This is a genomic window from Streptomyces sp. NBC_00158, assembly GCF_045160885.1.
Taxonomy (GTDB): domain Bacteria; phylum Actinomycetota; class Actinomycetes; order Streptomycetales; family Streptomycetaceae; genus Streptomyces.
Map to the genome: position 1 here is coordinate 6,283,437 of NZ_CP108161.1, position 55,239 is coordinate 6,338,675.

General features: G+C 73.6%; 57 protein-coding genes (2 of these 57 running past the window's edge). 25 read left to right on the plus strand and 32 right to left on the minus strand.

The features are described from left to right. Together OG553_RS28945 and OG553_RS28950 are read left to right on the plus strand one after the other, a co-directional pair. Nucleotides 1–444, plus strand: partial view of a DUF4442 domain-containing protein gene (locus tag OG553_RS28945; RefSeq protein ID WP_405981773.1) — the 3' portion only. It extends 9 nt beyond the left edge of the window; the window shows 444 of its 453 coding nt (coding positions 10–453); its start codon lies off the left edge, out of view; the stop codon is at nt 442–444. A gap of 253 nt (nt 445–697) precedes the next feature. Further along, nucleotides 698–1,378, plus strand: a complete 681-nt coding sequence (locus OG553_RS28950) for a DedA family protein (protein ID WP_405981774.1) — start codon at nt 698–700, stop codon at nt 1,376–1,378. 27 nt (nt 1,379–1,405) lie between these two features. On the opposite strand, the gene OG553_RS28955 is transcribed toward OG553_RS28950, so the two are convergent. Then, entirely contained in the window at nt 1,406–1,963 is a 558-nt protein-coding gene (locus OG553_RS28955; protein ID WP_405981775.1) for a gamma carbonic anhydrase family protein, read from the minus strand. Nucleotides 1,964–2,108: 145 nt separating this feature from the next. On the opposite strand from OG553_RS28955, the gene OG553_RS28960 reads away from it, so the two are divergent. Next, nucleotides 2,109–2,855, plus strand: a complete 747-nt coding sequence (locus tag OG553_RS28960; protein ID WP_405981776.1) for an acyltransferase — start codon at nt 2,109–2,111, stop codon at nt 2,853–2,855. 7 nt (nt 2,856–2,862) lie between these two features. Here the strand turns inward: OG553_RS28960 and OG553_RS28965 are convergent, their stop codons facing one another. Further along, nucleotides 2,863–3,729, minus strand: a complete 867-nt coding sequence (locus OG553_RS28965; protein WP_405981777.1) for an EamA family transporter — start codon at nt 3,727–3,729, stop codon at nt 2,863–2,865. Nucleotides 3,730–3,838: 109 nt separating this feature from the next. Here OG553_RS28965 and OG553_RS28970 point away from each other — a divergent pair, with 109 nt between their 5' ends. Continuing rightward, the gene (locus OG553_RS28970; RefSeq protein WP_405983169.1) at nt 3,839–4,432 is read left to right on the plus strand and encodes a helix-turn-helix domain-containing protein; all 594 of its coding nucleotides are present in this window, start codon (nt 3,839–3,841) and stop codon (nt 4,430–4,432) included. A 3-nt stretch (nt 4,433–4,435) separates the two neighbouring features. Here OG553_RS28970 and OG553_RS28975 read toward each other — a convergent pair whose 3' ends face one another. After that, complete coding sequence (locus tag OG553_RS28975) at nt 4,436–4,840, minus strand: CoA-binding protein (RefSeq protein ID WP_405981778.1); 405 nt, start codon at nt 4,838–4,840, stop codon at nt 4,436–4,438. 116 nt (nt 4,841–4,956) lie between these two features. On the opposite strand from OG553_RS28975, the gene OG553_RS28980 reads away from it, so the two are divergent. Further along, entirely contained in the window at nt 4,957–5,586 is a 630-nt protein-coding gene (locus tag OG553_RS28980) for a YigZ family protein (protein ID WP_405981779.1), read from the plus strand. On the opposite strand, the gene OG553_RS28985 is transcribed toward OG553_RS28980, so the two are convergent. Beyond that, nucleotides 5,571–6,854 (minus strand): vanadium-dependent haloperoxidase, encoded by a 1,284-nt coding sequence (locus tag OG553_RS28985; protein WP_405981780.1) that lies wholly within the window; start codon nt 6,852–6,854, stop codon nt 5,571–5,573. The genes OG553_RS28980 and OG553_RS28985 overlap by 16 nt on opposite strands. Nucleotides 6,855–7,096: 242 nt before the next feature. On the opposite strand from OG553_RS28985, the gene OG553_RS28990 reads away from it, so the two are divergent. Further along, entirely contained in the window at nt 7,097–8,263 is a 1,167-nt protein-coding gene (locus OG553_RS28990; protein ID WP_405981781.1) for an exonuclease SbcCD subunit D, read from the plus strand. After that, nucleotides 8,260–11,271, plus strand: a complete 3,012-nt coding sequence (locus tag OG553_RS28995) for an AAA family ATPase (protein WP_405981782.1) — start codon at nt 8,260–8,262, stop codon at nt 11,269–11,271. The genes OG553_RS28990 and OG553_RS28995 overlap by 4 nt, the downstream gene beginning before the upstream one ends. Here OG553_RS28995 and OG553_RS29000 read toward each other — a convergent pair. Next, a complete protein-coding gene (locus OG553_RS29000) occupies nt 11,261–11,707 on the minus strand; it encodes an Lrp/AsnC family transcriptional regulator (RefSeq protein WP_405981783.1) in 447 nt (148 codons plus the stop codon). The genes OG553_RS28995 and OG553_RS29000 overlap by 11 nt on opposite strands. Nucleotides 11,708–11,801: 94 nt before the next feature. Here OG553_RS29000 and OG553_RS29005 point away from each other — a divergent pair, with 94 nt between their 5' ends. Next, nucleotides 11,802–12,317 (plus strand): rhodanese-like domain-containing protein, encoded by a 516-nt coding sequence (locus OG553_RS29005; protein ID WP_405981784.1) that lies wholly within the window; start codon nt 11,802–11,804, stop codon nt 12,315–12,317. A 74-nt stretch (nt 12,318–12,391) separates the two neighbouring features. Here the strand turns inward: OG553_RS29005 and OG553_RS29010 are convergent, their stop codons facing one another. The 4 genes from OG553_RS29010 to OG553_RS29025 all read right to left on the minus strand — a co-directional run bounded on the left by OG553_RS29010 (nt 12,392) and on the right by OG553_RS29025 (nt 18,380). Further along, a complete protein-coding gene (locus tag OG553_RS29010; RefSeq protein ID WP_405981785.1) occupies nt 12,392–14,101 on the minus strand; it encodes a DUF885 domain-containing protein in 1,710 nt (569 codons plus the stop codon). Nucleotides 14,102–14,197: 96 nt separating this feature from the next. Beyond that, complete coding sequence (locus OG553_RS29015; RefSeq protein ID WP_405981786.1) at nt 14,198–15,622, minus strand: GNAT family N-acetyltransferase; 1,425 nt, start codon at nt 15,620–15,622, stop codon at nt 14,198–14,200. Nucleotides 15,623–15,782: 160 nt separating this feature from the next. Next, a complete protein-coding gene (locus OG553_RS29020) occupies nt 15,783–17,381 on the minus strand; it encodes an alkaline phosphatase D family protein (RefSeq protein ID WP_405981787.1) in 1,599 nt (532 codons plus the stop codon). A 99-nt stretch (nt 17,382–17,480) separates the two neighbouring features. After that, nucleotides 17,481–18,380, minus strand: coding sequence for an alpha/beta fold hydrolase (locus OG553_RS29025; RefSeq protein WP_405981788.1), 900 nt, complete (start codon nt 18,378–18,380; stop codon nt 17,481–17,483). Between the two features lie 334 nt (nt 18,381–18,714). Here OG553_RS29025 and OG553_RS29030 point away from each other — a divergent pair, with 334 nt between their 5' ends. Further along, nucleotides 18,715–19,467 carry a GntR family transcriptional regulator gene (locus OG553_RS29030; RefSeq protein ID WP_405981789.1) on the plus strand — a complete coding sequence of 251 codons (753 nt, stop codon included), beginning with the start codon at nt 18,715–18,717 and terminating at the stop codon, nt 19,465–19,467. A 78-nt stretch (nt 19,468–19,545) separates the two neighbouring features. Here the strand turns inward: OG553_RS29030 and OG553_RS29035 are convergent, their stop codons facing one another. The 3 genes from OG553_RS29035 to OG553_RS29045 form a co-directional block, all read right to left on the minus strand. After that, nucleotides 19,546–20,700 carry an ROK family transcriptional regulator gene (locus OG553_RS29035; RefSeq protein ID WP_405981790.1) on the minus strand — a complete coding sequence of 385 codons (1,155 nt, stop codon included), beginning with the start codon at nt 20,698–20,700 and terminating at the stop codon, nt 19,546–19,548. 100 nt (nt 20,701–20,800) lie between these two features. Further along, nucleotides 20,801–21,451: a response regulator gene (locus OG553_RS29040; RefSeq protein WP_405981791.1), complete on the minus strand. Its 651-nt coding sequence runs from the start codon at nt 21,449–21,451 to the stop codon at nt 20,801–20,803. 4 nt (nt 21,452–21,455) lie between these two features. Beyond that, on the minus strand, nt 21,456–22,631 hold the full coding sequence (locus tag OG553_RS29045; protein WP_405981792.1) for a sensor histidine kinase: 1,176 nt from the start codon (nt 22,629–22,631) through the stop codon (nt 21,456–21,458). A 108-nt stretch (nt 22,632–22,739) separates the two neighbouring features. Here OG553_RS29045 and OG553_RS29050 point away from each other — a divergent pair, with 108 nt between their 5' ends. Genes OG553_RS29050 through OG553_RS29060 form a run of 3 tightly spaced genes read left to right on the plus strand, consistent with a single transcriptional unit; the run spans nt 22,740 to nt 24,902 of the window. Beyond that, nucleotides 22,740–23,654 (plus strand): ATP-binding cassette domain-containing protein, encoded by a 915-nt coding sequence (locus OG553_RS29050; RefSeq protein ID WP_405981793.1) that lies wholly within the window; start codon nt 22,740–22,742, stop codon nt 23,652–23,654. A 5-nt stretch (nt 23,655–23,659) separates the two neighbouring features. Then, on the plus strand, nt 23,660–24,427 hold the full coding sequence (locus tag OG553_RS29055; protein ID WP_405981794.1) for an ABC transporter permease: 768 nt from the start codon (nt 23,660–23,662) through the stop codon (nt 24,425–24,427). Nucleotides 24,428–24,467: 40 nt separating this feature from the next. After that, nucleotides 24,468–24,902, plus strand: coding sequence for a hypothetical protein (locus tag OG553_RS29060; protein ID WP_405981795.1), 435 nt, complete (start codon nt 24,468–24,470; stop codon nt 24,900–24,902). 14 nt (nt 24,903–24,916) lie between these two features. Here OG553_RS29060 and mug read toward each other — a convergent pair whose 3' ends face one another. The 5 genes from mug to OG553_RS29085 all read right to left on the minus strand — a co-directional run bounded on the left by mug (nt 24,917) and on the right by OG553_RS29085 (nt 30,132). After that, on the minus strand, nt 24,917–25,462 hold the full coding sequence (gene mug, locus OG553_RS29065; protein ID WP_405983170.1) for a G/U mismatch-specific DNA glycosylase: 546 nt from the start codon (nt 25,460–25,462) through the stop codon (nt 24,917–24,919). Continuing rightward, the gene (gene purB, locus OG553_RS29070) at nt 25,459–26,892 is read right to left on the minus strand and encodes an adenylosuccinate lyase (protein WP_405981796.1); all 1,434 of its coding nucleotides are present in this window, start codon (nt 26,890–26,892) and stop codon (nt 25,459–25,461) included. Before purB ends, mug begins: the two co-directional genes overlap by 4 nt. A gap of 71 nt (nt 26,893–26,963) precedes the next feature. Beyond that, nucleotides 26,964–27,746, minus strand: a complete 783-nt coding sequence (locus OG553_RS29075; RefSeq protein WP_405981797.1) for an SGNH/GDSL hydrolase family protein — start codon at nt 27,744–27,746, stop codon at nt 26,964–26,966. Between the two features lie 29 nt (nt 27,747–27,775). After that, nucleotides 27,776–28,795 (minus strand): hemolysin family protein, encoded by a 1,020-nt coding sequence (locus tag OG553_RS29080; RefSeq protein WP_405981798.1) that lies wholly within the window; start codon nt 28,793–28,795, stop codon nt 27,776–27,778. Then, nucleotides 28,792–30,132, minus strand: a complete 1,341-nt coding sequence (locus OG553_RS29085; RefSeq protein WP_405981799.1) for a hemolysin family protein — start codon at nt 30,130–30,132, stop codon at nt 28,792–28,794. The genes OG553_RS29080 and OG553_RS29085 overlap by 4 nt, the downstream gene beginning before the upstream one ends. 212 nt (nt 30,133–30,344) lie before the next feature. On the opposite strand from OG553_RS29085, the gene OG553_RS29090 reads away from it, so the two are divergent. Then, nucleotides 30,345–30,770, plus strand: coding sequence for a GNAT family N-acetyltransferase (locus OG553_RS29090; RefSeq protein WP_405981800.1), 426 nt, complete (start codon nt 30,345–30,347; stop codon nt 30,768–30,770). A gap of 60 nt (nt 30,771–30,830) precedes the next feature. Here the strand turns inward: OG553_RS29090 and OG553_RS29095 are convergent, their stop codons facing one another. Together OG553_RS29095 and OG553_RS29100 are read right to left on the minus strand one after the other, a co-directional pair. Further along, entirely contained in the window at nt 30,831–32,288 is a 1,458-nt protein-coding gene (locus tag OG553_RS29095) for a protein kinase domain-containing protein (protein WP_405981801.1), read from the minus strand. Nucleotides 32,289–32,409: 121 nt separating this feature from the next. Then, on the minus strand, nt 32,410–33,069 hold the full coding sequence (locus OG553_RS29100; protein ID WP_405981802.1) for a methyltransferase domain-containing protein: 660 nt from the start codon (nt 33,067–33,069) through the stop codon (nt 32,410–32,412). Between the two features lie 170 nt (nt 33,070–33,239). Between OG553_RS29100 and OG553_RS29105 the strand changes: the two genes are divergently transcribed. After that, nucleotides 33,240–33,848, plus strand: a complete 609-nt coding sequence (locus OG553_RS29105) for a hypothetical protein (protein WP_405981803.1) — start codon at nt 33,240–33,242, stop codon at nt 33,846–33,848. Nucleotides 33,849–33,894: 46 nt separating this feature from the next. Here OG553_RS29105 and bioD read toward each other — a convergent pair whose 3' ends face one another. The 3 genes from bioD to bioB are packed head-to-tail and all read right to left on the minus strand — an operon-like array spanning nt 33,895 to nt 37,178. After that, complete coding sequence (gene bioD, locus OG553_RS29110) at nt 33,895–34,611, minus strand: dethiobiotin synthase (RefSeq protein WP_405981804.1); 717 nt, start codon at nt 34,609–34,611, stop codon at nt 33,895–33,897. A gap of 1 nt (nt 34,612) precedes the next feature. Next, entirely contained in the window at nt 34,613–35,947 is a 1,335-nt protein-coding gene (locus tag OG553_RS29115) for an adenosylmethionine--8-amino-7-oxononanoate transaminase (protein WP_405981805.1), read from the minus strand. Continuing rightward, nucleotides 35,940–37,178: a biotin synthase BioB gene (gene bioB, locus OG553_RS29120; protein WP_405981806.1), complete on the minus strand. Its 1,239-nt coding sequence runs from the start codon at nt 37,176–37,178 to the stop codon at nt 35,940–35,942. The genes OG553_RS29115 and bioB overlap by 8 nt, the downstream gene beginning before the upstream one ends. A 179-nt stretch (nt 37,179–37,357) precedes the next feature. Between bioB and OG553_RS29125 the strand changes: the two genes are divergently transcribed. Next, nucleotides 37,358–38,530 carry an 8-amino-7-oxononanoate synthase gene (locus OG553_RS29125; protein WP_405981807.1) on the plus strand — a complete coding sequence of 391 codons (1,173 nt, stop codon included), beginning with the start codon at nt 37,358–37,360 and terminating at the stop codon, nt 38,528–38,530. 8 nt (nt 38,531–38,538) lie between these two features. On the opposite strand, the gene OG553_RS29130 is transcribed toward OG553_RS29125, so the two are convergent. Beyond that, on the minus strand, nt 38,539–38,760 hold the full coding sequence (locus OG553_RS29130; RefSeq protein WP_405981808.1) for a DUF397 domain-containing protein: 222 nt from the start codon (nt 38,758–38,760) through the stop codon (nt 38,539–38,541). 12 nt (nt 38,761–38,772) lie between these two features. Then, the gene (locus OG553_RS29135) at nt 38,773–39,657 is read right to left on the minus strand and encodes a helix-turn-helix domain-containing protein (protein WP_405981809.1); all 885 of its coding nucleotides are present in this window, start codon (nt 39,655–39,657) and stop codon (nt 38,773–38,775) included. Between the two features lie 197 nt (nt 39,658–39,854). Between OG553_RS29135 and OG553_RS29140 the strand changes: the two genes are divergently transcribed. The 8 genes from OG553_RS29140 (at nt 39,855) to OG553_RS29175 (ending at nt 46,994) form a co-directional block, all read left to right on the plus strand. Beyond that, on the plus strand, nt 39,855–40,304 hold the full coding sequence (locus OG553_RS29140; protein WP_405981810.1) for an ATP-binding protein: 450 nt from the start codon (nt 39,855–39,857) through the stop codon (nt 40,302–40,304). Nucleotides 40,305–40,607: 303 nt separating this feature from the next. Then, nucleotides 40,608–40,910 (plus strand): urease subunit gamma, encoded by a 303-nt coding sequence (locus OG553_RS29145; protein WP_361610790.1) that lies wholly within the window; start codon nt 40,608–40,610, stop codon nt 40,908–40,910. 14 nt (nt 40,911–40,924) lie between these two features. After that, nucleotides 40,925–41,236, plus strand: a complete 312-nt coding sequence (locus OG553_RS29150) for an urease subunit beta (protein WP_405981811.1) — start codon at nt 40,925–40,927, stop codon at nt 41,234–41,236. Further along, nucleotides 41,229–42,950, plus strand: coding sequence for an urease subunit alpha (locus OG553_RS29155; protein ID WP_405981812.1), 1,722 nt, complete (start codon nt 41,229–41,231; stop codon nt 42,948–42,950). Before OG553_RS29150 ends, OG553_RS29155 begins: the two co-directional genes overlap by 8 nt. A 13-nt stretch (nt 42,951–42,963) precedes the next feature. Next, on the plus strand, nt 42,964–43,638 hold the full coding sequence (locus OG553_RS29160; protein ID WP_405981813.1) for an urease accessory protein UreF: 675 nt from the start codon (nt 42,964–42,966) through the stop codon (nt 43,636–43,638). Between the two features lie 38 nt (nt 43,639–43,676). After that, nucleotides 43,677–44,372, plus strand: a complete 696-nt coding sequence (ureG, locus tag OG553_RS29165) for an urease accessory protein UreG (RefSeq protein WP_405981814.1) — start codon at nt 43,677–43,679, stop codon at nt 44,370–44,372. Next, nucleotides 44,369–45,154 (plus strand): urease accessory protein UreD, encoded by a 786-nt coding sequence (locus OG553_RS29170; protein ID WP_405981815.1) that lies wholly within the window; start codon nt 44,369–44,371, stop codon nt 45,152–45,154. Before ureG ends, OG553_RS29170 begins: the two co-directional genes overlap by 4 nt. 172 nt (nt 45,155–45,326) lie before the next feature. Further along, a complete protein-coding gene (locus tag OG553_RS29175; protein ID WP_405981816.1) occupies nt 45,327–46,994 on the plus strand; it encodes an alpha/beta hydrolase in 1,668 nt (555 codons plus the stop codon). 59 nt (nt 46,995–47,053) lie between these two features. On the opposite strand, the gene OG553_RS29180 is transcribed toward OG553_RS29175, so the two are convergent. The 6 genes from OG553_RS29180 to OG553_RS29205 all read right to left on the minus strand — a co-directional run bounded on the left by OG553_RS29180 (nt 47,054) and on the right by OG553_RS29205 (nt 52,317). Continuing rightward, nucleotides 47,054–47,764, minus strand: a complete 711-nt coding sequence (locus tag OG553_RS29180; RefSeq protein WP_405981817.1) for a lysophospholipid acyltransferase family protein — start codon at nt 47,762–47,764, stop codon at nt 47,054–47,056. 68 nt (nt 47,765–47,832) lie between these two features. Further along, nucleotides 47,833–47,991, minus strand: coding sequence for a hypothetical protein (locus OG553_RS29185; RefSeq protein WP_185911042.1), 159 nt, complete (start codon nt 47,989–47,991; stop codon nt 47,833–47,835). Between the two features lie 32 nt (nt 47,992–48,023). Further along, nucleotides 48,024–48,980, minus strand: coding sequence for a cytochrome c oxidase assembly protein (locus OG553_RS29190; RefSeq protein ID WP_405981818.1), 957 nt, complete (start codon nt 48,978–48,980; stop codon nt 48,024–48,026). Between the two features lie 91 nt (nt 48,981–49,071). Then, nucleotides 49,072–50,097 carry a 6-phosphofructokinase gene (locus OG553_RS29195; protein ID WP_405981819.1) on the minus strand — a complete coding sequence of 342 codons (1,026 nt, stop codon included), beginning with the start codon at nt 50,095–50,097 and terminating at the stop codon, nt 49,072–49,074. 226 nt (nt 50,098–50,323) lie between these two features. Continuing rightward, nucleotides 50,324–51,052: a glutamine amidotransferase gene (locus tag OG553_RS29200; protein WP_362463756.1), complete on the minus strand. Its 729-nt coding sequence runs from the start codon at nt 51,050–51,052 to the stop codon at nt 50,324–50,326. Nucleotides 51,053–51,078: 26 nt separating this feature from the next. Continuing rightward, nucleotides 51,079–52,317 carry a MurT ligase domain-containing protein gene (locus tag OG553_RS29205; RefSeq protein WP_405981820.1) on the minus strand — a complete coding sequence of 413 codons (1,239 nt, stop codon included), beginning with the start codon at nt 52,315–52,317 and terminating at the stop codon, nt 51,079–51,081. A 121-nt stretch (nt 52,318–52,438) separates the two neighbouring features. On the opposite strand from OG553_RS29205, the gene def reads away from it, so the two are divergent. After that, nucleotides 52,439–52,987, plus strand: coding sequence for a peptide deformylase (gene def / locus OG553_RS29210; protein WP_405981821.1), 549 nt, complete (start codon nt 52,439–52,441; stop codon nt 52,985–52,987). 10 nt (nt 52,988–52,997) lie between these two features. Here def and OG553_RS29215 read toward each other — a convergent pair whose 3' ends face one another. Beyond that, complete coding sequence (locus tag OG553_RS29215) at nt 52,998–53,642, minus strand: TetR family transcriptional regulator (protein WP_405981822.1); 645 nt, start codon at nt 53,640–53,642, stop codon at nt 52,998–53,000. A 176-nt stretch (nt 53,643–53,818) separates the two neighbouring features. On the opposite strand from OG553_RS29215, the gene OG553_RS29220 reads away from it, so the two are divergent. Continuing rightward, nucleotides 53,819–55,048, plus strand: coding sequence for an acyl-CoA dehydrogenase family protein (locus OG553_RS29220; protein ID WP_362463744.1), 1,230 nt, complete (start codon nt 53,819–53,821; stop codon nt 55,046–55,048). A 189-nt stretch (nt 55,049–55,237) separates the two neighbouring features. On the opposite strand, the gene OG553_RS29225 is transcribed toward OG553_RS29220, so the two are convergent. Continuing rightward, a protein-coding gene (locus OG553_RS29225) for an SRPBCC family protein (protein WP_405981823.1) crosses the window boundary here: on the minus strand, nt 55,238–55,239 show a 2-nt sliver of it. 418 nt of this gene lie beyond the right edge of the window; a 2-nt sliver of its 420-nt coding sequence is all that appears in the window; its start codon lies beyond the right edge, outside the window; its stop codon straddles the right edge of the window (only 2 of its three bases are visible, at nt 55,238–55,239).

The following is a 55,239-nucleotide window of genomic DNA, read 5'->3' on the forward strand; positions in this document are numbered from 1 at the left end:
GAACAGATGAACGTGGGCGAACTGCTCGCCCAGACGGTGCCGATGGCCCGCACCCTGAACCTGGAGTTCCTGGAGACCACCCCGGAGCGCGCCGTCGTCCGCCTGCCGGACCAGCCCGACTTCCACAACCACGTCGGCGGCCCGCACGCCGGCGCCATGTTCACCCTGGCCGAGTCCGCGAGCGGCGCCATCGTCCTGGCCGCCTTCGGCGACCAGCTCTCGCGCGCCGTGCCGCTGGCCGTCAGGGCCGAGATCGGCTACAAGAAGCTCGCCAAGGGCGTCGTCACCGCCACCGCCACCCTCGGCCGCCCGGCCGCCGACGTCGTGGCCGAGCTCGACGCGGGCGGCCGCCCCGAGTTCCCCGTCACCATCGCCATCCAGCGCGAGGACGAGGCCGTCACCGGCGAAATGGTCGTCGTCTGGACGCTGCGCCCGAACGCGTAGGGCGCACGACGCGGCGCGTCACGCCGCGAACGGGCCGCGGGAGCGGCACAGTGGGGGCGGGAGCGGTCCGGCGCGGGCCGCTCCCGCCGTGCTGTCCGGGACCGGAACGTTCCCGCCGCCGGAACCCGGAGCGTTCGCCGGTCGTTCGTCCCGAGTGCGCCCGCTGTGGACGGAGGGCGCGGCGGGGAGCGGATAGGCTGCCCGTTCGGCGTGTCTCGGGGGCCCGCCGGAGGCTACGAGGGAGGACGTACCGGTGCACATCCAGGAATGGCTGGAGGAGATCCCGGCGATCAGTGTCTATCTCCTGGTGGGACTGGTCATCGGGCTGGAGAGCCTGGGCATCCCGCTCCCGGGCGAGATCATCCTCGTCAGCTCGGCCCTGCTCGCCTCGCAGCACGGGCAGATCGACCCGGTGGTCCTCGGCCTGTGCGCGATCGCGGGCGCCATCATCGGCGACTCCATCGGGTACGCCATCGGCCGCCGCGGCGGCAAACCGCTGCTGGAGAAGCTCGGCAGGCGGTTCCCCAAGCACTTCGGGCCCGACCAGGTGGCCATGGCCGAGCGCTCCTTCGACCGCTGGGGCATGTGGGCCGTCTTCTTCGGCCGCTTCGTCGCCCTCCTGCGCATCTTCGCCGGCCCGCTGGCCGGCGTACTGCGGATGCCCTACTGGCGCTTTCTCGTCGCCAACGTCCTCGGCGGCATCCTCTGGGCCGGCGGCACCACCGCCGTCATCTACTCCGTCGGCATCGTCGCCGAGCCCTGGCTGAAGCGGTTCTCCTGGCTGGCCCTGGTCATCGCCCTGCTGATCGGGCTCACCGTCACCCTGGTCCTGCGCAGCCGGATGAAGAAGGCGGCCGCCGAGGCCCGCGCGGCGCAGCCCGCGCAGGAGCCGGCCACCGCTGCGGCCCCCGCCCCGGCGGGCGCCTCGGACTGACGCCGAAGCCCCCGCCCCGGCGGGAGGTCAGGCGCCGGGGGTCACCGAGGCGCGGTGCTGCTCCGCCAGCTCCGTGTACATCGCGGCGTTCACACGGATCCCCTCGCGCTCCTCGTCGGTGAGCTCCCGCCGCACCTTCGCCGGCACGCCCGCGACCAGGGAGCCGGGCGGGACCACCATGCCCTGCGGCACCAGGGCCTGCGCGGCCACGAGCGAACCCGCGCCGATCACGGCGCCGTTCAGCACGGTCGCGCCCATCCCGATCAGGCAGTCGTCCTCCACCGTGCAGCCGTGCACGACCGCGTTGTGCCCGATGGACACCCGCTCGCCGACCGACACCGGGAAGCCGGGGTCCACGTGGAGCGTGCAGTTGTCCTGCACGTTGCTGTCCGCGCCCAGCGTGATCGGGCCGCAGTCGCCGCGCAGCACCGCCGAGTACCAGACGCTCGCGCCGGCGCCGAGCGTGACGTCGCCCACGACGACGGAGGTCGGGGCGGTGAAGGCGGTCGGGTCCACCGACGGCTTGCGGTCGCCCACGCCCGCGATGAGAGCCCCCTGGTGCGCCTGGTTCGGCTGGTACGTCATGGTCACTTCCCTCGTGTGGTTCCGGCTGGTTCCGGATGCCGCGCCAACTGCACCGTAGGGCACGGGACGCCGCCGCCCCGCGATGGGGTGAAGATCACAGGATCCGGGTCCCGACGTCCGGCGCGGTGCGCACTACCGTGGCCGGGTGCCGAAGAACCAGAACACGTTCTCATCCCTGGCGGCCCTGCGCGGCCGGATCGCCAGCCGCGCGGTGCACGCCGGCTGGCGCTGGATGCAGCGGGCCGGGGCGGTCACGGCCGAGCACCCGGGCCGGCTGCGCTTCGGTGCGATCGGCGAGGGCACCCGGCTCGCCTTCCCCCAGGGAACCGTCTTCGGCGAGCGCTGGATCCGGCTCGGCGGGCACTGCATCATCGCCGAGCAGGTCACCCTGACGGCCGGGATGATGCCGGACCTCGACCTCGGCGCGGACCCGGTCCTGGTGCTGGGCAACGGGGTGGTCCTCGGCCGCGGCAGCCACGTCATCGCCGACGCCCGGATCACCATCGGCAACGACACCTTCTGCGGGCCGGGGGTGTACATCACCTCCACCAACCACAGCTACGACGACCCGCACGAGCCCGTCGGACGCCAGTGGCCCCGCAGCGCCCCGGTGGAGATCGGGCCGGGCTGCTGGCTGGGCACGGGGGCGGTCGTCCTGCCCGGCGCGAAGCTGGGCCGCAACGTCGTGGTGGCCGCGGGGGCCGTCGTACGGGGTGAGGTGCCCGACCACGCCGTGGTGGCGGGGGCCCCCGCCAGGATCGTGCGGCGCTGGGAGCCGGAGACCGGCTGGCAGCCGCCGCTGCGCACGCCCGCGCCGGTGCCGATCCCCGACGGGATGACGCCCGAGCAGCTGCGCGGGCTGGCCCTGCTGGCGGAGGCCGAGCAGTCCTGAGCCGGTCTCAGCCGGCGGCGAGGAGGACGGTGCCCGCCAGGGCCAGGCCCGCGCCCGCCGCCTGGACGCTGCGCAGCCGCTCCTTGAGCACGACGAAGGCGGCGAACGCGGTCACCACCGGGTAGAGCGAGGAGATCACGGCGGCCACGGTGACGGGGCCGCTCTGGGCGGCGAGGGAGTAGGTGCCGTTGGCCGCGACGTCGGCGAGGCCCACGAAGGCCAGGGCGGGCAGCATGCTCCACAGCACGCGCGGGCCGGTGCCCTCCGGCAGCGCCGGGACGCCGCGCCGGGTCTGGGCGAGGAGGGCGACGCCGCCGACGGTGACGTTCGTGACCCGCTGGACGAACAGGGCGAGGAACAGCCCGGGCAGGGTGGTGGAGGCCTCGGAGATCAGGGCCATGACCGCGCCGAAGCCGAAGGCCGCGACGAGGGTCAGCACCACCGCCCGACGCTGCACGGGGGCGCCGCGCAGCTCGGGCCCGCCGGCCAGGATGATGCCCACGACGGCCACCGCGATGCCGGCGAACTGGCCGGGGCCGGGGCGTTCGCCCACGGCCAGCCCCACTCCTACCGGCACGACCACGCCGAGGGAGCCGAGCGGGGAGACCACGCCCATCGGCCCCAGGGCCAGGGCCTTGTAGAAGGCGAGCATCGCCGCCGGTCCGACCAGGCCCGCCGCCACCGCGAACCACAGCTGGGGCCCGGCCTCGCTCCAGGCGCCGGTGCCGAGCACCACCGCGCCGAGCACGACCACCGCGGTGGCCTGCGAGACCACCAGTACCGTGAGCGCCGGTATCCGCCGGGTCAGCAGCCCCCCGCCGAAGTCTGCGAGGCCCCACAGGACGGCTGTGGCCAGGGCGAAGATGGCGGTCATGGCAGGGGGCCTCGCAGTACAGTGCGGTGAACGGTGGAGTGCAGCATCGAATACACCGCAGGTTAGTTCAGTCTGTTGGACTGTGTCATCCAGAATATTGGACGGAATGGTGTCGGACCTCGAACAGCTCACCCAGGCGCTCGCCCGCAACCTCAAGCGGTGGCGCGGCGAGCGCGGCTTCACGCTGGACGCGCTGGCCGCCCGTGCGGGAGTCAGCCGCGGCATGATCATCCAGATCGAGCAGGCCCGTACGAACCCCAGCGTGGGCACCACGGTCAAACTGGCCGACGCCCTCGGGGTCAGCATCACCACCCTCCTCGACCACGACCGGGGGCCGCAGGCCCACGTGGTCATGCCGGGGCAGGGAGTGCGGATGTGGTCGAGCGGCGAGGGCAGCGAGGCGCACATGCTGCTCGGCGACGACCGGCGCGGGCCGGTGGAGATGTGGACCTACCGCCTGGAGGCCGGGGACGGCACGGCCTCCGACCCGCACCCGGCCGGAACCTTCGAGATGCTCCACGTCACGGCCGGGGAACTCACCCTCGACCTCGCCGACGACCGGTACGTGGTCCCGGCGGGCGGCGCCGTCTCCTTCGAGGCGAACCTCCCGCACGCCTACCGCAACGAGGGCCCCGTTCCGATGGTGATGACCATGGCCGTCTCCATCCCCCCGGTCCAGGGCGCGGGCGGCCGGCAGCCGTGAGCGCTACAGGGCGGGGATCTCGATGGCGGGGCAGCGGTCCATCACCATCTCCAGCCCCGCCCCGCGGGTCCGCGCGAAGGCGGCCTCGTCGACCACGTTGAGCTGGAACCAGACGGCCTCGGCGCCGGCGGCCACCGCGTCGTCGGCGACCTGGCCGGCCAGCGCGCTGTTCACGAAGACGTCCACCACGTCCACCTTGAACGGAATCGCCTCCAGCGACGGGTACCCCGGCTCGCCGTGCACCGTCTCCGCCTTCGGGTGGACCGGCACCACGCGCTTGCCGTACCGCTGGAGCACCTTCGCCACCCCGTAGGCGGCCCGGTCCTCGTTGTTGGACAGGCCCACCACGGCCCAGGTGTCACCGAGCTCGGTGAGGATCTTGCGGATGGTCGCCTGGTCGCCGTACACGTGCGCCGCCTCCTGCCGGGGCCGTCCGACGGGCTCGTCCCGCCGGTCCGTCCGGCAGGATCAACGGCGCGGACACCCGTCCGATTCCCCGTTCCGGTTCCCCGTAGGGTGGAGCGGTGAAGGCAGACCAGTACGTGACCGTGGCCCGTGAGGGGACGCACGAGGCGGAGATCAACCGATCGCGGTTCCTGTGCTCGCTCGCGCCCGCCGCGACCGAACAGGAGGCGCAGGAGTTCATCGCGCGCGTCCGCAGGGAACACCCCACCGCCACGCACAACTGCTACGCCTACGTGATCGGCGCCGACGCCTCCGTCCAGAAGGCCAGCGACGACGGCGAGCCCGGCGGCACCGCCGGAGTGCCCATGCTGCAGATGCTGACCCGGCGCGACATCCGGTACGCGGTCGCCGTCGTCACCCGCTACTACGGCGGCGTGAAGCTCGGCGCCGGCGGGCTCATCCGCGCCTACGGCGGCGTCGTCGGCGAAGCGCTCGACGCCCTCGGCACCGTCACCCGCCACCGCTACCGGCTGGCCACCGTCACCGTCGACCACCAGCGCGCCGGCAAGACCCAGAACGACCTGCGCTCCACCGGCCGCGCCGTACTGGACGTGCGCTACGGGGAGGCCGTCTCCATCGAGATCGGCCTCCCCGAGACGGACGTCGAGGCCTTCAGGGCCTGGCTCGCCGACGTCACCGCCGGCACCGCGGGCTTCGAACTCGGCGGCGAGGCCTACGGCGACGGCTGAACCCCGCGCCCGCCGAGCAGCCGGTCCGCGTTGCGCAGGGCGTGGCGGGCGACCGCCTCGCCCAGGCGCACGCCCGCCTCGTCGGCGCTGCGGGTGTGGATCCCGGACCAGACCCGGGCGTCCACGTTGTCCCGGGTGAGCCCGCTCCACGCCGTGTAGGTCCGGCTCACCCCAGGCGCGGTCGGGCTGGTGATCCCGAACGGCGCCGTCACCGGCCCCACCAGGGCGTCCAGCACCGTCTGCGCGGCACCGGCGTACGTGGCGTGGCCGCTCGGGTAGTCCGGGTGCGCGGGGGTCTGGTGCAGGGGCCGCCAGGCCGGGTCGGGGTCGATCGCCCCGGTCCGGATCGCCGTCACCGGCCGCCAGCGGACGTACGTGTACTTGCCGTCGGAGGTCGCGATCTGCGTGTCGACCGAAGCCGCGTGGAACAGCGCGACCAGCGAGGCCCGGTCGGCGGCCGAACCGTGCGAGCGGGCCACGGCCACCCGCAGCGGCTCCGTGAACAGGGTCAGCGAGCCCCCGTACCAGAAGGTGGCCGTCTCCGTCTGGCGCGGCGTGCGCACCGTGCTGTCGGCCGAACCGTACGCGCGCACCTCCGCGAGGTCGGCCCGGTAGCGGCGGGAGTCCAGCGCGGGCGGCGGCCCCGGCCGGAACTGGTCGGCGCGCTCCAGCAGGAAGGGCCGGCCGAGCCGGTTCCCGTACTGCGCGGCCGGCGCGTACCCGTCCGGGGTGGGCTGCCACACGCCCGGAGCGGCTCCGGGCACGGCGAAGGGAGCGTTGGACGAGGCCGGGTCCAGGCCGTCCCCGGCACGGTCGGCGAGCAGCGCCGCGGCCTGCCGGGCCCCGGCCGCCACCCCCCGCTCCTCGGCGGGCCCGTCCGGGATCCCGCCGAGGGTGGCGGCGAGGGCCGCGTCGAGGTCGGCCCTGCGGGACGGGGCGAGCGCGACCAGCGCGTCGTGCACGGCGGAGGCGACGGCCGCGTCCTGGAACCGGCTCCGGCCCGGCCCGCCGGGGGCCTCGCGGGCGGCGCGGGCGGCGGCCGTCCAGCCGATCGCCCAGGTGCGGCTGTTGGTGATCTGGGCCGGGGCGGCCGCGGCGGCGACGGTCCGCGCGGTGGCGTCGTACCAGTCGAGCACCACCGACCCGGCGGCCGGGGAAGACGTCGGGGGCGCCGCGGCCGAGGGCACGGCGGCGGTGAGCGCGAGCAGCGCGGCGGAGCCGGCGGCGAGCAGCGCGGGACGGATGCGCGGGGGTCCGGAGAGCGGCATGCCGCGAAGCCAACCAGCGGGCCGCCGGGCCCTACAAGTGCCCGAAGCCGCCACCGGAGTTCGGCCACGGAGGTTTCGCACAGCCGCCACGGTCCCGCAACACACGGCCCGCTCCGGGCCCGGCGGAGGGCGGAATTCCCGGTCCGGCCGGGACGCGCCCGGCCACGGGTTAGCCTGGATGGCCGGTGCGGAGCCGGAGGGCGGAGCCAGAGGAGAGCAAGCGTGCGGGTCGGAGCGGTCGAGTGAAGTTCCTGCACACCTCCGACTGGCACCTCGGCCGGTCCTTCCACCGCGTGAACATGCTCGGGGCCCAGGCCGCCTTCGTCGACCACCTCGTCGAAGCCGTCCGGGAGCACGAGGTCGACGCCGTCCTCGTCGCCGGGGACGTCTACGACCGGGCCGTGCCCCCGCTGCCCGCCGTCGAGCTCTACGACCGGGCCCTGCACCGGCTCGCCGACCTCGGCGTCCCGACGGTCATGATCTCCGGGAACCACGACTCGGCCCGCCGCCTCGGTGTCGGCGCCGGGCTGATCGGCCGGGCCGGGATCCACCTCAGGACCGACCCCGCCGGCTGCGCCGACCCCGTGGTGCTGGCAGACGCACACGGCGACGTGGCCTTCTACGGGCTGCCCTACCTGGAACCGGCGCTGGTCAAGGACACCTTCGCCGCCGAGAAGGTCAGCCACGAGGCGGTGCTCGGCGCGGCCATGGACCGCATCCGGACCGACCTGGCCGGCCGGGCCCCCGGCACCCGCTCCGTGGTACTCGCCCACGCCTTCGTCACCGGCGGGCAGGCCAGCGACAGCGAACGCGACATCGCCGTCGGCGGGGTCGAGGCCGTCCCCGCCGCCGTCTTCGACGGGGTCGACTACGCCGCCCTCGGCCACCTCCACGGCTGCCAGACGATCAACGAACGGGTCCGCTACTCCGGTTCCCCGCTCGCCTACTCCTTCTCCGAGACGGCCCACCGCAAGACCATGTGGCTGGTCGACCTCGGCCCGGCCGGGGAGATCACCGCCGAGCGGATCGACACCCCCGTTCCCCGCCCCCTCGCCCGGCTGCGCGGACGACTGGAGGACCTCCTCGACGACCCCGCGCACACCGCGTACGAGGACTCCTGGATCGAGGCCACCCTCACCGACCCCGCCCGCCCCGAGGACCCCATGGCCCGCCTCGCCGCCCGCTTCCCGCACACCCTCACCCTCGCCTTCGACCCCGAGGGCCGCGAGGAGGACGGCGCCGCCTCCTACGCCCAGCGCCTCAAGGGCCGCAGCGACCAGGAGATCGCCGAGGACTTCGTCGCCCACGTCCGCGGCGGCGGCACCGCCGACGAGGCCGAGCGGGCCGTGCTGCGCGGCGCCTTCGAGGCCGTACGGGCCGAGGACGGCCGTCAGGAGGCCGGCCGATGAGGCTGCACACGCTCCGCGTCACCGCCTTCGGCCCCTTCGCCGAACCCCAGACGATCGACTTCGACACCCTCTCCGGCGCCGGGATCTTCCTGCTGCACGGCCCCACCGGCGCCGGCAAGACCTCCGTCCTCGACGCCGTCTGCTACGCCCTCTACGGATCCGTCCCCGGCTCCCGCCAGGCCCCCGGCACCACCCTGCGCAGCGACCACGCCGCCCCGGACACCCCCACCGAGGTCACCCTCGAACTCACCGCCGGCGGACGCCGCCTGGAGATCACCCGGCGCCCCGAACAGGACCGCCCCAAGAAGCGCGGCACCGGCACCACCAAGGACAAGGCCCAGTCCTGGCTCCGCGAGCACACCGGCGACGGCTGGACCGCGCTCAGCCGCTCCCACCAGGAGATCGGCGAGGAGGTCGAACAGCTCCTCGGCATGAGCCGGGAACAGTTCTGCCAGGTCGTCCTCCTGCCCCAGGGCGAGTTCGCCCAGTTCCTGCGCGCCGGCGCCGAAGCCCGCGGCCGGCTCCTCGGACGGCTCTTCGACACCCGCCGATTCGCCGCCGTCGAGACCCTCCTCGCCGAACGCCGCCGCGCCGCCGAGGCCAAGGTCCGGGCCGGCGACGAGAAGGTCCTCGCCGCCGCCCAGCGGCTCGCCCAGGCCGCCGGGCACAGCGCCGACCTGCGCGCCTGGCCGCTGCCCGGCCACCAGCCAGGCGACCCCGGCCTCGCCGGGGCCGTCCGCGCCTGGGCCGCCGTCGCCCGGTGCTCCGCCCGGGAGCGGCTCACCGTCGCCGAGTACGCGCTCGCCGCCGTCGAGGGACGCCACGCCGCGGCCCGGCGCCACGCCGAGGAGGCGCGGGAACTCGACCGGCTCCAGCACCGCCACGCCGAGACCGCCCGCCGGGCGGAGCTGCTGGCGCAGGCCGCGCCGGAACGCGAGCGGGTACGGGCCCTGCTGGACCGGGCCCGCCGGGGCGCCCTCGTGGCCCCCGCCCTGGAACTGCGCGGGGCCGCGGCCGCCGCCCACCTCACCGCCGCGCACGCCGAGACCCTGGCCCGCGCGGAGCTGCCCCCCGCCCTCGCCGGAGCCGGCACCGAACAGCTCGCCGCCGTCGAGCAGCGGCTGCGCGAGGACCTCGGCGCGGCCGGCGCCGCCCAGCGCGCGGAACAGCGCAGCGCCGAGATCGGCCGGGAGCGCGCCACGCTGGAGCGGGAGTCCCGGGACGCCGACGAGCGCTACCAGGAGTCCGCCGAGTGGCTCGCCCGCTGGGAGGCCACCCGGGCCGCCCTGCAGGAGAAGGTCGACTCCGCGCAGCAGGCCCTCACCCTCGCCGAGCAGCTGGCGGGGCGGCTGGAACCCGCCCGGATGCAGCTGACCGCCGCCCGGCGCCGCGACTCCCTCGCCGCCGACGCCGAAGCCGCCGCGGGCGAACTGCTGCGGGCGCGCGAGGCGTCGTCCGCCGCCCGGGAGACCTGGCTGGAGCTGAAGGAGGCCCGGCTGCGCGGCATCGCCGCCGAACTGGCCGGGGCGCTGACCGCCGGGGAGCCCTGCACGGTGTGCGGGTCCGCCGAGCACCCCGCCCCGGCCCGCCCCGCCCCCGGGCACGTCGACCGCGCCGCCGAGGACGCAGCCCACGCCCGCTTCGAGCAGGCCGAGGAGCGCAGGGCCGCCGTCGAGCGGCGTCTCGCCGCCGTCCGGGAGGCCGAGACCGAGGCCGCCTCCGCCGCCGGGGACGCCACCACCGCCGAGCTCCTCGACCTCACCGCCGACCTGAGCTCCCGCCACGCCGCCGCCCACGCGGACGCCGCCGCCCTCCACACCGCCCGCGAGCGGCTCGCCCGCGCCGAACGGGAGCACGAGGCACGCAGTTCCGACCGGCTCGAAGCCGAGCGCCGGGCCGCCGCCCGGGCCTCCCGGCGCGAGGCCCTCGACCAGGAACAGGCCTCCCTCGAAGCCGAACTGGTCCTCGTCCGCGCCGACTCGCCCAGCGTCGCCGCCCGGGCCCGAACCCTGGAGGACCGGATCCGGATGGTCACCACGGCCGCCGCCGCGCTGCGCCGGGCCGAGACCACCGCCGCCCGGCTCAAGGAGGCCGACGACCAGCTCGCCGACGCCGCCTTCAAGGCCGGGTTCGACACCACCGAGCAGGCCGCCGACGCGGTGCTCCCCGAGTACGAGCGCACCGCCCTCCAGCACCGCCTCGACGCCTGGCAGGCCGAGGACGCGATGCTGGCCGACCGGCACGCCGAGCAGGACACCGCCGCCGCGGCCGCCCTGCCCCCCGCCGAGCCGGCCGCCGCCGCGGCCGCCGAGGAGCGGGCCGCCGCACGGCTGCGCTCCGCCGCCTCGGCGGTGGACGCCGCCCGGGTGCGGTGCGCCGAGCTGGACCGGCTCTCGCGCCAGGCAGAGCAGGAGCTGCGCGCCCTGGGCCCGCTGCGCGAGGCGTACGAGAGGGTGGCCCGGCTGGCGGGGCTCACCGCGGGCACCTCCGCGGACAACGAGCGCAAGATGCGCCTGGAGGCGTACGTACTGGCCGCACGGCTGGAGCAGGTGGCCGCCGCGGCGACCGTACGGCTGCTGCGCATGTCCGGCGGCCGCTACACCCTGGTCCACTCCGACGCCCGGTCCGGCGGGCGCGGGCGCTCCGGCCTCGGGCTGCACGTGCTGGACGCCTGGACCGGCAGCGAGCGGGACACCGCCACCCTCTCGGGCGGCGAGACCTTCTTCGCCTCCCTCGCCCTCGCCCTGGGCCTGGCCGACGTGGTCACCGACGAGGCGGGCGGCATGCGCCTGGACACCCTCTTCATCGACGAGGGCTTCGGCAGTCTCGACGACCAGGCGCTGGACGAGGTGCTCGACGTACTGGACTCGCTGCGCGAGCGGGACCGCAGCGTCGGCATCGTCAGCCACGTCGGCGACCTGCGCACCCGGGTCCAGGCGCAGCTGGAGATCGTCAAGCAGCGCGGCGGATCGGTGGTGCGCCACCGCACGGCGGGCGTCACGGACTGAGCGGCCGCCGGGCGAGCGGGGACGAGTACACGACGCTGGTGGTCACCGGGCCCAGTCCGGCGATCCGGCCCGTGACCTCCTCCAGGTGGGCCATCGAGCGGGCGGCCACCTTCAGGACGAAGCAGTCGTCCCCGGTCACGTGGTGGGCCTCCAGGATCTCGGAGGTGGCCTCCAGGAAGTCGTGGAACGGCTTGTAGTTGCCGTGCGGATAGCGCAGCCGCACCAGCGCCATGATGGCCTTGCCCAGCTTCTCGTGGTCGACCACCGCCGTGTAGCCGGTGATGATCCCGGCCTCCTCCAGGCGGCGCACCCGCTCGGTGACGGCGCTCGCGGACATCGAGACGGTGCGGGCGAGTTCGGTGAAGCTGGCGCGGCCGTCCTGCTGGAGGGCAGCGAGGATCCGCCAGTCCGTGGCGTCGGGGGAATAACCGGTCATGCCGGAGGTGTAGCAGGGGAATCCCCGGGAGATCAAGGGAAAGGCCGGGGAAATCCACTTCTCGCCTTGATCATCGGCTCGTAGATTTTGAGCCATGACGACGACGCAGAACCAGAACAGCACCCCCGCGACCGCCAACCCCGTGCTCCGGGTCCCGCCGGCCGGCCCCGCCGCCGCGGCCGCCTACTTCGCCGCGAGCCTGGCCTTCCACGCGGACGTGTCGGACGTCGCCGCCGCCTTCAAGGCCCACCGCGAGCAGGGCGCCGACCTCGGCTTCCAGCTGATCGACTCCCGCTCCACGCCCTCCTGGGACCAGGCCCACGTGCCCGGCGCGATCCACCTGCCCACCGCGCTGATCCCCGAGCAGGCCGAGAAGCTCCTCGACAAGAACGTCCCGGTCGTGACCTACTGCTGGGGCCCCGGCTGCAACGGCGGCACCCGCTCCGCCCTCGCCCTCGCCGAACTCGGCTTCCAGGTCAAGGAGATGCTCGGCGGCATCGAGTACTGGATCCGCGAGGGCTTCGAGGTCGAGACCTGGGAGGGCAGCCGGCAGCGCGCCGAGGCCGACCCGCTGACCGCCCCCACCGACTCGGACGACTGCGGCTGCTGAACCCGCACCGCCCGCGCGACGGCGGAGGGCCGCCCGTACCCCACCTCGGGGTACGGGCGGCCCTCCGTACGCGTTCAGAGCCGCGACAGCTCGTCCAGCAGGTCGTCCAGACCCAGCGAGCCCTGCGACAGCGCCGCCATGTGCCACTTCTTCAGGTCGAAGGAGTCACCGTGCGCGGCACGGGCGTTGTCCCGGCCCAGCAGCCAGGCGCGCTCGCCCAGCTTGTAGCCGACCGCCTGGCCGGGCATGGACAGGTAGCGGGTCAGCTCGCTCTCCACGAAGTCCGCCGGCCGGCCGCTGTGCAGGCCGAAGAACTCCTGCGCCAGGTCCACCGTCCAGCGCTCGCCCGGGTGGAACGGCGAGTCCGCCGGGATCTCCAGCCCCAGGTGCATGCCGATGTCCACGATCACGCGCGTGGCGCGCATCATCTGGCAGTCCAGGTAGCCCAGCCGCTGCTCGGCGTCCTTGAGGTAGCCGAGCTCGTCCATCAGCCGCTCCGCGTACAGCGCCCAGCCCTCGGCGTTGGCGCTGACGAGCCCCACGGTCGCCTGGTAGCGGGAGAGCTGGTCGGCGACGTGCGTCCACTGCGCGAGCTGGAGGTGGTGGCCCGGAACGCCCTCGTGGTACCAGGTGGAGACCAGGTCGTACACGGGGAAGCGGGTCTGGCCCATCGTCGGGAGCCAGGTGCGGCCCGGACGCGAGAAGTCCTCGGAGGGGTTCGTGTAGTAGGGGGCCGCGGCGCCGCCCGGCGGGGCGATCATCGACTCGACCCGCTTGACCCGCTCGGCGAGTTCGAAGTGGGTGCCGTCGAGGTTCTCGATGGCCTCGTCCATCAGGCCCTGGAGCCAGGCGCGGACCTCGTCGACGCCCTCGATGTGGGTGCCGTGCTCGTCCAGGTGGCGCAGGGCGTCCCACGGGTTCGGCTCGCCCGGCAGGATCTTGGCCGCCTCGGTCTTCATCTCGGCGAGCAGCCGGTGGTACTCGGACCAGCCGTAGGCGTACGCCTCGTCCAGGTCCAGGTCCGTGCCGTTGAAGTAGCGCGACCAGCGGGCGTAGCGCTCGCGGCCCACCGGGTCCGGCGCGTCCGCGACGGCCGGCGCGTACACGTCGCGCATCCAGTCGCGGAGTTCGGCCACGGCGGCCGTGGCGGCGGCCGCGGCCGCGTCCAGCTCCGCGCGCAGGGACTCGGGTCCGGCGGCGGCGAACTCGCCGAAGAAGTCGCGGGAGCCGTCGCCGTCCTGGCCGGCCCAGGTGGTGAGCTGCTCCACGAAGGTGGCGGCGGGACGCGGGCTGCCGTGCAGGCCCCGGTCCAGGCCGAGCGCGAGGCTCTCGCGGTAGCCGGCGAAGCAGGCCGGTACGGCGCGCAGCCGTTCGGCGATCGCGGTCCACTCCTCCTCCGTGTCGGCGGGGGTCAGGGTGAAGACCTCGCGGACGGCGTGCGCGGGGGAGTGGATGTTGCTGACGGCCCGCAGGTCCTCGTCGGCCTCGTGCACCGCGAGTTCGGCGTTCAGCCGCTCGCGCAGCAGCCGGGCGCAGCGGCGCTCGGCGTCCGAGCCTGCGCCGGGCAGCGCCTCGGCGGAGTCCAGCCGGGCGAGGGTGGTTCGCAGCAGTTCGCCGACCGCGGCGCGGCCGGCGGGGGAGTAGTCGGGCAGCCGGCCGGAGCTGGCGGCGACGCCCAGGTAGGTGCCCTGGATCGGGTCGAGTGCGATGAGTTCGTCGACGTAGGCGTCGGCGACCTGGCGGGGCAGACGCGCTGCGCTGTCGGTGTGGAGGGTGTCTGACATGCGGCCATCTTCGTACGGGGGAGGCCCCCGCGTCATCACCATAGCCGCTCAGCCTCCTGACGGACGGGCTGAGCGGCCGGGACCGGCGCCCCGCGATCAGCGCCCGGGGTGCTGCCGGGTTCCGTACGGGGCCTGCGCGCGCGGGAGTTCGTAGGGCAGGCGCGAGACGACCGGAGTCGCGTCGAGGCGGGCGGTGATCACCAGGGTGCCCTCCTCGATCTGGTAGTCGAGGGGGAGGCCGAGGCCGCGCATGGCCGCGACCATCCCGGTGTTGGAGGCCTGCGTGACGGCGTACACGCTGTCGCACCCGGCCTCGACGGCCATCGCGATGAGCCGGCGCAGCAGCCGCGAACCGATGCCGCGGCGCTGCCAGTCGTCCTCGATGAGCAGGGCCACCTCGGTCTCGTCGCCGTCCCACAGCAGGTGGCCGAGGGCCACGAGCTTGCCGGAGGCGGTGGTGGCGGCGAGGGTGCGGCCGAAGCGGGGGCTCAGGAGGTGGCCGAGGTAGCGGTCGGCGTCGGCGACCGGGCCGTGGTAGCGCAGGCCCAGGGTGCGCTCGCTGCACCGCTCGTGCATGGCGCGGGCGGCCTCCAGGTCGGAGCCGTCGGCGCGGCGCACGGTGATCTCGTTGCCCTCGGGCAGGGTCAGCACGTCCTGGCTCCGCGGCATCCGGTGCCCGAGGCGCGCGTCGAGCTCGACGAGGGCGCGGGCGCGGGCGAACTCGGTCGGGGTGAACGGCAGGTAGGGCCGCTCCACGGTGATCGCGCCGCCCGAGGGGTCGCGCAGCCGCATCACCGTGGCCTCCAGGACGCCCTCGACGGGGGCGTCGGCGCCCGCGTTGGGGCGGCCCGAGAGGGTGGTGGCGGGGATCGACTGGATGGTGCAGCGGCCGAGCAGCTGGCGCAGCGCGAGCGGGAGTTCGGCGGCGTCCAGGGCGGTGCGGGTGGCCAGGCCCAGCACCCGGGTCGGGGCGTCCACCAGGTCGTGGGCGTCGGCGCGCTCGATCCAGGTGCTGCGTCCTCCTGCCTGGGCGACGGCGCGGGTCAGGTCGGCGGCCGCCAGCTCGCGCGGGGTGCGCAGCAGGAACTCGTCCACCGTGCCGCCCTCGGGGAGGGGGTGCGTCTGCAGGGACAGGATGTCGACGTCCTCGCGGGCGAGCGCGGTGCACAGCGCGGCGAGGCTGCCGGGCTCGTCGCGCACGGTCGTCCGCATCCGCCACAGCGCGGGGTTGGCGGGCGTGCTCCCCGGGTCGGCGGCGGGCGGATCGGAGGGGGCCTTGGCCGCCGGGGGCGGCGCATGGCTGTGGCGGCGCGCCCACCAGGTGTGGAAGGCCGCCGTGACCAGGAGCGCGACGGCCGAGGCGACCAGCAGGACCGGGCCGTCCGGGCCGTGCGCGACGAGGTTGGCGATGCCGTCGGCGACCGCGACGGCGCAGAAGAGGGCGGCCAGTTCGACGAGGTCCCGGCGCCAGTGGTGGCGGTGGGGTCGCTGGGCGGCGGGGGCAGGGTTACGGTCAGTCATGCACACCACTCTGGCTCAGGGGTGTTGCGTGATCACGAACGATCTGTGACCGACTGGTTAAGTGTCGATCTGGCCGGTTTCGCCTGGTTTTCCAGTGGATTTCCACTGACGACCGGCCGCTCGGCGCGCGGGCCGGCGGGCGCGGGCCGGCGGGCGTCGGTCACGACTGTCCGACGCGGCCCGGCCGGAGGACCCTGGTGAAGAGTACGCCGCCTCCCTGGCGGCGCAACCGGACGGTGAGCTCCCCGCTGCCGCCGTCGATCTCCACCTCGCCGTAGTACGGGGGGTTCTCGGCCGGGGACATGTTGGCGACCGGCGCCGACTGGACGAACTCCGTCTTCGGGCCGAAGGTCGCGTCGAGCCGGCCCGCCGGGAAGGCGCCCGCGCCGATCGGCCCGGACACGAACTCCCAGAACGGCTCGAAGTCGGAGAAGGCCGCGCGCTCGGGCGCGTAGTGGTTCGCGGCGGTGTAGTGCACGTCGGCGGTGAGCCAGAGGGTGCCCGTGATGTGGCGGTGCTTGATGTGCCGCAGGAGATCGGCGATCTGGAGCTCGCGCCCCAGCGGCGCCCCCGGGTCGCCCTGGGCCACCGCCTCGAAGTTCACCGCCCCGTCGGGGACGACGATGCCCAGCGGCATGTCCGCGGCGATCACCTTCCAGGTGGCGCGGGAGCGCGACAGCTCCCGCTTCAGCCAGGCCAGCTGCTCGGCGCCGAGGATGCCGACCCCGTCCTCGGTCTGGCGGCCGGGGGAGTTGGCGTCGCGGTGGGTCCGCATGTCGAGCACGAACACGTCCAGCAGCGGGCCGTGCCGCAGCACCCGGTACATCCGCCCCTCGGTGCGCCCGCCCCGCAGGTCCGTGACCGGGAAGTACTCGCCGAAGGCCTGGCGGGCGCGGGCGGCGAGGGTGTCGACGTCCTTGACGGCGTAGCGCGGGTCGTCGAGCAGCTGCCCGGGGTACCAGTTGTTGCGCACCTCGTGGTCGTCCCACTGGGGGACCACGGGGACCTGGGCGTAGAAGTCGCGCAGGCTGCGGTCCAGCAGGTTGTAGCGGAAGTTCCCGCGGAACTCGTCCAGGGTCTCCGCGACCTTGGACTTCTCCTCGGTGGTGACGTTGTGCCAGACGCGGCCGTCGGGCAGCGGCACGGCGGCCTTGATCGGCCCGTCCGCGTAGATGGTGTCGCCGCTGAAGAGGAAGAAATCGGGGTCGCGCAGCCGCATCTCGTCGAAGACGCGGTACCCGCCCAGCTCCGGGTTGATGCCCCAGCCCTGGCCGGCCAGGTCCCCGGACCACAGGAAGCGCACGTCGTGGCGGCGGGAGACGGGCGTGGTGCGGAAGCTGCCGCGCACCGGCTCGCCGGAGCGGCGGGGGTCGTCGGGGTCGGTGAGCACGACCCGGTAGTGGATCCGCTGGCCGGGCGGCAGGTCGCGCAGCGTCGCGATGCCGGTGTGGTCGGTGGCGGGGCCGAGGAAGGGGCCGCCGTGGCGGCGTACGCCGTAGCGGAACGACTCGCTCGGGGAGGTCTCCACGTACATCCGGGCCGGCCGGTCGGAGCGGGTCCAGATGGCGGCCGAGTGGGAGGTGACCTCTCCCGACTGGGTCCCCCACAGGGCCTCCGGGCGGCCGGAGCGGACGAAGGCCGCGGCCCGTCGCGGGGAGGCCAGGGCGGGCGAGGCGAGCGCGGTGGACAGGGCCAGGCCCAGCGGGACGGCCAGGGAACCGCCGAGCAGGGTCCGGCGGGTGTGCGGCATCGGTGCCATGGGTTGCGTCTCCAGGGGCCGGCGGGGGCGGGCCGGACCAGTGTGCCTTCGCACACGGGACCGACCGCGTCGCCCACGCGAACCGTGGATGAACAGCCGTCAGCCGGTCATGTGCGGCGCGTCCCCGTTCCCGCCGGCTTCCTTCGCGGCTTCCTTCGCGGCGGCCGTCGCGGTGGCCGTGTCCAGGATGACGCGGGCCACCAGCGCCGGGTCGTCGTTCATCGGCACGTGCCCGCAGCCCGGGAGCCGCACCAGCCGCGCCCCGGGGACGGTGTGCTTGGCCCGTACGCCCTGGCGGCGCAGCAGCAGCCGGTCGCGGGTGCCCCAGGCGATCGTGACGGGGATCCCGGGCACGTCGTCGGTGAAGCGTACGGAGCCGCCCGCCGCCAGGGTCTCCTCGAAGCCGGTGGCCTCCCGCAGGGCGAGGGTTTCGGCCACCACCGCCTCCGGGGCGCGGTGGGCGGGGCGGGCGTAGATGGTGCCGGTGAGCGCGGCGCGGCCGGGGCCGCTGCGCGAGAGCCGGTCCAGGGCCGGGCGGGGCAGCGCCCGGGCCCCGGCGCGCATGGCGCGCAGCGCGGTGAAGGCGTAGCGCCGCTCGGGCTCCGACCAGAACCCGGCGGGGGAGAGCGCGGTGACCGAGCGGGCGAGACCGGTCCGGCCCATGTCCAGGGCGAGCAGCCCGCCCAGGGAGTTGCCCGCGACGTGCGGGCGCTCGACGCCGAGGGCCGCGCAGAGCGCGCCGAGGGCCGGGGTGATGGTGGCGAGGTCGTAGGGGACGCCCTCGGGCAGGGGACCGGAGGCCCCGAAGCCGGGCAGGTCGACCGCGATGACGTCGTGATCGGCGGCCAGGACCTGGGTGACCGGATGCCAGGCCTGGAGGTGGTGGCCGATGCCGTGCAGCAGGAGGAGCGCTTCGCCGGCCCCCTTGCGCTCGTAGGCGACGGTGGCGGTGCGGGGGCCGAGCGGCGAATCGATCGTGAAGGAGACCGTGGCGGTCATGCTGCTCCTCGTCGGGTGGACGCGTATGAGACAGGCCGTCAGTAATGACTGCGTCCATGATTACCGTCGAGTAGCGTCCGGCTACAAGGCTTTGCGAAGTCCGCACGACGTGCCGGTGCCCAGCGAGAACATCCTGTGAACGGGTTGCTACATATGCCCGATCTGCCCGGCAAAGCGGCGAGGATTGGTCTTGACCAAGGGGGTGCGTCGTCCTATCGTCGCGGATAGTGCAGGAACCTTTAATAAACAAGGGCGCGGAACTGCGGCGCGGAAACGCCGCTGGAACACGGCGATGCCGGACACGGTGACAGCGGCGATTGCAGGAGGAGTCAGGGTGGGGACGACGCAGCTCGAATCGGTGCCGGAGCCGAAGTACTGGCACCTGAAGACCGTGCTCAGCGACGCACTGGACCAGGACTTCGCGGTCGGCGAGGTCCTGCCGAACGAGCGTGAGCTCGCCGCGCGCTTCGGAGTCGCCCGCGCCACCCTGCGGCAGGCCCTGGAGCAGCTCGAACTCGAAGGCCGCCTCCAGCGCCGCCGCGGCGTCGGCACCACCGTGGCCCCGCCGCGCGTGGGCGTCGCCGTCGGCAGCGCGCAGCAGGGCTGGCCCGGTGAGGGCGCCGACGGCTGGGAGGCCGTCGACGCGGTCGAGGCCGTTCCCGCCGCCGCCGTCCTGGGGCTCCTCGGGACCGACGCCGGGCAGGCCGTGCACACCGTGCGCCGGACCCGCGTCACGCAGGGCCAGGCCGTCGCCGCCGAGCTGCTGTACGTGCCCGCCGCCTCCGTCCCCGGGCTCTCCGCCATCGACGCGCCCGCCGGCCCCGCCCGGGCCCGCGCCGTCATGCGGGAACTCCAGCGGCTCTCCCTGGAGGGGCAGGACCGTTCGGTCGAGCTGGGTTCCGCCCGGGCCGACGACGCCAAGGAGCTGGACCGGCTGCCCGGCGCGCCGGTACTCGTGGTGACCACCCGCTACTTCACCGCCGCGGGCACCGCCGCCGTCTCGGTGGCCACCTACCGGGCCGACACCTGCCGCCTGACCTTCGGCGACTCGGGCGTGGAGATCACGGAGACCCGCGCCGCCTCCTGACCCCTGTGCACGCCGACCCCGGGAGCCCCACGGGCCCCGGGGTCTGCCGTTCCCGTCAGCGTCCGCGCCTCCCCCGCGTCAGCGGCGGGCGGTGACCGTCCGCTCCACCGCGAAGAGCTCTTCCTCCACGTGGTCCAGGGCCAGGCGCAGCGCGCCCGTCGCCACGGCGGCCTCGCCGAGCATGGACAGCACCACCCGCGGCGGGCGCAGGCAGTACCGCTCAAGCTCCCGGCGCAGGGGCTCCAGGACCCCGTCCAGCCCGGCCGCCCAGCCGCCCACGACCACCAGCTCCGGGTCCATCGCCAGCACCAGCGCCGCCACGTCGTGCACCAGCCGCTGGAGGAACCGGTCCACGGCGGCCACCGCACGCTCGTCGCCCCGCTTGGCCATCGCGAACACCTCGGCGACCGCCGGCTCGTCCAGGGGGTGGAGCGGCTCGCCCGTCGTCGACAGCAGCCGCTCCGGGGTCGCTTCCCGGCCCAGCAGGTGCAGCGCGCCGATCTCGCCGGCCGCCCCGCCGTACCCGCGGTGCAGCCTGCCGCCGATCAGCGAGCCGGCGCCGGGGCTGAGCCCGGCCATCACGAACACCATGTCGTCGGTGTCGCGCGCCGCGCCCTTCCAGTGCTCGGCGAGCGCCGCGGCGTTGGCGTCGTTCTCCACCTGGACCGGGCAGCGGAACGAGCGCCGCAGCCGCTCGCCGAGCGGCAGTCCCGTCCAGCCCGGCAGGGCCGTGCCGAGGCGGACCGTCCCGTCGGCCTCCACGATGCCGGGGCTGCCGACACCGACCGCGCGCAGCGAGTCGCGGGGGATCCCGGCCCGGCGCAGCAGATCGGCGACCGCCGTCCTGACGCGTTCCAGGCGCTCGTCGGCCGAAGCCGTCTCCGAGACGTCCTTGGTGCCGGCGCCGATGACCCGGCCGTCGAGCCCCGACAGCAGCACCGCGATCCGGTGCGAGCCGATCTCGATGCCGAGCAGATGCCCCGCCTCGGCGCGGAAACGGAACCTCCTCGCCGGCCTGCCCTGGCGGCGTGCGCCCTCCTCGGCAACCGCCTCGACCACCAGCCCGGTGCCGATCAGCCCCTCCACGACCCCCTCGACGGTCGGCCGGGAGAGCCCGGTCACCCGCGTGAGGTCCGTGAGGGTGGGCGATCCCGCCGCCCGCAGTGCGCGGAGCACCACGGCCGAATTGATGCGCCGGAGCAGAGAGGGATCCCCGCCGGTCAGCTGCCCCAACGTGTGTCCTCCCAGCTAACGACCCTGTCAGGCGGATCGTACTGCGCCCCCGCCGCGGCGGCGAGAAGCGGCCCCCCGCAGGCGGGGACCGGCCCCCGCTTCAGGCCGGCGAGACGAACCCGGACTCGTACGCCGTGATCACCGCCTGGGTGCGGTCGCGCGCCCCCAGCTTGGCCAGGATGGCGCTGACATGGGACTTCACGGTCTCCGTGCCGACGATCAGCTCGCGGGCGATCTCCACGTTCGTCAGCCCCCGGGCCATCAGCCGCAGCACTGCCTCCTCGCGCTCCGTCAGCGCCGCCCGCTCCAGGACCGCGCGGGCCTCCCGGTTCCCGTACTCGGCGGCGAGGGCCCGGACGGCCGCGGGGAAGAGCAGGGTCTCGCCCTCGGCCACGAGCCGCACCGCGTGCACGATCTCCGAGGGGCGGGCCCGCTTCAGCAGGAATCCGTCGGCTCCGGCGCGCAGCGCCTGGTAGACGTACTCGTCGTTCTCGAACGTGGTGACCACGAGGATCTTCGGCGGGGAGTCCACCGACCGCAGCACCGCCTTGGTCGCCTCGATCCCGTCGAGCAGCGGCATCCGTACGTCCATCGCCACCACGTCCGGCCGCAGCTGCCGCACGAGGGGGATGACGGACGCCCCGTCCGCGGCCTCACCCACCACCTCGATGTCGGGCTGGGCTTCCAGGACGGCACGCAGACCCGCGCGCACCAGGGGCTCGTCGTCGACGAGCAGTACGGTAACCGGCATCCGGTCAGGGTATTCGCTCCAGCGGAAGCCGCGCGCGCACCCGCCAACCACCCTCGTGGAGACCGGTTTCGGCCTGCCCGCCGAGCAGCGCGGCCCGCTCCCTCATACCCCGCAGCCCGCTCCCGCCGCCGCTCGTGACGGCAGGACGCTCCGGCATCGGGTTCGTCACCTCAAGTTCCAGCCGGCCCGCGGCCATGGCCACCCGCACCCGGACGGGAACGGGACCGCAGTGGCGCAGCACATTGGTGAGCGCCTCCTGCAGGATCCGGTACCCCTCACGGGTGACCGGACCGGGCAACTTCTCCAGCGGGCCCGTCAGTTCCGCGTCGACCGGCGCCCCCGAGGCGCGGGCCGACTCCAGCAGCCGGTCCGCCTCCAGCAGGGTCGGCCGCTGCGACGGCGGCTGCGCGGACTCCCGCAGCACCAGCAAGACCCGTTCCAGGTCCTCCAGCGCGGCCCGGCCGGTCTCCTCGATCGCGCTCAGCGCGCGGTCGGTGAACGCGGGGTCTCCGGCGGTCCGCGCCGCACCCGCCTGGACCACCGCCACCGTCAGGGCGTGCCCGATGGAATCGTGCAGCTCGCGCGCGATCCGGGTCCGCTCCAGCAGCTGCTCCGTACGCGCCTCCAGCGCCGTCAGCCGCTCCGCGGCCGAAGGCCCCAGCAGACGCCGGGCGATGGTGGTGATCAGCTCGCCGAGCAGGACCACGATCAGGACGAGCAGCAGGAGCGGCACCGGCACGAGGAGGGCCGCGGCCCACCGCGGCGGGGCGAACGGCAGCGCGAGGTCGGCACCCAGCGGATGACCGGACGCGATCGTGACCAGTTCGAGGGCCTGTACCGGCAGCCACACGGTGGCGAACATGGCCGCCCCGGCGACGACGAGGCGTATCTCCAGCCACAGCACGGTCCGCCACCGGTCCGCCCAGCGCGCGGACGGGGCACTGGAGATGAGACCGTCCCCACCGTCGCGGTCCTGCGGAGTCAGCAGGAACTGCGCCTGGAGCCCCTCGGCCAGCCGCACCCACGGCACGAAGCCGAACGGTATGACGATCAGCAGCGGCATCCAGGGCGCGCGGGGGTTGATGAACATCCACAGGGCGAGCAGCAGCACGGGGACGCACAAATGCAGCCAGCGCGAGTACGTCACCGGCCTGAGCGGGGCACGGAGAAGTCGGATCATGCCCCCATCGTGGCAGGCCACGGCCAGGTGGCGTCTCCCCCACGTGGGGGAGACGCCACCCTCGCACGGGGGAGGGAAGGGCCCCGGCGCGACGGCGAATCTTGAGCCATGAACCGCATCGAGATCCGCGAACTGACCAAGGACCACGGCACCCAACGGGTCGTGGACCACCTCACCTTCGACGTCCTGCCGGGCAGGGTCACCGGATTCCTCGGGCCCAACGGCGCCGGCAAGTCCACCACCATGCGCCTGGTCCTGGGCCTGGACCGGCCCACCGCCGGCAGCGCCACCATCGCCGGGCACCGGTTCACCGACCTGCGCAGCCCGCTGCGCGAGGTGGGCGCCCTGCTCGACCCGCAGGCGGCCCACGGCGGCCGGAGGGCCCGTGACCACCTCCTCGCACTCGCCGTCAGCAACGGCATCCCCGCCGCCCGCGTGGACGCGGTCCTCGAACAGGCCGGCCTCGCGCCGGTCGCCCGCCGCCGGATCGGCACCTTCTCACTCGGCATGCGTCAGCGCCTGGGCATAGCGGCCGCCCTGCTGGGGGACCCCGGTGTCCTGATGCTCGACGAGCCGACCAACGGCCTCGACCCGGAGGGGATCATCTGGATCCGCGAGCTCATGCGGAGCCTCGCCGCCGAGGGGCGCACCGTCTTCGTCTCCAGTCACCTGATGGCCGAATCCGCCTCCTTCGTCGACCACCTCGTCGTCCTCGGGCAGGGCAAGCTGCTCGCGGACAGCCCGCTGGAGGAGTTCATCGCCGCCCGCAGCACCCCGAGGGTGCGGCTGCGCACGGCCGACCCGGACCGGCTGGGGGCCGTCCTGGCCCTGGAGGGCCTGCACATGACCACCGCCGGGGACGGGCGCTGGACCGTCGACGGCATACGCGCCGAGCGGGTCGGGGCCCTCGCCGCCCGCGAGGGCATCGCCGTACTGGAACTCTCCGACGAGCGGGCCTCGCTGGAGCAGGCCTACCTGGAGCTGACCGCCGACCGCACCCCCTTCTCCGCCACCGCCGCCTGAACCCGATGGGAGCCACCGCCGTGAACGCCGCCGCCCTGCCCACCCTCCCCGTCCTGCACTCGGAATGGATCAAGATACGGTCCGCCCGCGCGGTCCTCGGATCGCTGCTGGCCGTCTTCGCCGCCACCGCGGGCGTCACCGCGCTCACCGCCGCCGCCATCGGAACCTCCGAGCCCGGCGCCATGGGCGAGGACCCCCTGCTCGGAGCCTTCTTCGGAATCAACTTCGGCCAGATAGCGGCCATCGCCTTCGGCGCGACCGCCTTCGCGGGCGAGTTCCGGGGCGGAGCCCTCAGGGTCTCGCTGACCGCCGTGCCCAACCGGACCCGGCTGTACCTGTCCAAGACCGCCGCCGTGGCCGGACTCGCCTTCGCCGTCGGACAGATCACCGGTCTCGTCACCTTCGTGGCCGGACAGGCCTTCATGGGGGACCAGTCCCTGTCCCTGGGTGACCCCGGGACGGTGCGCGCCGTCTTCGGCAGCGGTGTCTACCTGACGCTGATCGCCCTGCTGGCCGCGGGCCTCACCGCGCTGGTACGCAGCGGGACCCTCGTGATGAGCCTGCTCATACCCTTCCTGCTCATCGTGCCCTTCGTGGTGGGTCAGGTCGCGGGTGGAGCCATGCAGTTCATGCCCGACCGGGCGGGGCAGATGGTGATGCGGGCACACGCGGACGGATCGCTCGGGCCTTGGAGCGGCCTCGCGGTGGCCGGGCTGTGGGCCCTCGCCGCCCTGGCGGCGGGCTGGCTGGCCGTGCGGCGGCGCGACGCGTGACGCCGGGCCAGTTGTCAGTGGTCCGCCCGATACTGACGGCATGACCACGGCAGACCATCTCGACACGATCGACCGGCTGCGCACCCGGGAATTCCCCTCCGGGCCGACCGCGTCCGGCGAACACGGCGCGGGCCCCGGTCACCACCTGGTCCAGCTCAGCCGGACCCGGGACTTCTGGGACGACAGCTCCGGCTGGGATGAGGCCGAGGAGCAGATCAGCGCCGAGTACGCGGCGCTCACCCAGGCGGTGACCGACCGGTGGGGGCCGCCGCAGGTGTTCGCCCTGGCCTCGCTGATGGACCGGGGGTTCGACGGGGAGGAGATACCGGAACCGTGGGACGAGCTCTGCAACATCACCGACCACGTGCACCTGTGGCGGGTCGGGGACCGGTGGCTGGTGGTCTGCGTCGCGCAGTGGGACAAGGAGTTCCCGTTGATGCTGATGGCAGGGGTCACCGTCGTCGACCCGCCGTAGCAGGCGGGCGGGAGTCAGGGGCAGTCGGAGCCCGCGGCCAGGCGCAGCCGGGCGTACTCCTCGGCCATGGACTCGGCGGTCCAGTGGGCGTTCAGCCCGCTGGGGTTGGGCAGGGCCCAGATCCGGGTGTCGCCGATGGTGCGCTCCTGGGGGCCGATCACGGCCTTCCGTTCGCCGAAGGCGGTGCGGTAGGCGGTGACGCCGACCACGGCCAGCCATTGGGGGCGCAGCCGTTCCACCTTCGCCGTCAGGAGCCGGCCGCCCTCGCGGAACTCCTCGGTGTTCAGCTCGTCGGCGCGGGCGGTGGCCCGGGCGACGACGTTGGTGATGCCCAGGCGGTAGGACAGCAGCTCCTGCTGCTCCTCGGGGGCCAGCCTGCGGGGAGTGAACCCCGACAGGTGCAGGACCGGCCAGAAGCGATTGCCGGGGCGGGCGAAGTGGTGGCCCGTCGCGGCGGAGAGGAGACCTGGATTGATGCCGCAGAAGAGGACACGCAGACCGCCCGCGACCACGTCCGGGAGGACGCGGTCACGGGCGGCGTTCAGCTCTTCGGGGGTCAGAGGATCGACCCGGGGGTGTAGCCCGCGGCCTCGGGGTGCTCCTTGGCGATGGCCTCGATGCGGGAGACCACGGCGGCGACCTGGTCACCCGCGGCGCCCGTGAAGGACAGCTTGTCGGCCATGAGGGCGTCCAGCTGCGCACGGTCCAGCGGCATCCGCTCGTCGGCGGCCAGCTTGTCCAGCAGCTCGTTGCGCTCGGCACCCTGCTCGCGCATGGCGAGGGCGGAGGCCACGGCATGCTCCTTGATGACCTCGTGCGCGGCCTCGCGGCCCACACCGGCCCGCACCGCGCCCATCAGCACCTTGGTGGTGGCGAGGAAGGGCAGGTAGCGGTCCAGCTCGCGGGCCACGACGGCCGGGAAGGCGCCGAACTCGTCGAGGACCGTCAGGAAGGTCTCCAGCAGGCCGTCGAAGGCGAAGAACGCGTCGGGCAGCGCCACCCGGCGGACGACGGAGCAGGAGACGTCGCCCTCGTTCCACTGGTCGCCGGCCAGCTCGGCCGTCATCGAGGCGTAGCCGCGGAGGATGACCATGAGGCCGTTCACGCGCTCGCAGGAGCGGGTGTTCATCTTGTGCGGCATCGCGGAGGAGCCGACCTGGCCGGGCTTGAAGCCCTCGGTGACCAGCTCGTGGCCGGCCATCAGGCGGATCGTCTTCGCGATCGAGGACGGGGCGGCGGCCAGCTGGACCAGGGCCGAGACCACGTCGTAGTCGAGCGAGCGCGGGTAGACCTGGCCGACCGAGGTGAACGCCTGGGCGAAGCCGAGGTGGGCGGCGATCCGCTGCTCCAGGTCGGCCAGCTTGGCGGCGTCGCCGCCCAGCAGGTCGAGCATGTCCTGGGCGGTGCCGACCGGGCCCTTGATCCCGCGCAGCGGGTAGCGCCGGAGGAGGTCCTCCAGGCGGTCGTAGCCGACGAGCAGCTCGTCGGCGGCGGTCGCGAAGCGCTTGCCCAGGGTGGTGGCCTGCGCGGCCACGTTGTGGGAGCGGCCGGCCATGACCAGCTCGGCGTGCTCGCCGGCGAGCTTGCCGAGGCGGGCCAGGACGGCGACCGTGCGGTCGCGCACCAGCTCCAGCGAGAGCCGGATCTGCAGCTGCTCGACGTTCTCGGTGAGGTCGCGGGAGGTCATGCCCTTGTGGACGTGCTCGTGGCCGGCGAGGGCGTTGAACTCCTCGATCCGGGCCTTCACGTCGTGCCGGGTGACCTTCTCGCGCTCGGCGATGGAGGGGAGGTCGACGGTCTCCAGCACGCGCTCGTAGTCGGCGAGGGCGGCGTCGGGGACCTCGATGCCGAGGTCCTTCTGGGCGCGCAGCACGGCGAGCCACAGCCGCCGCTCCAGCGTGACCTTGTACTCGGGGGACCACAGGACGGCGAGCTCCGCGGAGGCGTAGCGGCCGGCCAGGACATTGGGGATGCGGGGCTTGGCAGTCACGTGTAGGGATTCTACTTGGGCCGCGGCTGTGCGTTTACGCAGGTAGGAGCAGCCCTTGGAATTGTGGGTTGCTACGAGAGCGGCGAGGTTCCGTAGGGCAGGAGCTCCGGCCGCTTCGCGGGCCGGCCGTCCCCCGAGGAGCGGCCCGTCAGCCGCCGCCCGATCCAGGGGAGCAGGTGCTGCCGGGCGAAACGCAGGTCTTCGGCCCGGCGCACGGGCCAGCCCGGCGCGGAGGAGGGCGGCAGCGGAGCCCGCCAGTCCTCCTCGGCGGGCAGTCCCAGAGTCTGCCAGACGGCCTCGGCCACCCTGCGGTGCCCCTCCGGGGTCAGGTGCAGCCGGTCCACGTCCCACATCCGCGGGTCCCCGAGCACGGGCGCCCCGTACAGGTCCACGAGCAGCGCCCCGTGCCGCGCGGCGAGCTCTTCGAGGATGCCGAAGAGCTCCTCCATGCGCGGGCGGAAGCGTTCCATCACCGGGCCGTTGCGGCCGGGCGAGCGCATCAGCACCAGGCGCCCGCACGAGGGCGCGAGGAGCTCCACCGCCCCTTCCAGGTGCGCCCGGACCCGCCCCATGTCCACCTTGGGGCGCAGCGCGTCGTTGAGCCCGCCCACCAGGGTCACCACGTCCGCGCCCATCTCGGCGGCGGCCGGGGCCTGGTCCTCGGCGATCTGGCCGATCAGCTTGCCGCGCACCGCCAGGTTCGCGTAGCGGAAGCCCGGCTCGCGCGCGGCGAGCCGGGCGGCCAGCAGGTCGGCCCAGCCCCGGTAGGAGCCGTCCGGAAACAGGTCGGACATCCCCTCGGTGAAGGAGTCCCCGACCGCGACGAAACTGGTGTATGGCGCATTCATCTCCATGGCGGAGCGATGCTACCGCGCGGTAGGGCCTACGTGGAGGCGGGCCGGCCGAACAGCTCGCGCAGCACGTCCTCCATCGTCACCAGCCCCGCCAGCGCCCCGTCCGCGCCGAGGACCGCCGCCAGGTGCGTGCGGCTGCGCCGCATGGCCGTCAGCACGTCGTCCAGCGGGGCCTCCGCCCGCACCTGCGCGATCGGGCGCAGCGCGGACCGCGGGAAGGGCGCCTCCCGCTCCACCACGTCCAGGGCGTCCTTGACGTGCAGGTACCCCAGGATCCGCTGCCGGGCGTCGACCACCGGGAAGCGGGAGTACCCCGACTCGGCGGACAGGTCCTCCAGGGCGGCGGCGGTGATGCCCTGCCGGGCCGTGACGACCCGGTCCACGGGCAGCGCCACGTCGGTGACGGGACGCCGGCCCAGCTCCAGGGCGTCGTGCAGCCGCTCGCTCGCCCGGTCGTCGATGAGCCCCGCGTCACTGGAGTCCTTGACCATCCGGGCCAGCTCGTCGTCCGAGAACGTCGCCGCGACCTCGTCCTTCACCTCCACCCGCAGCAGCCGCAGCAGGGCGTTGGCGAAGGCGTTCACCGCGAAGATCACCGGCCTCAGGCCCCGGGTCAGCGCGACCAGCGGCGGCCCCAGCGCCAGTGCGGTGCGCACCGGCTCGGCCAGCGCGATGTTCTTCGGCACCATCTCGCCGAACAGCATGTGCAGGTACGTGGCCAGCGCCAGCGCCACCACGAAGGAGATCGCGTGCGTCAGCCCGGACGGCACCCCGACCGCGTCGAGCAGCGGGCTCAGCAGGTGCGCGATGGCCGGCTCGGCCACCACGCCCAGCACCAGGGTGCACAGGGTGATGCCGAGCTGCGCCGCCGCCATCAGGGCCGACACGTGCTCCAGGCCCCACAGCACCGCGCGGGCCCGGCGGTCGCCCTGCTCGGCGAACGGCTCGATCTGGCTGCGCCGGACCGAGATCAGCGCGAACTCCGCGCCGACGAAGAAGGCGTTGACGACCAGGGTCGCCAGGCCGATCAGCAGCTGGATCGCGGTCATCGGTTCTCCTCCGCGGTCTCGTCGCCGACGGGGCCGGCAGGCTCGTGCAGGAGTACGCGGGCGGCCCGGCGCCCGCTGGCGTCGACCACGTCCAGGCGCCAGCCCTCCAGCTCCAGCCGGTCGCCGACGGCCGGGATCCGGCCCAGTTCGGTGGCTATCAGCCCCGCCAGGGTCTCGTACGGGCCCTCGGGCACCCGCAGCCCGATCCGCCGGAGCTGGTCGGTGCGCGCGGCGCCGTCGGCCGAGTACAGCGTCCGGCCGGACTCGTCCGTGCCGGCCGGGGCCAGGTCGGGGGTCTCGTGCGGGTCGTGCTCGTCGCGCACCTCGCCGACGACCTCTTCGACGATGTCCTCCAGCGTGGCCACTCCGGCCGTGCCGCCGTACTCGTCGATCACCACGGCCATCGTCTGCTTGCCGGACAGCCGGTCCAGCAGCCGGTCCACGGTCAGCGACTCCGGTACCAGGAGCGGCTCGCGCAGCAGCCGCGACACCGGGTGGCGGTGCCGTTCGGCGGCGGGCAGGGCCAGTACGTCCTTGATGTGGACGATGCCGACCACCGTGTCGAGGCTGCCCCGGTAGACGGGGAAGCGGGACAGGCCGGTGGCCATCGTCGCGTTGGCCACGTCCTCGGCGGTGGTGTGCACGTCGAGGGCCGTGACCTGGACGCGCGGGGTCATCACGTTCTCCGCGATCAGGTCGGCCAGGTTCAGGGTCCGCACGAACAGCTCGGCGGTGTCCTTCTCCAGCGCCCCCGCCTTGGCGGAGTGCCGGGCCAGGGCCACCAGCTCCTGCGGGCTGCGGGCGGAGGCCAGTTCCTCGGCGGGCTCCATGCCGAAGCGCCGGACGATGTGGTTGGCGGTCGTGTTCAGGTGGCTGATCAGCGGCCTGAACGCCCGCGAGAAGACCCGCTGCATGGTCGCCACGCGCTTGGCGATCGCCAGCGGCGAGGAGATCGCCCAGTTCTTGGGGACCAGCTCGCCGACGACCATCAGGACCACCGTCGACAGGACGGTGCCGAGGACCAGGGCCGTGGAGGACGCGGCGCCGGCCGACAGCCCCATGTCCTGGAACGGGCCCGTGAGCAGGGCCGCGATCGAGGGCTTGGAGATCATGCCGATGACCAGGCCGGTCACGGTGATGCCGAGCTGGGCGCCGGACAGCTGGAAGGTGAGGCTGCGGACCGCTGTCAGGGCGCTCTCCGCGCCGCGCTCGCCCCGCTCGACGGCCCGTTCGAGCTCGCTGCGCTCGATGGTCGTCAGCGAGAACTCGGCCGCCACGAACACTCCGCAGGCAAGACAGAGCAGCAGCGCCACGATGAGCAGGAGTACCTCGGTCATCGGTCGTTCACCTCCGTCCCATGTTCGGTCAGGAGGAGGGGGGCCGCGCGATGTCGCGTACCGGGATGTCGGGGACCGGGAGGCTCGCCCATGGGCGGACGCTCACACCTTTCGTCGTGGATCGGGGAAACCGTTCACCACATGGTAAAGGAAAGGCAAAGGCGATGGCTCATCCTTTTGGGCCGGCGGCCGCGGGATGGTGGGATCCCGGAATGAACGATCTTCGCATCGCCCCCGCCTCGCCCTCCGACCTGCCCGCCGTCCTGGACTTCTGGAAGGGCGCCGCCAAGGGCGCGAGCATCAGCGACGACCTGGCCGGAGTCGAACGGCTGCACGCGCGCGACCCCGAGGCCCTGCTGCTCGCCCGGCGCGACGGCGAGCTCGTCGGCACCGTGATCGCGGGCTTCGACGGCTGGCGATGCCACCTGTACCGGCTCGCGGTGCACCCGGACCACCGCCGGCGGGGGATCGGCTCCGCGCTGCTGGCGGCCGCCGAGGAGCGGTTCGCGGAGCTGGGCGGCAGGCGCGCCGACGCGATGGTGCTCGACGGGAACGAGCAGGCGCACGGGGCGTGGCGGGCGGCCGGCTACGGGCCCGAGGACATCTGGACCCGCTGGGTCAAGCCGCTCGCGGGCTGATCCGCCACCGCCCGCACCGCCGTACGGGTGAACGCCCGCGGTCTCCGGCGGCCGGGCCGGTCACTTCGCGCACTGGGCCGTGAGGGCCCGTTCCTCCTCCGTGAGGACGGAGTCCTCCCCGTTCTCCCCGGCGTGCTTCGCGCAGGCCGAAGCCTGGAGGGCGAGCTGCTCCGCCCGGGCCCGCGCGTCGTCGGGACCGCTCACCGTGATCGTCGCCTCGACCTGCTTGCGCTGGTAGTGCGGCAGGTACCGCAGCTCGATCTCGGGGTGATCGGTCTCCAGCTCCCACAGGGGCGTGCCGCCCAGTTCCTGGTTGACGCCCCGGAACACCGCCACGTGCCCGTCGTTCACGCCGACGAAGTACTGCGTACGGGTCCACTGGTAACCGGCGTACGAGCATCCGGCGAGCAGGACCGCCGCCACGGCGAACAGGACCGCGCCGCGCCGGCCCCTCCGAGGCGGCGGCGTCGGTGGCACCCGCCGGGCGGGCCCGTGGCGGAGGCTGGACTTCCTCCCGGCGGCAGGGCGGCGGAGGGAGAGGAGCGGCGAGGCGGCGCGGCCCCCCGACGGGGACGCGGGCCGCGGCTCCGGCTCCGGTACCGGCTTCGGTGTGACCGGCGGGGCCTCCGGCGCGGAAGGAGGGAACGCGGGCTTCGCCGGCGCGAGCGGTGCGAGCGGCGCGGTCGCCGTGGGCGCCACGGCCGGCGCGAGGAGTTCCAGGGCCCCGGCCACCGTCAGCCGCGCGTCCGGCTCCTTCTCCATCAGCCCCTCGATCAGCGGCCGCAGCCGCCCCGCGTACCGCGGCGGCGCGACGGTGTCGTGCGCGACCGCGTACTGCGACCCGACCTTCGTCTCCCGCTTGAACGGAGACACCCCCTCCACGGCCTCGTACAGGGTCGTCCCCAGGGAGAACAGGTCGCTCGGGGCACCGCCCTTCTCGCCCCGGGCGCGCTCCGGCGAGAGGTACGGCATCGAACCGATCACCACACCGGTCCCGGTCAGTCCGTCGTCCGCCTCGTTGAGCGCGATCCCGAAGTCGGCCAGCAGGATCCGGCCGTCCTCGGTCAGCATCACGTTGGCCGGTTTGACGTCACGGTGGACGATGCCCTCCGCGTGCGCGGCGCCGAGCGCCTTCAGCAGCGCCGAGGCCACCCGCGCGACGTCCTCGACCGGCAACCGGCCCGCCACCCGCAGGCGTTCCTGCAGCGTCGAGCCGCTGACGAGCTCCATCACGATCCACGGCACCCCGCCGACGAGGGTGACGTCGTGCACCGTGACCACGTTGGGGTGGTCGCGCAGCCTGGCCGCGCTGCGGGCCTCCCGTATGGCCCGCTCCAGGCGGTCGGCCGGATCCGGGGCCGAGGGCCCCGAGGGCAGGAGCAGCTCCTTGACGGCCACGTGGGTGTCGAGCTGGACGTCGTACGCCTTCCAGACCCGCCCCATTCCGCCGGCCCCCAGGGCCCGGTCCAGCCGGTAACGGTGGTTGACCAGCTGCCCCGGCCGCGCCTCGTGTGCCACGCTCCCCCTCCGCTCCACTCCTGACAAGCGCCGGACCACGCGGCCCCGGCTCGATTGTGGTGCCTGCCGGGGGCGTCTGACCGGCAGTCCGCCGGAAGGGGTACGGGCGAGGCCCGCCGGCTCAGTCGTCCAGCCTCCGGGCCGAACCGATGACGCAGTACGAGGTCGGCAGCGCCGGACCGCGTTCGGGCAGGCGGAAGGAACGGTGCGAGGCGATCCGGAAACCGGCCGCCTCGATCGCGGCGAGCGGGTCGCGCGCCGTGTGGCAGCCGCCGAACAGGCGCGGCCACACCGTCCGGTCGAGCGCCCGCTGGACGCCCGCCATACCGGGGCCGGGCGCCAGCCCGTGCTCCAGGAAGCGCAGTTCGGCCCCCGGGCGCAGCACCCGGTGCAGTTCGGCGAGGGCGCGCGGCAGGTTGCGTACGGTGCACAGCACCAGCGAGGCGACGGCGACGTCGAAGGCCTCGCTCTTGACCGGGAGCGCCTCGGCGACACCCGGTACGAGGTCCACCGGCACATCGGCGCGCAGCGCCGCCGCGGCGGCGAGCCGGCGCAGCGTGCGCTCCGGTTCGATGGCGACGACCTCGGAGACGGCGGCGGGGTAGTAAGCGAAGTTCAGGCCGTTGCCCGCGCCGATCTCGACGACCCGGCCGGACACCCCCTGGAGGAGTTCCCGGCGCAGGGCGCCGATACCGGCGCGGGTCTCGGCGGCGGTGCTGGCGCGGGCGTAGAACCGGGCGAAGTACGGGTGGTGGACCGGATCCGGGACGGGGCTGGGCATGGCGGGCCTCCGGGCGCGGACGGGCGGCGGACGGACGACACGGCTGCGCGTGCCCTTCGGGGCTGTTCCCCACCCGGGCCCGTCCCGAAACCGTCTCCGCCCGAGCGGCGCAGGCCATAATCGACCCTCCGGGCACCGCACTTGGGGCCGCGCACAGGAGGTTCGCAACCTTGACATCCCGTACGGCCCCCTTCCGGGGCACGGCCGCCGCGCTGTTCGCCGCCGCGGCGTTCCTGCTCGCCGGCTGCGATTCCGCCCCGGCACCGGAGCCCCGGGCCGAGGCGCCCGCAGCCGACCCGAACGCCGCGTTCCTCGCGGAGGTGGCCGCGCGCTGCGCCACCGCCACCGCTTCGCCGGCAGCCTCCGCCTCCGCCTCCGCCTCCGGGGACGGTGCCGCACCGGCGGATCCGGAGTCGCGCAAGTACGCGGAGAACCACGCGTACCGGCAGCAGACGGAGCTGAGCCCCGCCGCCCGCTGCCGCGGGGACGCCCACGCGGCCCGGATCAGGGCGAAGCTGGCCGCCGCGCCCGTGACGGACCCCGCCGGACTGACCGCGCTGCTGCGCGGCCTGGGCTACCCCGTCGGCAGCGGTGACGTGTACGAGGGGAACGCCGTCCAGGGGCCGGGCTTCGCGCTGCCGCTCCCGGGCACCGGCCCCTGCGTGTCGGGGCGGGCGGCGGCGCCCGCCACCGCGGGCGCCGCCGCGGCCCCCGCCCGCGCCGAGGCGCACGGCGTCTACCTGGAGGGCGGCTGCAAGGAGCCGGCGGGAGGCCACTGACGCCGCCACCGGCTCCCCGCCGCCGGGTTGAATCAGGCGGGGTACATCAGGCGGGCCACTCGGCGAGGAAGGACTCCGCCGACCAGGTGCCGTCCAGCGCGGCCCCCAGCCAGGTCGGCGCGGCCGCGCGGAAGGCGGCGGGCTCCAGGGCGCCGGCCCGCTCCGGCACGGCCCCCAGCAGCGGGAGCCCGGACTTCGGGAGGTCGGCGAGGTTGCACCGGGAGGCCAGGTCGGGAGCCGCGGGCCAGCTGCCGACCACCACCCCGAGCCCCCTCACGGACCGGGCCGCCAGGGCCTCGGCGGTCAGGTCCGTGCTGTTCAGCGTGCCCAGCCCCGCGGGGGCCACCACCAGCACCGGCGCCGCCATCAGCCGCGCCGCGTCCGCCAGGGTGCGGCCCTCCTCGTCGAAGCGCACGAGCAGCCCGCCCGCGCCCTCCACGAGCACCAGGTCGTGCTCGGCGTCCAGCCGCGCCGCCGCCTCCGCGATCCCGGCCGGGGTCAGCGTCGCCAGCCCGGAGCGCCGCGCGGCGGTGTCCGGGGCCAGGGGCTCGGGGTAGCGGGCCAGTTCCAGCCCGGTCACGGCCGGGCCGGCGAGCCGCACGACCTCGGCGGTGTCCCCGGGCTCGTCCGGGCCCACTCCGGTCTGGGCGGGCTTGAGCACCGCCACCGAACGGCCGGCGGCCAGGGCGGCGGCCGCGATGGCCGCGGTGACCACCGTCTTGCCGATCTCCGTGCCGGTACCGGACACGACGACTACGGACATCTCAGCCTTCCTGCGCCGCTGCGACGGCCGCGCGGCAGATCCGGGCCACGTCGGCGTCGCCGGTGACGAACGGGGGCATGGTGTAGATCAGGTCGCGGAACGGGCGCAGCCAGACGCCCTCCCGGACCGACGCCCGGGTGGCGGCCCACACGTCGACCGGATGGTCGAGCTGGATCACGCCGATGGCCCCGAGCACGCGCACGTCCTTGACCCCGGGCACGGCGGAGGCCGCCGCGAGGCCCTCGCGCAGGCCCGCCTCGATCCGCTTGACCTCCCCGGCCCAGTCCTGGCCGAGCAGCAGGTCGATCGAGGCCAGGGCCACGGCCGTGGCGAGCGGGTTGCCCATGAAGGTCGGCCCGTGCGCCAGCACCGGGACCTCGCCCTGCGAGATGCCGTCGGCGACCCGCTCGGTGCACAGGGTCGCCGCGAGGGTGAGGTAGCCGCCGGTCAGGGACTTGCCCAGGCACATGACGTCCGGGGTGATGCCCGCGTGGTCGGCGGCGAACAGCGCGCCCGTGCGGCCGAAGCCCGTCGCGATCTCGTCCAGGATCAGCAGCACCCCGTACTCGTCGCACAGCTCGCGCAGCACCCGCAGGTAGCCCGGGTGGTGGAAGCGCATGCCGCCCGCGCCCTGCACCACCGGCTCCACGATCACCGCGGCCAGCTCGTCGGCGTGCGCGGCGACCAGCGAGCGCAGGTGGTCCGCGTACGCCGGGTCCACGGGGGTGTCGAACTCCCCGGGCGGGGCGTCGGCGAAGACCTGCCGGGGCAGGTGGCCCTGCCACAGCTCGTGCATGCCGCCGTCGGGGTCGCACACGGCCATCGGCTGCCAGGTGTCGCCGTGGTAGCCGCCGCGCCAGGTCAGCAGCCGGGTCTTGCCGGTGCGGCCCAGCGAACGCCAGTACTGCAGGCACATCTTGACGGCGACCTCGACGGCCACCGACCCGGAGTCGGCGAGGAAGACGTGCTCCAGACCGGCGGGGGTGATCTCCACCAGCCGCGCGGCCAGCCGGACGGCGGGCTCGTGGGTGAGCCCGCCGAACATCACGTGCGACATCCGGCCCAGCTGCGCGGTCGCGGCCTCGTTGAGCACCGGGTGGTTGTAGCCGTGGATCGCCGACCACCAGGAGGACATGCCGTCGACCAGCTCCTCCCGCCCCTGGGCGGGGGAGGCGAGCCGGAGCCGGACCCCCGAGGCGGAGGAGACCACGAGGGCCTCCTGCCGCCCGGGCATCGGGCCGTACGGGTGCCAGACGTGCTGCCGGTCCAGGGCGAGCAGGTCCGCAGTGTCCGACGAGGGGTCGAGCGGGTCGTGCAGCGGGAACCGGTCACGCATTGGGGGCGATGTCCGTCCCCGCGCCGCGGCGGCGTACCGCCACCAGGTCCGAACGGACCTCTCCGGCCTCCGCCTGGGCGGGCGCCGGCGCCTCCGGGGCGTGCCCGGAGCAGCCGCCGCAGGCCGAGCCGCAGCCGTGGGCCTCCGCGCCGTCCGCCGGACCGCAGCCGCCGGCACCGGCCGAGGACCCGCACACACCGCCCGCGGGGGCGGCGGCCGCGACGTCGGCGCGGTGCGCGGGCAGGGTGGTCGTACCGGCGCCCTCCACCTCGAAACCGGCGTCCGCGATCATGTCGAGGTCGGCCTGGCCGGCCTGGCCCTCACTGGTGAGGTAGTCGCCGAGGAAGATGGAGTTGGCGATGTTCAGCGCGAGCGGCTGCATCGAGCGCAGGTGCACCTCGCGGCCGCCGGCGATCCGGACCTCCACGTCGGGGCAGACGAAGCGGACCATGGCGAGGATCCGCAGGCAGCGCTGCGGGGTGAGGTTCCACTCCTTGGCCAGCGGGGTGCCCTCGAAGGGGATCAGGAAGTTGACGGGGACGGAGTCCGAGTCCAGCTCGCGCAGCGAGAAGACGACGTCGATCAGGTCCTCGTCGCTCTCGCCCATGCCGGCGATCAGGCCGGAGCAGGCGGACAGGCCCGCCGCGTGCGCCTTCTGCACCGTGTCGACGCGGTCCGCGTAGGTGTGCGTCTTGGTGATCTGGCCGTAGGTGGCCTCGGAGGTGTTCAGGTTGTGGTTGTAGGCATCCGCACCCGCCTCGCGGAGCTTCTCGGCCTGGCCCTCGGCCAGCAGGCCCAGGCAGGCGCAGACCTCGACGCCCTCGTTCTGCTCCTTGATGGCGGCGATCGTCTCGCCGACGCGGGCCACGTCACGGTCGGTCGGACCGCGTCCGCTGGCCACCAGGCAGACCCGCTTGGCGCCGCCGGCCACGCCCGCGGCGGCCGCGGCGGAGGCCTCGTCCGGCTTCAGCCACGTGTACTTGAGGATCTCGGCCTTCGACCCCAGGCGCTGGGAGCAGTACGAGCAGTCCTCGGGGCAGAGCCCCGACTTCAGGTTGACCAGGTAGTTCAGCTTGACGCGGCGCCCGAACCACTGGCGGCGCACCTTGCCGGCAGCGGCCACCACGTCGAGCAGTTCGTCGTCGGAGGTCGCCAGTACGGCCAGCGCCTCTTCGCGGGTCGGCAGCTCGCGCCGCAGTCCCTTTTCCACCAGGGTGTTCAGCAGGTCCATGCGCCCGATCCTGTCCCACGCGACCACTCCCGGCCAAGGAGAGATCGGACAACATGGCCGGAAGGGAGTGTGTGGATCGCCACACCAGTCCCTCGGGTCGCGGCGGATAGGGTCGAGCAGATCTGTCGACTGCCGACAAAACGCGAGACACATCGCGAGACGCGACGCGAGGACCGCCGATGACCCAGCACACCCCGCAACCCGAGGACGTCTTCGCCTGGATCGACGGCGCGGAGCGCGTCCGCGAGCAGGCGGGGCTGGTGCGGACCCTGCGTCCGAGGCCCGCCTCCTCGCCCCTGCTGGACCTGGCGAGCAACGACTACCTGGGCCTGTCCCGGCATCCCGAGACCGTGCGGGGTGCCTGTGAGGCGGCCGAGCGCTGGGGCGCAGGTGCCACCGGGTCGCGCCTGGTCACGGGCTCGACCGAGCTCCATGCCGAACTCGAGCGGGAGCTCGCGGCATTCGCGGGGTTCGAGTCCGCTCTGGTGCTTTCATCCGGATATGCCGCGAACCTGGCCGCCGTGACCGCGCTCAGCGGCCGGGGCACCCTCGTGGTCTCCGACGCGGGGAACCACGCCTCGATCGTCGACGGCTGCCGGCTCTCGCGGGCCGAGGTCGCGGTCACCCCGCACGGCGACCCGGAGACGGCCCGCAAGACCCTGGCCGGGCACGACGGCCGCGCCCTGCTCGTGACCGACTCGGTGTTCTCCGTCGACGGGGACGCCGCGCCGCTCGCCGCGTACCACGCGGCCTGCCGGGACGAGGGCGCCGCGCTGGTCGTGGACGACGCGCACGGGCTGGGGGTGCTGGGCGAGGGCGGCCGCGGCGCGCTGCACGCCGCCGGGCTCGCGGGCGCGCCGGGGGTGGTCGCCACGATGACCCTCTCGAAGTCGCTGGGCAGCCAGGGCGGCGCGGTGCTCGGGCCCGCCAAGGTCATCCGGCACCTGGTCAACACGGCCCGGGCCTTCATCTTCGACACCGGGCTGGCCCCCGCCGCCGCCGGTGCGGCGCTGGCGAGCCTGCGTCTGCTGGGCCGGGAACCGGAGCGCGCGGCCCGGGTCCGGGAAGTGGCCGCCGAGCTGTACGGGCGGCTCACCGCGTCCGGCCTGACCGCGGCCCGGCCGGACGCGGCCGTGGTGTCGGTTCGGGCCCCGTCGGCTTCGGCGGCACTGCGCTGGGCCGCCGACTGCCGCGAGGCAGGTCTGTCCGTGGGGTGCTTCCGTCCGCCGTCGGTGCCGGACGGCATCTCCCGGCTGCGGCTGACGGCTCGGGCGGATCTCACGGGGGACGAGATCAGCCGGGCCGTCGGCACGGTCCTCGGGACCGCTCCGGCCGGAGCCACGGACCGCTAGGCGTCACGTCACACGCGCACGTCCGCCCGTACCGAGGCGAGGAAGCCGTCCCAGGCCGGCCCGGTGAAGAGCACGGCCGGGCCGTCCGTCCGCTTGGAGTCGCGGACGGCCAGCAGTCCGCCGGTCAGGGCGGCCGCTTCCACGCAGTTGTTCATTCCGGTGCTGCGGCTGCTCCGCCGCCACCGCGCGCTGTTCAGAAGTCCGCTGGTGGATAAGGGGGTTGCGGACACGGGGGTGCCTCCTTACGCGTCGTCAGCGATAGAGCTGATGAGATCCGACGAGTCACGGGGCGGGAGGGCGTGCGCCTGGATGGTGCGGAACGCGGCGCTGTACGCCTCTAGGTCTTCCTTCCGCTCCAGATAGAGGCTACTCGTCAAATGGTCGAGCACCACCACATCCAGATCGGCGATGTTCGGAAATGAGAAAATTACGAACGGTCCGGTCAGGCCGAGATGGCCCCCCACGGTGAACGGCAGCACCTGGAGCCGCACTTGGGGCAGCCGCGCCACCTCCACCAGATGCCTCAGCTGCTGCTCCATCACCCCCGGCCCGCCGATCTGCCGGCGCAGCACCGCCTCGTCCAGCACCGCGCTCAGCTCCAGCGGCGGATCCGACCGCAGCACCGCCTGCCGGGCCAGGCGTACGTCCACCAGCGCGTCCACCTTCGGCTCCGGCAGCCCGCCCAGCGCGGCCCGGGTCACGGCCCGCGCGTAGTCCGGGGTCTGGAGCAGCCCCGGCACCACCGACAGCTCGACGGTCCGCGCCGCCCGCGCCCCGGCCTCCAGGCTGATGAAGTCCCGGTACTCCTGCGGGAGCAGGCCCCGGTAGTCGTGCCACCACTGCCGCCCGCGCGCCGCGTCCCCGCTCGACGCCGGACCGGCCGCCGAGGCCCCGAGGGCCTCCAGCAGGGCGCGCTGCTGGGCGCTCACCACCTCCCCGTAGGCGTCCAGCAGCAGCCGGATGTCCTCCGTCTTCACGCCGCTGCGGCCGGTCTCGATCCGGCTGACCTTCGACTGGTGCCAGCCGACGATGCGGGCCACCTCGCCGCTGGTGAGCCCGGAGCGGTCGCGCAGGGCACGCAGCTCCTCACCGAGTTTGCGCCGACGTACCGCGGGACCGTGCTGCATACCCGCTCTCCTTCCACCGGCACACCTCGCACCAGTCTGCCGTCCAAATACGCTCTTCCGTAGCAGAGTTCACCGCATTGAGCGACAGATATATGCATATCTTGGGGGAACGGCGGAAACGGCGGCACGATGGGTGGCACTCTGGCGCTCAGCGTAGATCCGGGGCGGCTCCGTCCCGGTGGGAAAGGGACGTCGCCATGGCAGATCAGCTGGAAGCATCCGTCACTCTGCCGAGCGATCCGGTGTCGGTGGCAGCCGCCCGCCGCTACGTGGCGCGGGTACTGAGCGACTGGGGACTGCCCGAGGACGCCGGCACCGCGGACACCGTCCGCCTCATCGTCTCGGAACTGGCGACCAACTCCGTGCAGCACACCTTCGGCCAGTCGCCCACCTTCACCGTCGACGTCCGCCTCGAACGCGAGGAATGGCTGCGCGTCGGAGTGACGGACAGCCACCCCCGCTGGCCCAAGCGGCTCCCCGCCGCCGTCCAGCAGGACAACGGCCGCGGCATGGTCATCATCCGCTGGCTCGCCGCCGAGGCCGGCGGCCGGCTCTCCGTCAGCCCCACCGAGGACGGCGGCAAGACCGTGTGGATCGCCCTGCCCTGGCCCGCCGACGCCTCCGCGCGGACCCTCAGGGGCTGTTGAGCCCACCGGCCGCGGGCCGTATACGAACCGCCCCGCCGGGACCGGGGCGGCATTGAACCGAGTGCCTTCCCGAAACGTGGGTTAACTCGGCGGAAAAATACGGCCCCTACGGTATGGTCCTCGCTCTTCCGCCAATGATCACCCACGCTCCGGTAAAGCGGTGGTGATCGGGACGGAAAGCCTCGTCCTGTGTTGGGCAAGAGACGCTTGGCACGGATAAGCGCAGGTCAACAACATGTTGACGGCCGGTACGGTCACTCCCCGGCGCGACGAAGACCATGTCCCGGAAGCTTGGTGATACAGGTGCAATTGACACCACATGAACAAGAGAGACTCCTGATCCATGTGGCCGCCGACGTGGCCGAGAAGCGCAGGGCGCGCGGGGTGCTCCTCAACCACCCCGAGGCCGTCGCCCTGATCACCTCGCACCTCCTCGAAGGAGCCCGGGACGGGCGGACCGTGGCCGAGCTGATGGCGTCCGGCCGCACCGTGCTCACCCGGGCGGAGGTCATGGAGGGCATCCCCGAGATGATCCACGACGTCCAGGTCGAGGCGACCTTCCCCGATGGCACCAAGCTCGTCACCGTCCACGACCCGATCGTCTGAGGGGGAGCAGCAGCATGATCCCCGGCGAGATCGTCCACGGGGACGGACCGGTACGCCTCAACGAAGGCCGCCCCGTCACCCGCCTCATCGTCCTCAACGCCGCCGACCGGCCCGTACAGGTCGGCTCCCACTACCACTTCGCCGAGGCCAACCCCGGCCTCGACTTCGACCGGCGGGCCGCGCACGGCCTGCGCCTGAACATCGCCGCCGGCACCGCCGTCCGCTTCGAGCCGGGCATCCCCGTCGCCGTGGAACTCGTACCGATCGGCGGACTGCGCACCGTGCCCGGACTGCGCGGCGAGACCGGAGGGCCGCTCGATGGCTGAACTCTCCCGCCGGTCCTACGCCGACCTGTTCGGGCCGACCGCCGGTGACCGGATCCGGCTGGCCGACACCGCCCTCTTCGTCGAGATCGAGCGCGACCTCAGCGGCGGCCCCGGCAACTCCGGCGACGAGGCCGTCTTCGGCGGCGGCAAGGTCATCCGCGAGTCCATGGGACAGGCCCGCACCACCCGCGCCGAGGGCGCCCCCGACACGGTCGTCACCGGCGTGGTGATCATCGACCACTGGGGCATCGTCAAGGCCGACATCGGCATCGCCGGCGGCCGCATCTGCGGCATCGGCAAGGCCGGGAACCCCGACACCATGGACGGGGTCGACCCCGCCCTCGTCATCGGACCCGAAACCGAGATCATCGCGGGCAACGGGAAGATCGTCACCGCCGGCGCCATCGACGCCCACGTGCACTTCATCTCCCCGACCGTCGTCGACGAGGCCCTCGCCTCCGGCATCACCACCCTCGTCGGCGGCGGCACCGGCCCCGCCGAGGGCTCCAAGGCCACCACCGTCACCCCCGGACCCTGGCACCTGGCCCGGATGTTCGCCGCCCTGGAGGCCTACCCCGTCAACATCGGCCTGCTCGGCAAGGGCAACACGACGTCCCGCGAGGGCATGCTCTCCCAGCTGCGCGGCGGAGCGCTCGGCTTCAAGATCCACGAGGACTGGGGCGCCACCCCCGCCGCCATCGACGCCTGCCTCGGCGTGGCCGACGAGACCGGCGCCCAGGTCGCCATCCACACCGACACCCTCAACGAGGCCGGCTTCGTCGCCGACACCCTCGCGGCCATCGCCGGCCGGACCATCCACTCGTACCACACCGAGGGTGCGGGCGGCGGCCACGCACCCGACATCATCACCGTGGTCTCCGAGCCCAACGTCCTGCCCAGCTCCACCAACCCCACCCGGCCGCACACCCTCAACACCGTCGAGGAGCACCTCGACATGCTGATGGTCTGCCACCACCTCAACCCGGCCGTCCCCGAGGACCTCGCCTTCGCCGAGTCCCGCATCCGGCCCTCCACCATCGCCGCCGAGGACGTCCTCCACGACCTCGGGGCCATCTCCATCATCTCCTCCGACTCCCAGGCCATGGGCCGGGTCGGCGAGGTCGTCCTGCGCACCTGGCAGACCGCCCACGTGATGAAGCAGCGCCGCGGCTTCCTGCCCGGCGACGGCCCCGCCGACAACCACCGCGCCCGCCGCTACGTCGCCAAGTACACGATCAACCCCGCCGTGGCCCAGGGCCTCGCCAAGGAGATCGGCTCCGTCGAGATCGGCAAGCTCGCCGACCTGGTGCTGTGGACCCCCGCCTTCTTCGGGGTCAAGCCCGAGCTCGTGATCAAGGGCGGTCAGATCGCGTACGCGCAGATGGGCGACGCCAACGCCTCCATCCCCACCCCGCAGCCGGTCCTGCCCCGCCCCATGTACGGCGGCATCGGACGCGCACCCTCCCTCAACTCCGTCAACTTCACCTCACAGGCCGCCCTCGACGACGGCCTGCCCGAACGCCTCGGCCTCGGCAAGAAGTTCACGGCCATCGAGAACACCCGCAAGCTCGGCAAGTCCGACATGCGCAACAACGACGCCATGCCGGACGTACGGGTCGACCCCGACACCTTCACCGTCACCATCGACGGCGAGGCGGTGGAACCGGCACCCGCGGCCGAACTGCCGATGGCACAGAGATACTTCCTCTTCTGATGGGCCACCGCCGATGAGCCTCGCCGCACTGCTCGTGCTCGCGGACGGCCGCTTCCCCGCCGGAGGGCACGCCCACTCCGGCGGGGCGGAAGCCGCCTGCAAGGCCGGCCGCATCCACGACGCCCCCACCCTGGAACAGTTCTGCCGGGGACGCCTGCACACCGCCGGGCTCACCTCCGCCGGACTCGCCGCGGCCGCCGCCCTCGGGCTCGACCCGGCCGCACTCGACGCCGCCGCCGACGCGCGCACCCCCTCGCCCGCGCTGCGCGCCGCCGCCCGCCGGCTCGGCCGGCAGCTGCTGCGGGCCGCCCGCGCCACCTGGCCCGCCGCCGAACTGGACGCGCTGGCCGCCGCCTTCCCGCGCGGGGCGCACCAGCCCGTGGTGCTCGGCCTCGCCGCGCGGGCCGCCGGACTCGCGGCCCTGGACGCCGCGCACGTGGCGGCGTACGAGAGCGTCAGCGGACCGGCCACCGCGACCGTACGGCTGCTGGGCCTCGACCCCTTCGAGGCGAGCGCCGTACTCGCCCGCCTCGCCCCCGAGCTCGACGCCGTCGCCGCCCGGGCCGCCGAGGCGGCCGGGCTCGCCCGCACCGAGGGCCCGGACGCCCTGCCCGCGGCCTCCTCACCGCTGCTGGAGATCGCGGCACAGGCACATGCCGACTGGGCGGTACGCCTCTTCGCCTCCTGAGCGCGAGCGCCCCCACCCCTTCCCCTAGGAGATCTGCCGTGCACCTCGACCACGACGTGACCTACCCCCACCGCCACACCCACGGCGCCGCCCCGCTGCGCGCCGACGGCAGCCGCCGCGCCCTGCGCGTCGGCCTCGGCGGACCCGTCGGCTCCGGCAAGACGGCCACCGTCGCCGCCCTCTGCCGGGCCCTGCGCACCGAACTGTCCATGGCCGTCGTCACCAACGACATCTACACCCGCGAGGACGCCGAGTTCCTGCTCCGCGAGGCCGTCCTGCCCCCCGAGCGGATCAGCGCCGTGGAGACCGGCGCCTGCCCGCACACCGCCATCCGCGACGACATCTCCGCCAACCTGGAGGCCGTCGAGGAACTGGAGGAGGCCTTCCTCGCCGCGGCCCCCCTCGACCTGATCCTCGTCGAGTCCGGCGGCGACAACCTGACCGCCACCTTCTCCCGGGGCCTGGTCGACGCCCAGATCTTCGTCATCGACGTGGCCGGCGGCGACGACATCCCCCGCAAGGGCGGCCCCGGCGTCACCACCTCCGACCTCCTCGTCGTCAACAAGACCGACCTCGCCCCGCACGTCGGCTCCGACCTGGAACGCATGGCCCGCGACGCCGCCGCCCAGCGCGGCGACCTGCCCGTGGCCTTCCAGTCCCTGCGCGGCACCGAAGGAGTCGCCCCGGTCGCCGACTGGGTGCGCGGCCGGATCGCCGCCTGGACCGTACGGTGACCAGCGCGCCCCCCGCCGCCCCCCACCCGGCCTCCCTCCGCGCCACCGCCCGCATCCGCGCCGCCGCCGACGGGCGCGGCGGCACCGCCCTGCCCCTGCTGGCCGGGGAGGGGCCTCTCGCCCTGCGCCGCACCCGGGGCGAGGGCGCCGAGGCGGGAGTGATGCTGGTCGGCGCGATGAGCGCCCCCCTCGGCGGCGACCACCTCACGGTGGAGGCCGACGCGGGACCCGGCGCCGCCCTCGCCCTGCGCTCCGCGGCCGCCACCCTGGCCCTGCCCGGCCGCACCGGGGAACCCGCGCGGTACGACGTACGGCTGGAGCTGGCCGACCGGGCGGCGGTGCGGTGGCTGCCGGAACCGCTCGTCTCCGTGCGCGGCAGCGACCTGCGCGCCACCACCCGCGCCGAACTGGCCCCCACCGCCCGCCTCCTGCTGCGCGAGGAACAGGTGCTCGGACGCAGCGCCGAGCCCCCCGGCCTGCTGCGCAGCCGGCTCACCGTCACCCGGGACGGCAGACCCCTGCTGGACCAGGAGCTGAGCTGCGGCCCCGGAGCACCGGGCGGCTGGGACGGCCCGGCCGTCACGGCCGGCCACCGCGCCCTCGGCCAGCTCCTCGTGGTCGACCCGCGCTTCGAGCAGGACCCGCCCCCGGCCGCCGTACTGGGCGAGTTCGCGGCGGCCACCCCGCTGGCCGGACCGGCCGTACTCGTCACGGCCCTCGCACCGGACGCGCTGAGGCTGCGCGAACTCCTCGACGGGGCGCTGCGCACGTACGGCTGGTGACGGGGGGACAGAAGCGGGGCAATGGGACACCGCTCAGCGGTACACACCTTTCCGGTTATCGGGTTGGCAAAGAAGTCGACCGTGCTCTGTTGCCGGGTACCGGTCAGACGAAAGGATCCCCCTGACCCAAACCTGCCGCTCCGGGCGGCACATGACCAGGGGGATCAACCACGTGATACGCAACGCGACGCTGGGGAGCGCCGCCACCCTCATCACCGGCGCGCTGGCCGCGGGCCTGCTGCTCGCGCCGCCGGCCTCGGCCGCTCCGGCCGGCCGGGACAACGGCGGTGCCGAGGCGATCGGCGTCCAGATCGCCGCCGCCCGCGCCGCGCGCGCCGGCATCGACTGGAAGGACTGTCCTGCCGACTGGGGCTTCGAGAAGCCGATCCAGTGCGGCTGGGTGAAGGTCCCGCTCGACTACACCAAGCCCTTCGGCAAGACCATCGAGCTCGCCGTCGACCGTGCCGTCAGCACGGGCACCAAGGAGGAGCGCCAGGGCGCCCTCGTCTACAACCCCGGCGGTCCCGGCGGTTCCGGCATGCGCTTCCCGCGCCGGGTCACCACCAAGAGCCCGCTGTGGGTCAACACCTCCAAGGCGTACGACTTCGTGGGCTTCGACCCCCGCGGCGTCGGCCACTCCGCGCCGATCTCCTGCATCGACCCGCAGGAGTTCGTGAAGGCCCCCAAGGCCGACCCGGTCCCGTCCAACGAGGCCGACAAGCGCGCCCAGCGCAAGCTCGCCGCCGAGTACGCGGACGGCTGCAAGGAGCGCAGCGGCGAGATGCTGCCGCACATGACCACGCCGAACACCGCGCGCGACCTGGACGTCATCCGGGCCGCCCTCGGCGAGCAGAAGCTGAACTACCTCGGCGTCTCCTACGGCACCTACCTGGGCGGGGTCTACGCGACCCTCTTCCCGACCCACGTGCGCCGCATGATCGTCGACAGCGTCGTCAACCCGGCGACCGACAACATCTGGTACCAGGCCAACCTGGAGCAGGACGTCGCCTTCCAGATGCGCTGGAACGACTGGCAGGACTGGGTCGCCAAGAACGACGCGGTCTTCCACCTCGGCGACACCCGCGCCAAGGTCGAGGCCAAGTACCAGGAGCTGCGCGGCAAGGCCAAGGCCAACCCGCTCGGCGGCGTCGTCGGCCCGGCCGAGCTGATCGGCTTCTTCCAGGGCGCCCCGTACTACGACTCCTCGTGGGTCCCGGTCGCACAGGCGTTCAGCGCCTGGGCCGCCGGTGACGAGAAGCCGCTGATCGAGGCCATCGCCCCGGACATGTCCGACACCAAGGGCAACGCCGCTTCGGAGAACAGCAACGCCGTGTACACCGCGGTGGAGTGCGCCGACGCCAAGTGGCCCACCAGCTGGGCCAAGTGGGACCGGGACAACTCCGAGCTGCACAAGAAGTACCCGTTCCTGACCTGGTCGAACGCGTGGATGAACCTGCCCTGCGCGACCTGGAAGTCCAAGCAGAGCACCCCGATCGAGGTCGGCGCCAAGCGCGGAATCGCCCCGGTCCTGATCGTCCAGTCCGAGCGTGACGCGGCCACCCCGTACGCGGGCGCCGTCGAGCTGCACCGCCGCCTGGCGGGCTCGCGCCTGATCACCGAGCAGAACGCCGGCTCGCACGGCGTCACCAGCCTGGTGAACCCCTGCATCAACACCCGTGTGGACGCCTACCTGCTCACCGGCAAGGTCGACGCCCAGGACGTGAAGTGCGGCCCGCACGCCACCCCGGTGCCGCCGGCCCCGGCCGCGGCGAAGTCCCTCGCCCAGGCCCCGGCCGCCGCGCTGCCGCAGAACGAGGAGCTCCCGGCGGTCGTCCGCTAGGACCCCCGGCAGGACTCCGTAGTACCCGGTAGTACCCGGTACCAAGAGCGGGAGAAGGCTCAGCGCGAGGAGCGCCGGGCCTTCTTCCGCTTCTGCTCTTCCTCGGCCTTGACCTCGGCCGCGTACCGGTCCACGTACTCCTGGCCCGAGAGGCCCAGGATCGCGTACATGATCTCGTCCGTGACCGCGCGCAGCACGGCCCGCTCGCCCTCCATGCCCGCGTACCGGGAGAACTCCAGCGGGGCGCCGAAGCGGATCGTGACCCGCCGGATCTTCGGGAGCTTCTGGCCGGGCGGCTGGATCTCGAAGGTCCCGAGCATCGCGCAGGGCACCACCGGTACCCCCGCGCCCAGGGCCATGGCGGCCACCCCGACCTTGCCCTTGTAGAGCCGCCCGTCGTGCGAGCGGGTGCCCTCGGGGTAGATCCCGAGCAGCTCGCCCTCGGCGAGCACCCCGAGCCCCTCGCGCAGCGCCGCCTGCCCGGCGTCCTTGCCGGAGCGGTCCACCGGGATCTGGCCCGCGCTGCGGAAGAAGGCGGCGGTCAGCCGGCCCTTGAGGCCGGGCCCGGTGAAGTACTCGGCCTTGGCGAGGAAGGTGATCCGGCGCGTGAGGATCGCGGGCATCAGGAAGTGGTCCGAGAAGGACAGGTGGTTGCCCGCGACGATCGCGGCGCCCTCCGGGGGGATGTGCTCCAGCCCCTCGATCCGCGGCCGGAACAGCAGCCGCAGCAGCGGACCGAGCAGTACGTGCTTGAGCAAGTGGTAGAACACCAGGCCGCTCCCGTCGATGCCCCTATGTCACGGCCATCCTACGGACAGTCAACGCGGGGCCGGGAGGGTCAGGCGCTGCGCGAGGCCGCCAGCCCCATGGTCAGCAGCCCCAGCACCACCCAGCCGAACCACAGCCAGCCGTTGCTGCCGAGCGCCACCGAGTACGTGGAGACGGCCACCAGAGCGGCGAAGGTCGTGACGGCCATCGCCTTAACGGATCCGGTCATGCCCCATGGTGGCTCCTGACCGGGGCCCCGCGCTACTGGCCGCGCTGCTGGAGGGAGGCGAGATACGCGTTGTAGGCGGCGAGCTCCTTGTCGCCGTCCCGGTCGGCGGCCCGGTCCGAGCGCCGCGCGATCCGCTGCTCCGAGTGGTACCACTGGTAGATCAGGGCGATCAGCACCAGCACCGAGGGGATCTCGCTGAAGGCCCAGGCGATGCCGCCGCCCCACTGCTGGTCGAGCAGCGGGTCGATCTCCAGGGAGGCCGGCGGGTTCGCGTACGTCTTGATCATCGGCTCGCTCGCCATCATCAGCGCGATGCCGAAGAAGGCGTGGAAGGGCATGCCCGCGAACAGCTCCAGCATCCGCATCACGTAGCCGGGGCGGTGCGGGCCCGGGTCCACGCCCATGATCGGCCAGAAGAAGATCAGGCCGACGGCGAGGAAGTGGACCATCATGCCGATGTGGCCGGCCTTGCTCTCCATCAGGAAGTCGAAGAGCGGGGTGAAGTACAGCGCGTAGAGGCTCGCGATGAACATCGGGATGGTGAAGGCCGGGTGGGTGATGATCCGCATGTACCGGCTGTGCAGCAGCATCAGGAGCAGCTCGCGCGGCCCCTTGTGGCCGCGCGCCGCCGGCGGCAGCGCCCGCAGGGCCAGCGTCACCGGCGCCCCGAGCAGCAGCAGGATCGGGGTGACCATGCTGATCACCATGTGCTGGACCATGTGCACGCTGAACATGACCATGCCGTAGTCGTTCAGCTTGGTGCACATCACCAGCATCACCGTCAGCACACCGGCGACGAAGGCGACGGTCCGGCCCACGGACCAGGAGTCCCCCCGCGAACGCAGCCGCCACACGCCCCACCCGTACAGGGCGAGCCCCAGCAGCGAGCCGAACAGGAAGAAGGCGTCGAAGGAGAACTCCAGCCCGCGCCCGAGAGTGAACGGCGGCAGGTCCATGTTCATGTCCATGCCGTGACCGTTGTGATCCATACCTTCACTCCCTTGACTGTGGCGCCCCACCACAGTAGTGCCGCCCCCGGACGCGATCGCGTCCGGGGGCGGTCTCAGAAGGGGGGAAACATCACAGAACGTTCTGGGCCTCGTCGTAGCGGTCCGAGGGGACCGTCTTCAGGGTCGAGGTGGCCTCGGCGAGGGGGACCATCACGATGTCCGTGCCGCGCAGGGCCGTCAGCATGCCGAACTCGCCGCGGTGCGCCGCCTCCACCGCGTGCCAGCCGAAGCGGGTGGCCAGGACCCGGTCGTACGCGGTGGGCGTGCCGCCGCGCTGGACGTGGCCCAGGATGACCGGACGGGCCTCCTTGCCCAGGCGCCGCTCCAGTTCGACGGCCAGGATGTTGCCGATGCCGGCGAAGCGCTCGTGGCCGTACTGGTCCTTGCCGCCCGCCTGGTACTCCATCGTGCCGGGGAGGGGCTTGGCGCCCTCGGCGACCACGACGATCGCGAACCGCTTGCCCGCCGAGAAGCGCTCGCCGACGATCGCCGTCAGCTCCTCGATGTCGAAGGGGCGCTCCGGGACGACGATGGCGTGCGCGCCGGCCGCCATGCCCGAGTGCAGGGCGATCCAGCCGGTGTGGCGGCCCATGACCTCCACGACCATCACGCGCTGGTGGGACTCGGCGGTGGTCTTCAGCCGGTCCAGGGCGTCGGTGGCGACGCCGACGGCGGTGTCGAAGCCGAAGGTGACGTCCGTGGAGGAGATGTCGTTGTCGATGGTCTTCGGCACGCCGACGATCGGCAGGCCGCCCTGGGCGAGCAGGTTGGCCGCCTTCAGGGTGCCCTCGCCGCCGATCGGGATGACGGCGTCCAGGCCGAGGTCCGCCACGTGCCCGCGGGCCCGCTCCACGCCGTCGCGCAGGTGCGCGGGCTGGACGCGGGAGGAGCCGAGGATGGTGCCGCCGCGGGCCAGGATGCCGGCGACGGAGTCCAGGTCGAGCTTGCGGTAGTCGCACTCCAGGAGGCCGCGCCAGCCGTCGTGGAAACCGATGACCTCGTCGCCGTGGTCGACGACGGCGCGGTGCACGACGGAGCGGATGACGGCGTTCAGGCCGGGGCAGTCGCCGCCGGAAGTGAGCACACCAATGCGCATGGCAGGAAGAACCTTTGCAACGTGGGCCGACGACCGGACCACGTCGTCCGGTTGGAACTACCCGTCACCCTACAAGCGGTTTCCCACTGGACTGAACCATCCTCCACAGGATGGTCGGAACAAACAGAAGATCGTACGAACGCACACCGACCGAACGCACACCGGCCCGGACCCCCGAGGGGATCCGGGCCGGAAGCCGAAGCCGTGCGACGGGCGCGGAGCGCCCTTACGCGGTCTGCGTGGCCGCCGCCATGCGCTCCGCGCGCAGCGCGTCGTACCAGCGGTCGTCTATGGCCGGCAGCGCGTTCACGTCGAGGGCCAGCTTCAGCAGGTGGTCCGCGATGAGCGGGTTGCGCGCCATCACGGGGCCGTGCATGTACGTGCCGAAGACGGTGTCGTTGTACGCGCCCTCGGTGCCGTCGCCGGTGCCGTTGCCGCGGCCCATCGTCACCCGGGCGAACGGCCGCGCGGACGGGCCCAGGTGCGTGACGCCCTGGTGGTTCTCGAAGCCCGTCAGCTGCGGCAGGCCCAGGCGCGGGTCGATGTCGGCGATGACGTCGCCGACGCACCGCTCGCCCTCGCCGCGCACGGTCACCACGTCCAGCAGGCCCAGGCCCGGCTGGCGCTCGCCCATGTCGTTGACGAACTCGTTGCCGAGGATCTGGTAGCCGGCGCAGACGGAGAAGACGATCGCCCCGTTCGAGACGGCGCGCTCCAGGCCGCCGTCGCGCACCAGCCGCTCGGCGGCCAGCCGCTGCGGCCGGTCCTCGCCGCCGCCGATCAGGTAGATGTCGCCCGAGGTCGGGATGGGCTGGTCGCTGCGCACGTCCACGCGCTGCACGTCCAGGCCGCGCTGGCGCGCCCGGCGCTCCACGACGAGGCAGTTGCCCTGGTCTCCGTACGTGCTGAGCAGGTCGGGGTAGACCCACACCAGACGCAGGCTGTTGTCGCTCATGCTCTTGTCCTTCGAAGGTCTGGGTACTAGTTGCCGACGCGGCGGCGCACGTCCTGGAACGCCGTGTAGTTGGCGATCAGCTCGATCTGTCCGGGCGGCGCGAGCTGGACGGCCTCGTCGAGGGTCTCGCAGACGCGGAAGTCCAGGCCGGCGACCTCCAGGCGGACCGCGAGGTCGAGCTTGCGGTCGCCGATCACGAAGATCGGGTGCCCGGCGAGGCGCGGGTAGTCCACGTCCCACAGCCAGGAGGTGTCGGTGCCGTCGGCGCCGCGGGCGTTGACCGCGAGGATCACCGGCGCCGGCGGCCCGTCGATCAGCGAAAACGTTTCGAGCCAGCCCGCCGGGTTCTTCGCGAGCAGCAGCCGCAGGTCACGGTTCATGAAGCTGACCACGTCGTAGCGGCCGGCCACGGCCTGCACCTGGTACATGCGCTCCAGCGCGACCTGCGGGGGCACGCCGAACACGGCGGCCACGGCGGCCGAGGTGGCGGCGTTGGCCTTGTTCGCGCGGCCGGGCAGCTGGAGGTGGATCGGCCAGGCGCTGCCGTGCGGGTCGAGCACGTGGTCGCCGGAGAGCACCCAGCTCGGGGCGGGACGGCGGAAGCCGCACTCGCCGCAGAACCAGTCGTCGCCCGGGCGCTGCATGACGCCACCGCAGGAGGGGCACGACCAGGCGTCGTCCTTCCACTCCTGGCCGGCGGCGACCCAGACCACGTTCTGCGACGAGGAGGCCGACCACACGATCAGCGGGTCGTCGCAGTTCGCGACCACGACCGCCTTGGAGCCCTGGAGGCCCTCGCGCCACTTCTCGGCGAGCATGCGGGTCTCGGCCGCGCGGTCCAGCTGGTCGCGGGAGAGGTTCAGCAGGGCGATCACCTTGGGGGTGACGTCCCGGGCCACCCCGGCCAGGTACTTCTCGTCCACCTCGATGACGCCGTACCTGGCGTCCGAGCCGCCGGCGAGCGCCGAGGTGATGCCGGCCGGCATGTTCGCGCCCAGCGCGTTCGACACGACCGGACCGCTGGCCCGCAGGGCCTCCGCGATCAGGCGGGTCGTCGTGGTCTTGCCGTTCGTCGCGGAGACGAGGACGACATCGAGATGCTGCGCCAGCGCGCCGAGAAGATCGGGGTCCAGCCTGAGTGCGACCTTGCCTCCGATCACCGATCCGCTTCCGCGTCCCGCGGCCCGCGACACCGCCGCCGCGGCCTTGCCCGCCGTCACGGCCAGCTTGGCCCGCGGCGAAAGCGGCTCCGTGTTGCCTGCCATCGTCCCTTGTCCTCCTAGCGTCGGTCGCCCCAGCCTATCCAGTACCGGCCGCGGCCTTGACCGCGGCGCCCCAGGTCGCCGCGGATCTACTCATATATTCGCCCGTCGTACCCTTACCGCCATGCGACAGCGTCCCCTCCCCGGTACCACCGGTTCCGTACGCCCGATGACCCTGCTGGGCGAACCGGTGCTGCACTCTCCCTGTGCCGAGGTCACCGACTTCGGGCCCGAACTCGACCGGCTCGTCGAGGACATGTTCGCCACGATGTACGCCGCCCAGGGCGTCGGGCTGGCCGCGAACCAGATCGGGACCGGGCTGCGGGTCTTCGTCTACGACTGCCCCGACGACGAGGACGTCCGTCATGTGGGACACGTCGTCAATCCCCGCCTGGTCGCGGCGGACGGGGACGAGTTCCGCGGCCCCGAAGGCTGTCTGTCGCTGCCCGGCCTGGAGGCGGGCACCGTCCGCTTCGACCGGGCGGTCGTCGAAGGGGTCACCTCCGACGGGGCTCCGGTGCGCGTGGAGGGCACCGGGTTCTTCGCCCGGTGCCTCCAGCACGAGTGCGACCACCTCGACGGCACGGTCTACGCGGATCGGGTGACCGGCCTGCGCGCCCGCCGGCTGCGCCGGGCCATCGCCAAGGCCCCGTGGGGCGGGACCCGGGCCTGAGCGGCGCGGGTCAGAAGCCGGGGCCGTCCGCGCGGTTGCCGGCGGTGGCCAGCCGGCCCCAGAGCAGGTCGGTGAGGCCCGCCACCAGCGCGGCCCGCTCGCAGGGGCGCTCGCCGAGCCACCAGTCGCCGGCGGCGTGCATCATGCCGACGATGCCGTGGCCCCAGATCCGGGCCTGCTGCTCGCCGCCGGGGCCGAGGTCGACCCGTTCCCCGACCACCTTCGCCAGCTCCTCGCCGAGCCGGCGCAGCAGCGGGGCCGAGTGCAGGCCGACGTCGAAGCCGCGCTCGCTGCTCTGCGAGTCCTCGGCGGGGTGCATGAGGAACCGGTAGACCTGCGGGCGGGCCTCGATGGCGGCGAGGTAGGTGTCCAGGGTGGACTCCACCCGCTGGCGGCGTTCGGCCGGGGCGTCGAGCGCGGCCCGCAGGGAGTCGAGCAGGGCGTCGGTGTGGCGTACGGCGAGGGCCTGGTAGAGGCCCGCCTTGTCGCCGAAGTGCCGGTAGAGGATCGGCTTGGTGATGCCGGCCTCGGCCGCGATGGCGTTCATCGAGGCCTTGGGGCCGTCCCTGAGTACGACGCGGTCCGCCGCTTCGAGCAGCTCGCGCCGGCGGCGTTCTCCCGCTCCCGGCTCGCCCGGCTGCTGACTGGTCTCCATGACGTGTTTCTCTCCCCGCCCTTGCGATGTGCGTGACGCCCACGCAACGTAACACCCCGCGTACCCCCGTCACCGAATCGGCGGCGCTTGACAGTGCTTACCCGCCGGTAACAGACTGTGGCCACGGTGAGGGTTACCGGCAGTAACGGTAACCGTGTGAGACAGCTGGAGGGGACATGGCGGAGTTCACCATGGAGCTCAACGACGACCAGAAGCAGGTGCGGGACTGGATCCACGGCTTCGCCGCCGACGTGATCCGGCCCGCGGCCGCCGAATGGGACGAGCGGGAAGAGACTCCGTGGCCCGTCATCCAGGAGGCGGCCAAGGTCGGCATCTACTCGCTGGACTTCTACGCCCAGCAGTTCTTCGACCCCACCGGCCTCGGCATCCCCATGGCCATGGAGGAGCTGTTCTGGGGCGACGCCGGCATCGCCCTGTCCATCGTCGGCACCGGCCTCGCCGCCATCGGGGTCGTCGCCAACGGCACCGAGGAGCAGATCGGCACCTGGATCCCGCAGATGTACGGGACCCCGGACGACGTCAAGGTCGCCGCCTTCTGCTCCTCCGAGCCGGACGCCGGCTCCGACGTCGGCGCGATGCGCACCCGGGCCGTCTACGACCAGGCCAAGGACGAATGGGTGCTGAACGGCACCAAGACCTGGGCCACCAACGGCGGCATCGCCAACGTCCACATCGTCGTCGCCGTGGTCGACCCCGAGCTCGGCACCAAGGGCCACGCCTCCTTCATCGTGCCGCCGAACACCCCCGGTCTGTCCCAGGGCCAGAAGTTCAAGAAGCACGGCATCCGCGCCTCGCACACCGCCGAGGTGGTCCTGGAGGACGTACGGATCCCCGGCTCCTGCCTGCTCGGCGGCAAGGAGAAGCTCGACGAGCGGCTCGCGCGGGCCCGCGAGCGGGCGGCGGCGGGCGGCGGCGAGCGCGTGAAGAACGCCGCCATGGCCACCTTCGAGGCCTCCCGGCCGGCCGTCGGCGCCATGGCCGTCGGCACGGCGCGCGCCGCGTACGAGGTCGCCCTCGACTACGCGAAGACCCGCACCCAGTTCGGCCGCCCGATCATAGACAACCAGGGCGTGGCCTTCCAGCTCGCGGACATGCGCACGCAGATCGACGCGGCCCGGCTGCTGGTGTGGCGGGCGTCCTGGATGGCGGTCGCGGGCAAGCCGTTCACCTCGGCCGAGGGCTCGATGTCGAAGCTCTTCGCGAGCGAGGTGGCGAAGAAGGTCACCGCCCAGGCGGTCCAGATCCTCGGCGGCAACGGCTTCACCCGGGAGTACCCGGTGGAGCGCATGCACCGCGACGCGGCCATCTACACGATCTTCGAAGGGACGAGCGAGATCCAGCGCCTGGTGATCGCCCGCACCCTGTCGGGCATGCCGATCCGCTAGCCGCGGTTTTACCGGGCCGGGGGCGCGACCGCCCCCGGCACCCCCTCCGGGGCTCCGCCCCGGGCCCCTTCCGGCCTGAGGCCGGGGACCCTTCCGGCCTGCGGCCGGGAGCCTCGGGTCGGACCCGGCCCCGTTCCCGCCCCGCGAGCGGGTTCCCGGGCCGTGCCGCCCGTGCCCGCTCCGTGGCCCTC

What these genes read in the sequence shown, in the direction of transcription:
- OG553_RS28955 (WP_405981775.1), bottom strand. Translation starts at nt 1,963, where the DNA reads ATGACGTACCAGCCGAACCAGGCGCACCAGGGGGCTCTCATCGCGGGC.
- OG553_RS28965 (WP_405981777.1), bottom strand. Translation starts at nt 3,729, where the DNA reads ATGACCGCCATCTTCGCCCTGGCCACAGCCGTCCTGTGGGGCCTCGCA.
- OG553_RS28985 (WP_405981780.1), bottom strand. Translation starts at nt 6,854, where the DNA reads ATGCCGCTCTCCGGACCCCCGCGCATCCGTCCCGCGCTGCTCGCCGCC.
- OG553_RS28995 (WP_405981782.1), top strand. Translation starts at nt 8,260, where the DNA reads ATGAGGCTGCACACGCTCCGCGTCACCGCCTTCGGCCCCTTCGCCGAA.
- OG553_RS29000 (WP_405981783.1), bottom strand. Translation starts at nt 11,707, where the DNA reads ATGACCGGTTATTCCCCCGACGCCACGGACTGGCGGATCCTCGCTGCC.
- OG553_RS29005 (WP_405981784.1), top strand. Translation starts at nt 11,802, where the DNA reads ATGACGACGACGCAGAACCAGAACAGCACCCCCGCGACCGCCAACCCC.
- OG553_RS29010 (WP_405981785.1), bottom strand. Translation starts at nt 14,101, where the DNA reads ATGTCAGACACCCTCCACACCGACAGCGCAGCGCGTCTGCCCCGCCAG.
- OG553_RS29015 (WP_405981786.1), bottom strand. Translation starts at nt 15,622, where the DNA reads ATGACTGACCGTAACCCTGCCCCCGCCGCCCAGCGACCCCACCGCCAC.
- OG553_RS29020 (WP_405981787.1), bottom strand. Translation starts at nt 17,381, where the DNA reads ATGGCACCGATGCCGCACACCCGCCGGACCCTGCTCGGCGGTTCCCTG.
- OG553_RS29025 (WP_405981788.1), bottom strand. Translation starts at nt 18,380, where the DNA reads ATGACCGCCACGGTCTCCTTCACGATCGATTCGCCGCTCGGCCCCCGC.
- OG553_RS29040 (WP_405981791.1), bottom strand. Translation starts at nt 21,451, where the DNA reads ATGCCGGTTACCGTACTGCTCGTCGACGACGAGCCCCTGGTGCGCGCG.
- OG553_RS29045 (WP_405981792.1), bottom strand. Translation starts at nt 22,631, where the DNA reads ATGATCCGACTTCTCCGTGCCCCGCTCAGGCCGGTGACGTACTCGCGC.
- OG553_RS29050 (WP_405981793.1), top strand. Translation starts at nt 22,740, where the DNA reads ATGAACCGCATCGAGATCCGCGAACTGACCAAGGACCACGGCACCCAA.
- OG553_RS29055 (WP_405981794.1), top strand. Translation starts at nt 23,660, where the DNA reads ATGGGAGCCACCGCCGTGAACGCCGCCGCCCTGCCCACCCTCCCCGTC.
- OG553_RS29060 (WP_405981795.1), top strand. Translation starts at nt 24,468, where the DNA reads ATGACCACGGCAGACCATCTCGACACGATCGACCGGCTGCGCACCCGG.
- OG553_RS29075 (WP_405981797.1), bottom strand. Translation starts at nt 27,746, where the DNA reads ATGGAGATGAATGCGCCATACACCAGTTTCGTCGCGGTCGGGGACTCC.
- OG553_RS29080 (WP_405981798.1), bottom strand. Translation starts at nt 28,795, where the DNA reads ATGACCGCGATCCAGCTGCTGATCGGCCTGGCGACCCTGGTCGTCAAC.
- OG553_RS29085 (WP_405981799.1), bottom strand. Translation starts at nt 30,132, where the DNA reads ATGACCGAGGTACTCCTGCTCATCGTGGCGCTGCTGCTCTGTCTTGCC.
- OG553_RS29090 (WP_405981800.1), top strand. Translation starts at nt 30,345, where the DNA reads ATGAACGATCTTCGCATCGCCCCCGCCTCGCCCTCCGACCTGCCCGCC.
- OG553_RS29100 (WP_405981802.1), bottom strand. Translation starts at nt 33,069, where the DNA reads ATGCCCAGCCCCGTCCCGGATCCGGTCCACCACCCGTACTTCGCCCGG.
- bioD (WP_405981804.1), bottom strand. Translation starts at nt 34,611, where the DNA reads ATGTCCGTAGTCGTCGTGTCCGGTACCGGCACGGAGATCGGCAAGACG.
- OG553_RS29115 (WP_405981805.1), bottom strand. Translation starts at nt 35,947, where the DNA reads ATGCGTGACCGGTTCCCGCTGCACGACCCGCTCGACCCCTCGTCGGAC.
- bioB (WP_405981806.1), bottom strand. Translation starts at nt 37,178, where the DNA reads ATGGACCTGCTGAACACCCTGGTGGAAAAGGGACTGCGGCGCGAGCTG.
- OG553_RS29125 (WP_405981807.1), top strand. Translation starts at nt 37,358, where the DNA reads ATGACCCAGCACACCCCGCAACCCGAGGACGTCTTCGCCTGGATCGAC.
- OG553_RS29135 (WP_405981809.1), bottom strand. Translation starts at nt 39,657, where the DNA reads ATGCAGCACGGTCCCGCGGTACGTCGGCGCAAACTCGGTGAGGAGCTG.
- OG553_RS29140 (WP_405981810.1), top strand. Translation starts at nt 39,855, where the DNA reads ATGGCAGATCAGCTGGAAGCATCCGTCACTCTGCCGAGCGATCCGGTG.
- OG553_RS29150 (WP_405981811.1), top strand. Translation starts at nt 40,925, where the DNA reads ATGATCCCCGGCGAGATCGTCCACGGGGACGGACCGGTACGCCTCAAC.
- OG553_RS29155 (WP_405981812.1), top strand. Translation starts at nt 41,229, where the DNA reads ATGGCTGAACTCTCCCGCCGGTCCTACGCCGACCTGTTCGGGCCGACC.
- OG553_RS29160 (WP_405981813.1), top strand. Translation starts at nt 42,964, where the DNA reads ATGAGCCTCGCCGCACTGCTCGTGCTCGCGGACGGCCGCTTCCCCGCC.
- OG553_RS29185 (WP_185911042.1), bottom strand. Translation starts at nt 47,991, where the DNA reads ATGACCGGATCCGTTAAGGCGATGGCCGTCACGACCTTCGCCGCTCTG.
- OG553_RS29190 (WP_405981818.1), bottom strand. Translation starts at nt 48,980, where the DNA reads ATGGATCACAACGGTCACGGCATGGACATGAACATGGACCTGCCGCCG.
- OG553_RS29195 (WP_405981819.1), bottom strand. Translation starts at nt 50,097, where the DNA reads ATGCGCATTGGTGTGCTCACTTCCGGCGGCGACTGCCCCGGCCTGAAC.
- OG553_RS29200 (WP_362463756.1), bottom strand. Translation starts at nt 51,052, where the DNA reads ATGAGCGACAACAGCCTGCGTCTGGTGTGGGTCTACCCCGACCTGCTC.
- OG553_RS29205 (WP_405981820.1), bottom strand. Translation starts at nt 52,317, where the DNA reads ATGGCAGGCAACACGGAGCCGCTTTCGCCGCGGGCCAAGCTGGCCGTG.
- def (WP_405981821.1), top strand. Translation starts at nt 52,439, where the DNA reads ATGCGACAGCGTCCCCTCCCCGGTACCACCGGTTCCGTACGCCCGATG.
- OG553_RS29215 (WP_405981822.1), bottom strand. Translation starts at nt 53,642, where the DNA reads ATGGAGACCAGTCAGCAGCCGGGCGAGCCGGGAGCGGGAGAACGCCGC.
- OG553_RS29220 (WP_362463744.1), top strand. Translation starts at nt 53,819, where the DNA reads ATGGCGGAGTTCACCATGGAGCTCAACGACGACCAGAAGCAGGTGCGG.